The 55845-nt window shown below is 65.6% G+C and carries 52 protein-coding genes and 1 pseudogene (2 of these 53 running past the window's edge); 34 read left to right on the forward strand and 19 right to left on the reverse strand.

What is annotated here, in order from left to right; translation table 11 throughout:
- Positions 1 to 850, reverse strand: the 5' portion of a protein-coding gene (locus ACLFKU_RS02110; protein WP_368587236.1) for a DHA2 family efflux MFS transporter permease subunit. 551 nt of this gene lie to the left of the window's left edge; 850 of the gene's 1401 nt are visible here — the first part of the coding sequence; its start codon is at positions 848 to 850; its stop codon lies beyond the left edge, outside the window.
- Between the two features lie 149 nt (positions 851 to 999).
- Here ACLFKU_RS02110 and ACLFKU_RS02115 point away from each other — a divergent pair, with 149 nt between their 5' ends.
- Entirely contained in the window at positions 1000 to 1860 is an 861-nt protein-coding gene (locus ACLFKU_RS02115; protein ID WP_368624183.1) for a LysR family transcriptional regulator, read from the forward strand.
- A 53-nt stretch (positions 1861 to 1913) separates the two neighbouring features.
- Here the strand turns inward: ACLFKU_RS02115 and ACLFKU_RS02120 are convergent, their stop codons facing one another.
- The gene (locus tag ACLFKU_RS02120; RefSeq protein ID WP_410848006.1) at positions 1914 to 2351 is read right to left on the reverse strand and encodes a carboxymuconolactone decarboxylase family protein; all 438 of its coding nucleotides are present in this window, start codon (positions 2349 to 2351) and stop codon (positions 1914 to 1916) included.
- A 242-nt stretch (positions 2352 to 2593) separates the two neighbouring features.
- Between ACLFKU_RS02120 and ACLFKU_RS02125 the strand changes: the two genes are divergently transcribed.
- Positions 2594 to 3652, forward strand: coding sequence for an NAD(P)/FAD-dependent oxidoreductase (locus ACLFKU_RS02125; protein ID WP_410848007.1), 1059 nt, complete (start codon positions 2594 to 2596; stop codon positions 3650 to 3652).
- 48 nt (positions 3653 to 3700) lie between these two features.
- On the opposite strand, the gene ACLFKU_RS02130 is transcribed toward ACLFKU_RS02125, so the two are convergent.
- The gene (locus ACLFKU_RS02130; protein WP_368587000.1) at positions 3701 to 3934 is read right to left on the reverse strand and encodes a hypothetical protein; all 234 of its coding nucleotides are present in this window, start codon (positions 3932 to 3934) and stop codon (positions 3701 to 3703) included.
- 282 nt (positions 3935 to 4216) lie between these two features.
- Between ACLFKU_RS02130 and ACLFKU_RS02135 the strand changes: the two genes are divergently transcribed.
- The 5 genes from ACLFKU_RS02135 to ACLFKU_RS02155 all read left to right on the forward strand — a co-directional run bounded on the left by ACLFKU_RS02135 (position 4217) and on the right by ACLFKU_RS02155 (position 9347).
- Entirely contained in the window at positions 4217 to 6187 is a 1971-nt protein-coding gene (locus ACLFKU_RS02135; RefSeq protein WP_368586997.1) for a PAS domain S-box protein, read from the forward strand.
- A gap of 120 nt (positions 6188 to 6307) precedes the next feature.
- Entirely contained in the window at positions 6308 to 7462 is a 1155-nt protein-coding gene (locus ACLFKU_RS02140; protein ID WP_410848008.1) for an acyl-CoA dehydrogenase, read from the forward strand.
- 33 nt (positions 7463 to 7495) lie between these two features.
- Positions 7496 to 8101 (forward strand): SAM-dependent methyltransferase, encoded by a 606-nt coding sequence (locus ACLFKU_RS02145; RefSeq protein WP_368586995.1) that lies wholly within the window; start codon positions 7496 to 7498, stop codon positions 8099 to 8101.
- On the forward strand, positions 8098 to 8763 hold the full coding sequence (locus tag ACLFKU_RS02150) for a glycosyltransferase (protein WP_410848009.1): 666 nt from the start codon (positions 8098 to 8100) through the stop codon (positions 8761 to 8763). The genes ACLFKU_RS02145 and ACLFKU_RS02150 overlap by 4 nt, the downstream gene beginning before the upstream one ends.
- Positions 8764 to 8852: 89 nt before the next feature.
- Positions 8853 to 9347, forward strand: a complete 495-nt coding sequence (locus tag ACLFKU_RS02155; RefSeq protein ID WP_368586993.1) for a DUF421 domain-containing protein — start codon at positions 8853 to 8855, stop codon at positions 9345 to 9347.
- Between the two features lie 38 nt (positions 9348 to 9385).
- On the opposite strand, the gene ACLFKU_RS02160 is transcribed toward ACLFKU_RS02155, so the two are convergent.
- Positions 9386 to 10789 (reverse strand): MFS transporter, encoded by a 1404-nt coding sequence (locus ACLFKU_RS02160; protein ID WP_410848010.1) that lies wholly within the window; start codon positions 10787 to 10789, stop codon positions 9386 to 9388.
- A gap of 229 nt (positions 10790 to 11018) precedes the next feature.
- Here ACLFKU_RS02160 and ACLFKU_RS02165 point away from each other — a divergent pair, with 229 nt between their 5' ends.
- From ACLFKU_RS02165 to ACLFKU_RS02185, 5 genes are all read left to right on the forward strand, one after another.
- Positions 11019 to 11162: a hypothetical protein gene (locus tag ACLFKU_RS02165; protein WP_368586991.1), complete on the forward strand. Its 144-nt coding sequence runs from the start codon at positions 11019 to 11021 to the stop codon at positions 11160 to 11162.
- Between the two features lie 354 nt (positions 11163 to 11516).
- Positions 11517 to 14108 carry a bifunctional lysylphosphatidylglycerol flippase/synthetase MprF gene (gene mprF, locus ACLFKU_RS02170; RefSeq protein ID WP_410848011.1) on the forward strand — a complete coding sequence of 864 codons (2592 nt, stop codon included), beginning with the start codon at positions 11517 to 11519 and terminating at the stop codon, positions 14106 to 14108.
- The gene (locus tag ACLFKU_RS02175; protein ID WP_368586989.1) at positions 14105 to 15370 is read left to right on the forward strand and encodes a virulence factor family protein; all 1266 of its coding nucleotides are present in this window, start codon (positions 14105 to 14107) and stop codon (positions 15368 to 15370) included. Before mprF ends, ACLFKU_RS02175 begins: the two co-directional genes overlap by 4 nt.
- A 359-nt stretch (positions 15371 to 15729) precedes the next feature.
- Positions 15730 to 17301, forward strand: coding sequence for a threonine ammonia-lyase, biosynthetic (gene ilvA, locus ACLFKU_RS02180; protein ID WP_410848012.1), 1572 nt, complete (start codon positions 15730 to 15732; stop codon positions 17299 to 17301).
- Between the two features lie 254 nt (positions 17302 to 17555).
- Positions 17556 to 18746, forward strand: a complete 1191-nt coding sequence (locus ACLFKU_RS02185; protein WP_410848013.1) for a 4-hydroxybenzoate 3-monooxygenase — start codon at positions 17556 to 17558, stop codon at positions 18744 to 18746.
- Between the two features lie 35 nt (positions 18747 to 18781).
- Here the strand turns inward: ACLFKU_RS02185 and ACLFKU_RS02190 are convergent, their stop codons facing one another.
- Positions 18782 to 19672, reverse strand: a complete 891-nt coding sequence (locus ACLFKU_RS02190) for a helix-turn-helix domain-containing protein (RefSeq protein ID WP_368586986.1) — start codon at positions 19670 to 19672, stop codon at positions 18782 to 18784.
- A gap of 104 nt (positions 19673 to 19776) precedes the next feature.
- Between ACLFKU_RS02190 and ACLFKU_RS02195 the strand changes: the two are divergent.
- Both ACLFKU_RS02195 and ACLFKU_RS02200 read left to right on the forward strand, forming a co-directional pair.
- Positions 19777 to 19944, forward strand: a pseudogene (locus tag ACLFKU_RS02195) (SDR family oxidoreductase); the annotation flags it as partial.
- 93 nt (positions 19945 to 20037) lie between these two features.
- Complete coding sequence (locus ACLFKU_RS02200) at positions 20038 to 21420, forward strand: MFS transporter (protein WP_410848074.1); 1383 nt, start codon at positions 20038 to 20040, stop codon at positions 21418 to 21420.
- Positions 21421 to 21465: 45 nt separating this feature from the next.
- Here ACLFKU_RS02200 and ACLFKU_RS02205 read toward each other — a convergent pair whose 3' ends face one another.
- The 5 genes from ACLFKU_RS02205 to kduI form a co-directional block, all read right to left on the reverse strand.
- Positions 21466 to 21714 carry a hypothetical protein gene (locus ACLFKU_RS02205; protein WP_026228520.1) on the reverse strand — a complete coding sequence of 83 codons (249 nt, stop codon included), beginning with the start codon at positions 21712 to 21714 and terminating at the stop codon, positions 21466 to 21468.
- Positions 21715 to 21789: 75 nt separating this feature from the next.
- Entirely contained in the window at positions 21790 to 22173 is a 384-nt protein-coding gene (locus ACLFKU_RS02210) for a hypothetical protein (protein ID WP_410848014.1), read from the reverse strand.
- A gap of 707 nt (positions 22174 to 22880) precedes the next feature.
- On the reverse strand, positions 22881 to 23747 hold the full coding sequence (gene kdgR / locus ACLFKU_RS02215; protein WP_410848015.1) for a DNA-binding transcriptional regulator KdgR: 867 nt from the start codon (positions 23745 to 23747) through the stop codon (positions 22881 to 22883).
- Between the two features lie 111 nt (positions 23748 to 23858).
- Positions 23859 to 24614: a 2-dehydro-3-deoxy-D-gluconate 5-dehydrogenase KduD gene (kduD, locus tag ACLFKU_RS02220; protein ID WP_410848016.1), complete on the reverse strand. Its 756-nt coding sequence runs from the start codon at positions 24612 to 24614 to the stop codon at positions 23859 to 23861.
- A gap of 21 nt (positions 24615 to 24635) precedes the next feature.
- The gene (kduI, locus tag ACLFKU_RS02225; RefSeq protein ID WP_410848017.1) at positions 24636 to 25472 is read right to left on the reverse strand and encodes a 5-dehydro-4-deoxy-D-glucuronate isomerase; all 837 of its coding nucleotides are present in this window, start codon (positions 25470 to 25472) and stop codon (positions 24636 to 24638) included.
- A gap of 289 nt (positions 25473 to 25761) precedes the next feature.
- Here kduI and kdgT point away from each other — a divergent pair, with 289 nt between their 5' ends.
- Complete coding sequence (kdgT, locus tag ACLFKU_RS02230) at positions 25762 to 26766, forward strand: 2-keto-3-deoxygluconate transporter (protein ID WP_368586980.1); 1005 nt, start codon at positions 25762 to 25764, stop codon at positions 26764 to 26766.
- A gap of 49 nt (positions 26767 to 26815) precedes the next feature.
- Here kdgT and ACLFKU_RS02235 read toward each other — a convergent pair whose 3' ends face one another.
- Both ACLFKU_RS02235 and ACLFKU_RS02240 read right to left on the reverse strand, forming a co-directional pair.
- Positions 26816 to 27436: a GNAT family N-acetyltransferase gene (locus ACLFKU_RS02235; protein ID WP_410848018.1), complete on the reverse strand. Its 621-nt coding sequence runs from the start codon at positions 27434 to 27436 to the stop codon at positions 26816 to 26818.
- Between the two features lie 121 nt (positions 27437 to 27557).
- Positions 27558 to 29003 (reverse strand): NAD-dependent succinate-semialdehyde dehydrogenase, encoded by a 1446-nt coding sequence (locus ACLFKU_RS02240; protein ID WP_410848019.1) that lies wholly within the window; start codon positions 29001 to 29003, stop codon positions 27558 to 27560.
- 269 nt (positions 29004 to 29272) lie between these two features.
- On the opposite strand from ACLFKU_RS02240, the gene ACLFKU_RS02245 reads away from it, so the two are divergent.
- The 5 genes from ACLFKU_RS02245 to ACLFKU_RS02265 all read left to right on the forward strand — a co-directional run bounded on the left by ACLFKU_RS02245 (position 29273) and on the right by ACLFKU_RS02265 (position 34154).
- A complete protein-coding gene (locus tag ACLFKU_RS02245; RefSeq protein ID WP_007181784.1) occupies positions 29273 to 29476 on the forward strand; it encodes a cold-shock protein in 204 nt (67 codons plus the stop codon).
- A gap of 36 nt (positions 29477 to 29512) precedes the next feature.
- Entirely contained in the window at positions 29513 to 29923 is a 411-nt protein-coding gene (locus ACLFKU_RS02250; protein ID WP_410848020.1) for a hypothetical protein, read from the forward strand.
- 379 nt (positions 29924 to 30302) lie between these two features.
- Positions 30303 to 31724 (forward strand): hopanoid biosynthesis associated radical SAM protein HpnJ, encoded by a 1422-nt coding sequence (gene hpnJ, locus ACLFKU_RS02255; RefSeq protein WP_368586976.1) that lies wholly within the window; start codon positions 30303 to 30305, stop codon positions 31722 to 31724.
- Positions 31721 to 32881 (forward strand): bacteriohopanetetrol glucosamine biosynthesis glycosyltransferase HpnI, encoded by a 1161-nt coding sequence (hpnI, locus tag ACLFKU_RS02260; RefSeq protein WP_410848021.1) that lies wholly within the window; start codon positions 31721 to 31723, stop codon positions 32879 to 32881. The genes hpnJ and hpnI (ACLFKU_RS02260) overlap by 4 nt, the downstream gene beginning before the upstream one ends.
- A 211-nt stretch (positions 32882 to 33092) precedes the next feature.
- Positions 33093 to 34154 carry a lysylphosphatidylglycerol synthase domain-containing protein gene (locus ACLFKU_RS02265; RefSeq protein ID WP_368586974.1) on the forward strand — a complete coding sequence of 354 codons (1062 nt, stop codon included), beginning with the start codon at positions 33093 to 33095 and terminating at the stop codon, positions 34152 to 34154.
- Between the two features lie 60 nt (positions 34155 to 34214).
- Here ACLFKU_RS02265 and ACLFKU_RS02270 read toward each other — a convergent pair whose 3' ends face one another.
- Both ACLFKU_RS02270 and ACLFKU_RS02275 read right to left on the reverse strand, forming a co-directional pair.
- The gene (locus ACLFKU_RS02270) at positions 34215 to 35618 is read right to left on the reverse strand and encodes an ATP-binding protein (protein WP_410848022.1); all 1404 of its coding nucleotides are present in this window, start codon (positions 35616 to 35618) and stop codon (positions 34215 to 34217) included.
- Complete coding sequence (locus tag ACLFKU_RS02275; protein WP_410848023.1) at positions 35615 to 36274, reverse strand: response regulator; 660 nt, start codon at positions 36272 to 36274, stop codon at positions 35615 to 35617. The genes ACLFKU_RS02270 and ACLFKU_RS02275 overlap by 4 nt, the downstream gene beginning before the upstream one ends.
- 382 nt (positions 36275 to 36656) lie before the next feature.
- Here ACLFKU_RS02275 and ACLFKU_RS02280 point away from each other — a divergent pair, with 382 nt between their 5' ends.
- The 6 genes from ACLFKU_RS02280 (at position 36657) to ACLFKU_RS02305 (ending at position 42279) form a co-directional block, all read left to right on the forward strand.
- Positions 36657 to 37007, forward strand: coding sequence for a hypothetical protein (locus ACLFKU_RS02280; protein WP_410848024.1), 351 nt, complete (start codon positions 36657 to 36659; stop codon positions 37005 to 37007).
- 19 nt (positions 37008 to 37026) lie between these two features.
- On the forward strand, positions 37027 to 38292 hold the full coding sequence (gene hpnI, locus ACLFKU_RS02285) for a bacteriohopanetetrol glucosamine biosynthesis glycosyltransferase HpnI (RefSeq protein WP_410848025.1): 1266 nt from the start codon (positions 37027 to 37029) through the stop codon (positions 38290 to 38292).
- On the forward strand, positions 38289 to 39122 hold the full coding sequence (gene hpnK / locus ACLFKU_RS02290) for a hopanoid biosynthesis-associated protein HpnK (protein WP_410848026.1): 834 nt from the start codon (positions 38289 to 38291) through the stop codon (positions 39120 to 39122). Before hpnI (ACLFKU_RS02285) ends, hpnK begins: the two co-directional genes overlap by 4 nt.
- 127 nt (positions 39123 to 39249) lie before the next feature.
- Positions 39250 to 39912: a response regulator gene (locus ACLFKU_RS02295; RefSeq protein WP_368586969.1), complete on the forward strand. Its 663-nt coding sequence runs from the start codon at positions 39250 to 39252 to the stop codon at positions 39910 to 39912.
- Positions 39909 to 41273 (forward strand): ATP-binding protein, encoded by a 1365-nt coding sequence (locus tag ACLFKU_RS02300; protein WP_368586968.1) that lies wholly within the window; start codon positions 39909 to 39911, stop codon positions 41271 to 41273. Before ACLFKU_RS02295 ends, ACLFKU_RS02300 begins: the two co-directional genes overlap by 4 nt.
- A gap of 91 nt (positions 41274 to 41364) precedes the next feature.
- Positions 41365 to 42279 (forward strand): ProQ/FINO family protein, encoded by a 915-nt coding sequence (locus tag ACLFKU_RS02305; protein ID WP_410848027.1) that lies wholly within the window; start codon positions 41365 to 41367, stop codon positions 42277 to 42279.
- A 27-nt stretch (positions 42280 to 42306) separates the two neighbouring features.
- On the opposite strand, the gene ACLFKU_RS02310 is transcribed toward ACLFKU_RS02305, so the two are convergent.
- The gene (locus ACLFKU_RS02310; RefSeq protein ID WP_368586966.1) at positions 42307 to 43656 is read right to left on the reverse strand and encodes a TAXI family TRAP transporter solute-binding subunit; all 1350 of its coding nucleotides are present in this window, start codon (positions 43654 to 43656) and stop codon (positions 42307 to 42309) included.
- A gap of 207 nt (positions 43657 to 43863) precedes the next feature.
- On the opposite strand from ACLFKU_RS02310, the gene ACLFKU_RS02315 reads away from it, so the two are divergent.
- From ACLFKU_RS02315 to ACLFKU_RS02325, 3 genes are all read left to right on the forward strand, one after another.
- Positions 43864 to 44331, forward strand: coding sequence for a DUF2946 domain-containing protein (locus tag ACLFKU_RS02315; protein WP_410848028.1), 468 nt, complete (start codon positions 43864 to 43866; stop codon positions 44329 to 44331).
- A 108-nt stretch (positions 44332 to 44439) separates the two neighbouring features.
- Complete coding sequence (locus ACLFKU_RS02320; RefSeq protein WP_410848029.1) at positions 44440 to 45372, forward strand: hypothetical protein; 933 nt, start codon at positions 44440 to 44442, stop codon at positions 45370 to 45372.
- A 19-nt stretch (positions 45373 to 45391) separates the two neighbouring features.
- Positions 45392 to 45763 (forward strand): copper resistance protein CopC, encoded by a 372-nt coding sequence (locus ACLFKU_RS02325; protein WP_410848030.1) that lies wholly within the window; start codon positions 45392 to 45394, stop codon positions 45761 to 45763.
- Between the two features lie 35 nt (positions 45764 to 45798).
- Here ACLFKU_RS02325 and ACLFKU_RS02330 read toward each other — a convergent pair whose 3' ends face one another.
- The gene (locus ACLFKU_RS02330; RefSeq protein WP_013089555.1) at positions 45799 to 46686 is read right to left on the reverse strand and encodes a LysR family transcriptional regulator; all 888 of its coding nucleotides are present in this window, start codon (positions 46684 to 46686) and stop codon (positions 45799 to 45801) included.
- A gap of 813 nt (positions 46687 to 47499) precedes the next feature.
- Here ACLFKU_RS02330 and ACLFKU_RS02335 point away from each other — a divergent pair.
- Positions 47500 to 48246, forward strand: a complete 747-nt coding sequence (locus tag ACLFKU_RS02335; protein ID WP_368586961.1) for a glucose 1-dehydrogenase — start codon at positions 47500 to 47502, stop codon at positions 48244 to 48246.
- 114 nt (positions 48247 to 48360) lie between these two features.
- On the opposite strand, the gene ACLFKU_RS02340 is transcribed toward ACLFKU_RS02335, so the two are convergent.
- Entirely contained in the window at positions 48361 to 49260 is a 900-nt protein-coding gene (locus tag ACLFKU_RS02340) for a LysR substrate-binding domain-containing protein (RefSeq protein WP_410848075.1), read from the reverse strand.
- Positions 49261 to 49374: 114 nt separating this feature from the next.
- Between ACLFKU_RS02340 and ACLFKU_RS02345 the strand changes: the two genes are divergently transcribed.
- Both ACLFKU_RS02345 and phnX read left to right on the forward strand, forming a co-directional pair.
- Complete coding sequence (locus ACLFKU_RS02345) at positions 49375 to 50628, forward strand: 2-aminoethylphosphonate--pyruvate transaminase (protein WP_410848031.1); 1254 nt, start codon at positions 49375 to 49377, stop codon at positions 50626 to 50628.
- Between the two features lie 48 nt (positions 50629 to 50676).
- Positions 50677 to 51480, forward strand: a complete 804-nt coding sequence (phnX, locus tag ACLFKU_RS02350; protein WP_368586959.1) for a phosphonoacetaldehyde hydrolase — start codon at positions 50677 to 50679, stop codon at positions 51478 to 51480.
- Positions 51481 to 51498: 18 nt separating this feature from the next.
- Here phnX and ACLFKU_RS02355 read toward each other — a convergent pair whose 3' ends face one another.
- Both ACLFKU_RS02355 and ACLFKU_RS02360 read right to left on the reverse strand, forming a co-directional pair.
- The gene (locus tag ACLFKU_RS02355) at positions 51499 to 52428 is read right to left on the reverse strand and encodes a LysR family transcriptional regulator (protein WP_410848032.1); all 930 of its coding nucleotides are present in this window, start codon (positions 52426 to 52428) and stop codon (positions 51499 to 51501) included.
- Between the two features lie 62 nt (positions 52429 to 52490).
- Positions 52491 to 53708 carry an amidohydrolase family protein gene (locus ACLFKU_RS02360; protein WP_410848033.1) on the reverse strand — a complete coding sequence of 406 codons (1218 nt, stop codon included), beginning with the start codon at positions 53706 to 53708 and terminating at the stop codon, positions 52491 to 52493.
- Between the two features lie 309 nt (positions 53709 to 54017).
- Here ACLFKU_RS02360 and argG point away from each other — a divergent pair, with 309 nt between their 5' ends.
- Positions 54018 to 55352, forward strand: a complete 1335-nt coding sequence (argG, locus tag ACLFKU_RS02365) for an argininosuccinate synthase (protein ID WP_368586917.1) — start codon at positions 54018 to 54020, stop codon at positions 55350 to 55352.
- A gap of 179 nt (positions 55353 to 55531) precedes the next feature.
- On the forward strand, positions 55532 to 55845 hold the start of the coding sequence (locus tag ACLFKU_RS02370) for a diguanylate cyclase (RefSeq protein WP_368586918.1). Its footprint extends 718 nt past the window's final position; the window shows 314 of its 1032 coding nt (coding positions 1-314); it begins with the start codon at positions 55532 to 55534; its stop codon lies off the right edge, out of view.

Genomic DNA, 55845 nt, shown 5'->3' on the forward strand with positions numbered 1-55845 from the left:
GCACGAGGAACGGCACCGCGCTCGAACCGATCCGGCATACCAGGTTGCCGATCAGGCCGACGCTGAAGTTCGGCTCGCCGAACAGCGACAGCTTGAACAGCGGATTGCGGCGGTTTCTCGCGTACGGAACGTAGGCGAGCGCGCTGGCGACCGCCAGCGTGAACAGACCCGCCGACCACGCCGCGCGATGCGACGGGACCGGCGCGTCGATCGCGAGCGAAAACGCGATCATGCACAGCGATAGCAGCGCGCAGCCGATCACATCGAACGGCGGCGCCTGCGTCGCGTCATGCGGCGGCAGAAAGCGGTGCACCGCGTACAGGCCAAGCGCGCCGATCGGAACGTTGATCAGAAAGATCCAGTGCCACGTGATCGCCTGCACGAACCAGCCGCCGAGCGTCGGCCCGGCGATCGGCCCGAGCTGCCCCGCGATCGAAATGAACGCGAGCGCCGCCACGTAGTGCTCGCCCGACACGCTGCGCAGCACCGCGAGACGTCCGATCGGCAGCAGCATCGAGCCGCCGATGCCTTGCAGCACCCGCGCCATCACGAGCTCGCCGAGCGTGTGCGCGCTCGCGCAGCAGATCGAGCCGAGCACGAACACGAGAATCGCGGCGAAATAGACGCGGCGGGTGCCGAAGCGGTCGGCAAGCCAGCCGGAGGCGGGCGTGAGCATCGCCATCGTCAGCGTGTAGGCGACGACGACCGGTTGCATCGCGAGCGGCGCGACTTGCAGGCTGTTCGCGATCGACGGCAGCGCGGTGTTGACGATCGTCGTGTCGAGCGACTGCATGAAGAAGCCGGCGGCGACGATCCACAGTAGGGCGGTTTGAGACGAATCCTTGGTCATGTTTTCGACAGCGGGCGTGGCGGAAAAGCGCCACCGGAGCGGGGCCATGCGGAATTCCGTCATCTTATTGACATCCCCGTCAATCGGGAACCCCACTAAGCTCGCTGACTGTTATCGACAATGCCGATAAGCAGCGCGACAATTCACGCATGCTCAATCCGATCTGGCTGAAGACCTTCTCGACCGTCGCGGCCTGCCATAGCTTCACCGAGGCGGGGCGGCGGCTCGACCTGACGCAGTCGAGCGTCAGCGAACATATCCGCCGCCTCGAACAGAGCGTGGGCCGGCGCCTGTTCGTGCGCGACACCCATTCGCTCGCGATGACGCCCGACGGCGAAGCGATGCTCGCGCATGCGAGCGTGATCCTGCAGGCCTTATCGCGCGCGGAGTCGCAGTTTCGCGCGCCGCGTCTGAAGGGGCGCGTGCGGCTCGGCTCGTCAGACGACATCGCGCTCGGCCCGCTGCCCACCGTGCTCGCGGCGTTTCGCAACGCGCACCCCGACGTTGAGCTGGAAATCACGATCGGCATGACCGGCAGGCTCTACGAACTGCTCGACGCCGGCGCGATCGATCTGCTGGTCGGCAAGCGCCGGCTCGGTGACCGGCGCGGCGTGCCGCTTTTCACCGGGCGGCTGGAATGGCTCGCGCAGACCGGCACGCTCGTCGATCTGAGCCAGCCGCTGCCGCTGATTCTGGTCGCCGAGCCGAGCGTGACGCGCGCGGTCGTGCTCGATGCGCTCGCCGAAGCCGGCGCGAGCTGGCAGATCGTCTGCACGAGCAGCAGTCATTCCGGCTGTATCGCGGCTGCGCGCGGCGGACTTGGCATCACCGTGCGGCCGCAGTATCTGGCCGCGCGCGGGCTGGCGCCGCCGTTGAATGCGGCCGGCTTGCCGACGTTGCCGTCGGTGGAATTCATCGCGCTGGCGGCGAAGCGCTTGAGCCGCCCGGCGGGCACGCTGCTGCAGTTGCTGCATGACAGCGATCTGCGCGGGTCGTGGATTGGCGAGTGAGGCGGGCAGTACCGTGCCTCATGCCGCTGCTTATGCCGCCATTCATTCACCGTTCAGGCCGGCATCTTCCGGAACGAAATCGCGAAGCGGTTCCAGGCATTGATCGCCGAGACGAGCAGCGTCAGGTCGACCAGCTCTTCGTCGCTGAAGTGCGGGCGCACCGCCTGCCATACTGCGTCCGGCACGTGATCGTGCGACACCAGCGTGAGCGCTTCGGTCCACTCGAGCGCCGCGCGTTCGCGGTCGGTAAAGAACGGCGTTTCGCGCCACACGACGACGGTCGCGAGACGCCGCTCGGTTTCGCCGCCCTTGCGCGCGTCGCTCGTATGCATGTCGACGCAATAGGCGCAGCCGTTGATCTGCGAAGCGCGCAGCCGCACCAGTTCGGTCAGCGATTTTTCGAGCGCCGACTTGCCGATGCGCTCTTCGACGCCGAGCAGCGACTTGATCGCGGCGGGGTTGGCTTTGTAGAAGTCGAGACGTTGTTCCATGATGGGCTCCTGGGCGGGTAGGACGCTGCGATGAATCGGACAGGCGTTAGCTTAGTCCGCCATCTGGATCATCAAAATGGCCGATTCCAGATATTTTCAGGTAGCCACTTTCGGGCGTTGAGCGGCCCCGCATAGCATCCTTACCGCCGACGATGGCATCGTTGCCGCGTGCGGGCCGATTCGGTAAGGTGAGTCATCGACGCTTGCTTTGCGCCTTTCACCGTGATCCGGAGACCTGCCTGATGACCGTTGCCGCCGACCTGTCCTCTGCGCCCACCTCGCCGATCCGCACCGATGTCCTGATCGTCGGCGCCGGTCCCGTGGGTCTGTTCGCGGCATTCGAGGCCGGTGTGATCGGCCTGACCTGCCAGATCGTCGACATACTCGGAAGGGTCGGCGGGCAGTGCATCGAACTGTATCCCGACAAGCCGATCTACGATATCCCGGCGATCCCGTCATGCACCTCGCGCGAACTGGTCGAGCGACTGGTCGCGCAATGCAAGCCGTTCGATGTGCCGATTCACCTCGAACAGCGCGTCGACACGGTCGAGCAACGCGACGACGGCCGCTGGACCGTGCGCACGCAGCGCGGCCTCGTGTTCGACGTCGCGGCGATCCTGCTCGCCGCCGGCAATGGCGCGTTCGTCCCGCAAAAGCTCGGGCTCCCCGAGGCCGTGCCGCTGGAAAAGCGCAACGTGCACTACAGCGTGGCGCGCCTCGCCGATTTCGCCGACAAGAACGTGGTCGTCGCCGGCGGCGGCGATTCGGCGCTCGACTGGGCGCTGGCATTGCGCAAGGTCGCGCGGCGCGTGACCCTCGTGCATCGGCGCGCCGGCTTCAGCGCGGCCGATTCGAGCGTCGAGCTGATGCGGCGCGCGGTCGAGGCGGGGGAGATGGACTTCGTCATCGGCGCGATCGCGGCGCTCGAGGTGGAAGACGGCGCGCTGCGTTCCCTGACGCTGAAGCAGATCCATGGCGAGACCCAGCTCGAAGCCGAACACCTGATCGCCTTGTATGGACTCGTCGCGGATCTCGGCCCGATCGCGCAGTGGGGACTGAAGATTCACGGCGGGCGTATCGATGTCGATACCTCGAACTACGAAAGCTCGCGGCCGGGCATCTTCGCCGTCGGCGACATCGCGAACTATCCGAACAAGCAGAAGCTGATCCTGTCAGGCTTTCACGAGGCGTCGCTCGCGCTGCGCAAGGCGTACGCTTACGCGTATCCCGACAAGAAACGCGTGCATGTCCATTCGAGCTACGACACGAAGCTCGCGGAAAAGATCGGCGCGGCCGGCTGACGGCGTGCGCGCAAGCGCTGCAACGTCGAGCCGGACCGGCCATTGGCATCATTTTCCAGTGGGTTGACTCGCGGCGGCCGCGGCGCTCGCGGCCTTGTCTTTCTTCTTCGCCTCATGGTGGCCGATCGCGCAGCCCGCGGCCGCACCCGCCGTCCCATGATGTCCGGCAACGTGGCCGGTCACCCCGCCCACGACCGCGCCTTTGGCGCAGCCTTCCGCCTGCGCGACGGTGGATACGAAGCTCAATGCCGCGGCGAGGGCGCACGGGGCCGCGAAGTTCATGGCGATAGTCGTGAATACCTTTTTCAATTGACACTCCTGTTTTTGCTGTCGAAGGGTAAAACCCGAAAGCCGAAACCGCCGCGCGGCGACGCTTTCAGTGATGACCGGCTAGCAAGCGCGGGGCCCGCCGTTATAAGCTGTGCGCCTTATGAGCCGGCGCGCGGGCGCCCTTCGCGAGGTATCCCGGCCCATGCGTGGGCCGCGCAAGCGTTTGCGCGAAGGCTTCGGCGCCGGCCAGGCGCGAGATTTGCTAAACACAACAATTCCAACTACGTGTCCGCCATGACCCAGCTTGATGCTTCTACTCTCCGCGTCCACGGCGAGCCCGCTCGAGTGCAGGCCGAGGCCGCGCCGTCGGCGCCCGTTAGCGTCGATTACTGGTCGCTCGTGCAGGCGATCTCGGACTACGCGATCTTTCTGCTCGACGCGAAAGGCCACGTCGTGAGTTGGAACGCCGGCGCGCAGAAGCTGAAGGGCTACACGGAAAACGAGATCGTCGGCCAGCATTTCTCGCGCTTCTATACCGAGGAAGCCGTCGCCCGCGGCTGCCCAGGCTACGAGCTGGAACAGGCGGCGCACACCGGCCGCTTCGAGAACGAGGACTGGCGCGTGCGCAAGGACGGCACGACGTTCTGGTCGAACGTCGTGATCACCGCGATACGCAACGAGCAGGGCGAGGTCACCGGCTTCGCGAAGATCACGCGCGACCTGACCGCGCAGCGCGAATATCTCGAAGCGCTGCGCCAGAGCGAGGAGCGCTTCCGTCTGCTCGTCGATAGCGTGAAGGACTACGCAATTTTCATGCTCGATCCGCAAGGCTTCGTCGTCAGCTGGAATTCGGGCGCCGCGCGCATCAAGGGCTATACGCATGACGAAATCGTCGGCCGGCACTTCTCGCAGTTCTATGTGCCCGAGGAGGCCGCGGCCGGCAAGCCCGCGCGCGAGCTCGCGATTGCGCGGCAGATCGGCACCGTCGAAGACGAAGGCTGGCGCGTGCGCAAGGACGGCTCGACGTTCTGGGCCAACGTGATCATCACGGCCGTCTATGACGAATCGCGACGCTTGCGCGGCTTCGCCAAGGTCACGCGCGATCTCACCGAGCGGCGCCGGCGCGAGGAGCTCGAGCGCTCCGGTGAGCGCATGCGCGAATTTCTCGCGACGCTCGCGCACGAACTGCGCAATCCGCTCGCGCCGGTGCGCAACGCGGTCGGCACGATGCAGATGGAAGCCAATCTGAGCCCGGTGGTCGCGCGCGCGCGCGATCTGATCGATCGCCAGGTCACGCACCTGACGCGACTCGTCGACGATCTGCTCGATATCGGCCGCATCATGTCCGACAAGGTCGAACTGCGGATTGCGCGCGTCGATCTCACCGAGCTCGTCACGCGCGCGATCGAAGCGGCGCGGCCGTTTACCGACTCGCGCGAGCAGCGCGTGGTCGCCCAGGTCACCGACGCCCCCGTGAGCATTCGCGGCGACATGACGCGGCTCGTGCAGGTGCTGCAAAACCTGCTGCACAACGCGTCGAAATTTTCGCCGCACGGCAGCGTGATCGAGATGCGTGGACGGGTCGACTTTCGCATGGCGGTGCTCGAAGTGCGCGACGTCGGCTGCGGTATTCCGGTGCGCTCGCTCGACAAGATCTTCGAGCTGTTCGCGCAGGAGAAGGAAGGGCAAAGCTTCGGCGAAGGCGGTCTTGGGATCGGCCTGACGCTGTGCAAGTCGCTCGTCGAGATGCATGGTGGCAGCATCGTCGCGAGCAGCGAAGGACCGGGACTTGGCAGCACGTTCACGCTGAGTCTGCCGCTCTCGGCGCAGTCCGACACCGCGGAGAGCGGCGCGATCAGTGCCGCGCCCCACGTGCAGCCGCTGCGGGTTCTGCTGATCGACGACAATCGCGATTCGGCCGACAGCCTCGCGATGCTGCTCGAACTGAAGGGCCATGAGGTGCGTATCGCCTACGAGGGCGAGCAGGCGCTGCAGATCGCGCCGCGCTTCTCGCCGCATCTCGCGTTGATCGATCTCGCGATGCCGAAGATGGATGGCTATGCGACGCTCGCGGCGTTGCGCGCGCTGCCCGAGATGGCTCGCACGATGTACGCGGCGATGACGGGCTTCGGTCATGCAAGCGATCTCGATCGCACGCGCAAAGCGGGTTTCCATGCGCACCTGGTGAAGCCGGTCGAAATGGCGGTCCTCGACGCATTGCTCACGAAGGCGGATGGACGACTGAGCGGAAGCGGGGGGACGTAGGCGCTTTTTTGCTGCGCGGCTGCGTCGTCAGCTGGGGCACGATGTTTGCTGCGACTCTGCATACGTTCCGGTCCGCCGCCGCGCGGCGGGCCGCGGATCGAAACGGTGCAGGGAGGCACGATGCTCGATACGCGCGACCACGCGGCCAGCTTCAAGGCCCAGTCACGGCAGATTTCTAATCAACACGGCGGCCGCGCACCGTCGCTCGACGATTTCCTGCGCGACGCGCGTTTCGATGCGAACGATCCCGCTGCTCTCGGAGCACTGCTCGCTGATCTGATCGAGCGCGGCTACGATCGCGCGCCGAGCTTGCCGTTGCCGGGGCATGGCGAGACGCTGGTGCGCTGGCGCGCGCTCGCCGCCGTTGCCGCGCGCGACCTCGGTCTCGTCAAACTGTTCGAAGGCCATACCGATGCGCTCGCGATTCTCGCCGAGCTGAACGGTCCGCTGCCGCCGCCGGCAAGCCGCTGGGGCGTGTGGGCCGCCGAAGCGCCGGACGCGCGAGTGCGCGCGGTCAATCAAGGAATCCAGAACGTTTCCGGCGAGGGCGCTCAGGTGCGCCTGTCCGGCACCAAAGCCTGGTGCTCCGGCGCGCAGGCGCTCACCCATGCGCTCGTGACCGCTTGGCGCAATGATGAGCCGGTGCTCGCGGCCGTCGCGCTGGACCAGAGCTCGATCTCGATCGACACATCGAAGTGGCAGGCCGTCGGCATGTGGGCGACCGCGAGCGCCGATGTGACGTTCAACGACACCGTGGCGACGCTCGTCGGCGCGCCGCATGAATATCTGCGGCGCGCGGGCTTCTGGCATGGCGGCGCCGGTATCGCCGCGTGCTGGTACGGTGCGGCCGCGCAGATCGGCCGCACGCTGCGCGACGCGTGCGCCCGGCGCGCGGATGCGCATCGGCTGGCTCATCTCGGTGCGACCGATGTCGCATTGCAGTCGGCCGCCGCGGTACTGCGCGAAACCGCCGCGTGGATCGACGCGCGCCCTTCGGATGATGCGCAGACGCGCGTGCTGCGCGCGCGTCTTGCCGTCGAGCAGGCCGCGAGCGCCGTCATCGATCAGGCGACGCGCGCGCTCGGCGCGGGCCCGTTGTGCCGCGACGCGCGCTTCGCGCGAGCGCTCGCCGACCTGCCGGTGTTTCTGCGCCAAAGCCACGCGCAACGCGATCTCGCCGCGCTTGGCGAGCGGCTCGTCGCGTCCGCCGACACGAGCGCCGCGCCGGCATCGGATCACGCGTCGTCGCAAACACTCACGTCGTGGACGCTATGACCTTTGTTCCCCAGCCTTCGGAGGATCGCTGAGATGAGCTCGCCGATGCGGTACTTCGATGAACTTTACCGACGCAGCGATGATCCGTGGCGTTTGCGCGAAGGCTGGTACGAACGCCGCAAGCGTTCGCTGACACTCGCGCTGCTGCCGCGGCCGCGCTATCGCAACGGCTTCGAACCGGGCTGCGCGAACGGCGAGTTGACGGCCGGGCTCGCGACGCGCTGCGACGCGCTGCTCGCCGCCGATTTGCACCCGCGCGCGGTCGCGCTCGCGCGCGAACGCGTGGCGGGCGCATCGAACGTGCGGATCGAACAGCGCAGCGTGCCGTGCGAATGGCCCACCGAGCACGGGCCGTTCGATCTGATCGTGATCAGCGAGTTTGCGTACTATCTCGACGCGGCCGAGCTCGAAACGCTGGCCGCGCGCATCGCCGGCTCGCTGACGACCGATGGCACGCTGCTCGCCTGCCACTGGCGCCGGCCGTTCGCCGAAGCGCGCGAATCGGCCGACCGCGCGCACGCGCTATTCGATGCGCGCTGCGGCCTCGCGCGTCTCGCGCATCACGACGAAGCCGACTTGCTGATCGACGTGTGGTCGCGCGACGCACGTTCGGTCGCGCAGCGAGAGGGGCTTCTATGATCGGCGTGATCGTCCCGGCGCATAACGAAGAGGCGTTGATCGCGGGGTGCCTCGCGGCCTTGCTCGAAGCGTCGCGACACCAGGCGCTCGCCGGCGAAGAGGTGCGGATCGTCGTCGCGCTCGACGCGTGCAGCGATTTCAGCGGGGCGATTGCGCGCGCCTACGGCGTGCAGACGCTGACGCTGAAGGCGCGCAACGTCGGGATCGCGCGGGCGCTGGGCGCGTCGCTGCTGCTCGCGCTCGGCTCGCGCTGGCTCGCGTTTACCGATGCCGACAGCCGCGTGTCGCCGGATTGGCTCGCCGCGCAATTAGCGCTCGGCGCCGATGCGGTGTGCGGTTCGATCGCCGTCGACGACTGGAGCGCGCATCCGCACAGCGTGCGCGAATATTTTCGCAAGACCTATGTCGACGCCGACGGACATCGTCACGTGCACGGCGCGAACCTCGGCGTTTCCGCGCAAGCCTATCGGCGCGCGGGCGGCTTTCCGCCGCTCAGGTGCAGCGAGGATGTCGCGCTCGTCGATCGCCTGATCGCGACGGGCGCGCGCATCGCGTGGAGCGCCGCGCCGCGCGTGACCACGAGCGCGCGCACCGCGGCCCGCGCGCGCGGCGGTTTCGGCGATACGCTCATCGGATGGGCGACGGATCGCGCGCTGGCCTGAGCGACGGCGCTGCGTCGCGAGCGGGTCTCGCTCGCAACGATCCGGATACCGGAACATCGGCACGGCAATAAGCCGCGGGGAGGACGAACATGATGGACGCGTTTTTCGTTCTATTCGGCCAGGGCAGGGAGCTCGACCCGTTGCAGATGGGGCTGCGCTCGATCGTCGTGTTCGTGATCGCGATCGTGCTGATTCGCGTATCGGGGCGGCGCTCGTTCGGTCAGCGCACGCCGTTCGATCTGGTCGTCGTGATTCTGCTCGGCGCGATGCTGAGCCGCGCGATTGTCGGGGCGTCGCCGTTCATCGCGACCGTGGTCGCGTCGCTGGTGATCGTCGTATGTCACCGGGTGCTCGCGTGGGCGTTTATACGTTCGCGCCGCTTCGAGCTGTTGGTGTGTGGCGTCGAGCGCGAGGTGTTCAGCGACGGCAAGTTCCACGCGAACGAAATGCACGCGGCGCTCATCACGCGCACCGACATCGAGGAAAGCGTGCGGCAGAAAATCGGCTCGCGCTCGATGGACAACGTGGCCGCCGCGATCCTCGAACGCAATGGCGAGGTGAGCGTGATACGCAAGCGCGAGTGAGCGCCCGCATGGGTGAAGGGCGGGGCGCTCGGCCGGATTCAGCCGCGCCCGCCTCGCGAAATCTCCGAGCCCGCGCCGCGCGGCAAGCGCAGCGTGACCGGAATCGACGCGAACGAGCACAGCCCGACCACCAGAAACGCGGGCCAGAAATCCGACCACGTGATGCTCGGATGCCCATTCAGTGCGCGCGAAATCTGCAGCACGATCCCGCCGACCGTCACGCCGAGACCGAGCGACATCTGCTGCACGACGCTGCCGAGGCTCGTCGCGCGGCCGACGTCGCGGCTCGCAATCTCCGCGTAGGTCAGCGAATTGAGGCTGGTGAACTGCAACGCGGGGAAGAAGCCGCCGAGCAGCACGACGACCCAGATGATCCATGTCGGCGTGTGCGGGAAAAAGAGTCCGCACGCGGCGATCGAAATGCCCGATAGCGCCGCGTTGAACACGAGCACCTGGCGAAAGCCGAAGCGGCGCAACACGGTGGAGGCGATCGTGCGCATGAACATGCCGCCGAACGCCGACGCGCAGGTGATCAGCCCCGATTGGAACGCGCTCATACCGTGGCCTTCCTGCAGCAGCAGCGGCAGCAGGAACGGCAGCGCGCCGAGGCCGATGCGAAACAGCGAGCCGCCGAGCACGCTCGCCTGGAAAGTCGGCACCTTGAAAAAGCGCAAGTCGAGCAGCGGCAGCGCGACGCGCTGCGCGTACGCGACGTAGATCGCGAGCAGTACCGCGCCGAGCGCGCACATGCCGAACGCGTCGGTATTCGAAATCAGTTCGCCGCCGACCAGCGACAAACCGAGCAGCAGCAGCACCGCGCCCGCCGCCGACAACAGGAAGCCGATCCAGTCGAGCGGGCCGGGGTCCGGTTCGCGCGTGTTGGCGATATAGCGATTGGTCAGATAGATGCCGAGAATGCCGATCGGCACGTTGATGAAGAAGATCAGACGCCAGTGCAGATACGTGGTGATGAAGCCGCCGAGCAGCGGACCGGCGGCAGGGCCGAGCATCGCGGGCACGCTCAGATAGTTCATCGCGCGGATGAAGTCGGCTTTTTTCACCACGCGAAAGATGATGATCCGCCCGACCGGCACCATCATCGCGCCGCCGACGCCCTGAATGAAACGCGCAACCGTGAAAGTGGCAAGCGAGTTCGACGCCGCGCACAACAGCGAGCCCGTGACGAAGATGCCGATCGCCGTGCGGAACACCATGCGGGCGCCGAACTTGTCGGCGAGCCAGCCGCATACCGGGATGAACACGCCGAGCCCGAGCACGTAGCTCGTGACCGCGATTTTCAGCGTGACCGGATCGCGGGCGAAATCGCGCGCCATGGCCGGCAACGCGGTGACGATCACATTGGCGTCGACGCTTTCCATGAACATCGCGCACGCGACGATAAGGGGCGCAATCAGAGCTTTCTGAGTCTGGGCGACGGTCATGACGGCGAGGCTGCGGCGAAGCGTCGCAGGCAAAGGGGGCATTATTGCACCTGTACGGTGCGGATTGTTAATACCTGCGCGGCCGATGCTGCCCCTTTACCCTTTCTGTATCCAACACGCGACGGCGGCGTTGCGATGCCGCCAATAAATATTGATTTTTGTTGCGCTGCGGCACGAGATGGTTATAATCGGGTTATTGCTTAGGTAGAAACCCTAATAAGGAGCCGCCATGAACACCGCATCGACTGCTGTCCGTTCCACCCCCGCCGCCACTACGTTCTTCGGCAAGCTGCGTGCGCTGGCGCTGCATGCGCTGAACCTGCATCTGCAAAACTGCGCGGTGATCGCCGAAGCGTATCGTCGCCCGCAATAAGCGCGTATTGCGCACGGGCCGCGCAAGCCCTGCCAACCGTGTCGATGCCCGCTCAAGTAGCGGGCATTGTGCTTTCTGGCCCCGGCAGGCGGGTGGCGTTCGGGTCGTGATCCCGCCATCAGTCCCTCCAGAAACCTCCGCTTGGGGCCAGTTCCGGCCCGCCATCGCCGTTTCCCTTCCAGATATCGCTCGCGCGCTTTTGCCGCGCGCCGCGCAGGTCAACCGACAGCAAAATTGCTATTGCTGTCAACCTTTTGCACGTTTTGCCGTTATCACTTTGTAATCGTCGCCACAGGCGATACCGCGCGTGACGCACCCGTCGCCGCGACTGCTCTCGCAAGGCCCGCATTGACCATGTTCCACCGACTTCAACACAGCTTCGAGCGCCTGCGCGCGCTGCTCGACCGTGCAGCGAAAGTGCTTGGCAGCCGGGGACTTCTGTCGCCCGTGCTCGCGCTCGTTATTTGCGGGCTGCTGCTGGTCGTGCTGCAGCATCTGTCGGAGGCGGTGAATTACCGTTCGGTGATACGCGAATTGCGCGAGCTGTCGCCGCGCGAGTGGATCGGCGCGCTCGGCGCGACCGCGCTTAGCTACGTCGCGCTGGTCGGGCGCGACGCGGTCGGCCTGCGCTATCTCGGCGCGAGCGTGCCGCGCGCGGCGCTGTGGGTCGGCGCGACGGCCGGCTCGGCGCTCGGCAATGCGACCGGTTTCGGCGCGCTGACGGGCGGAGCGGTGCGCGCGCGCGTGTACGGCGTCGCGAACATCACGCCCGCGCAGATCGGCCGCATGACGGTGTTCACGAGCGTGTCGCTCGCACTCGCCCTGGTATTGATGACCGCACTGGGCATGGTCGGTATGGCCGGACAGCTCGCGCCGATGCTGCATCTGTCGCCAGTCGCGCTGCGCTGGAGCGGCGCTGCGCTACTGATCGCGCTGGCGCTCGCCGCCGCCGCGTGCCGCCGCGAAACCCGGCCGATCCGCACGCGCTGGCAGTGGCTCTCGTTCGATTTTCCCGCGCGCCGTGATCTGCTCGCGCAGGTCGCGCTGGCGGTGCTCGACGTGGTCGCCGCGGGTCTCGCGCTGTGGGCCTTGCTGCCGCATGCGAACGTGAGCTTCATCGGCTTCATCACCGTCTATGCGGCCGCGATGCTGCTCGGCCTGATCGGCCATACGCCTGGCGGGGTCGGCGTGTTCGAGGCGGCGATGGTGTTCACGCTGAGCGGCAGCGTGCCGATGCATCAGATGGTCGCCGCGCTGCTCGCGTATCGCGCGATCTATTTCGGCGTGCCGCTGATCGTCTCCGCGGCGCTGCTCGCGGGCTTCGAGGGGCGCGCGCTGAAGAACCGTCTGTCGATGCTGCAGGCGGAGCGCGTGTCGGAACTCGCGCCGCTGTTTCTGAGCCTCGTCACGTTCGTGGTCGGCGGCATGCTGGTCATCTCGAGTGCGACGCCGGCGTTCTGGCAGCGCATTCATATGCTGCGCAACGTGGTGCCGCTGTGGGTGCTCGAAAGCTCGGCGATGTTGTGCAGCGTGGTCGGCGTGCTGCTGCTGTTCGTCGCGCGTGGGCTGCTGCGGCGGCTCGATGCGGCATGGTGGATGACGCTCGCGCTCGCGTTGCTGAGCCTTGCGCTGTCGCTGACCAAGGGTCTCGCATTCGTCGAAGCCGGTGTGCTCGGCATGCTGATCGTGCTGCTGCTCGCGACGCGCAAGCGCTTCAACCGTCATTCGTCGCTGTTCGCCGAGCGTTTCACGGCCGGCTGGCTTGTGTCGATCGCGATGGTGCTGATGTTCGCGACGTGGGTCATGCTGTTCGCTTTCCGTGACGTGCCGTACACGCGCGACCTGTGGTGGCAATTCGCGTTCGACGAGCGCGCGCCGCGCGCGCTGCGCGCGACGCTCGCCGCGAGCGTGTTCGCCGCGACCTTCTCGTTCTGGCAATTGCTGCGTCCGGCGCCGGGCCGCTTCGTGAAGCCGGCGCCCGAAGATCTGCTCGACGCCGCGCGCATCGTGCGCGCGCAGGAACGCAGCGATGCCGGTCTCGCGTTGATGGGCGACAAGAGCTTCCTGTTTTCGGAATCGCGAGAGGCGTTCCTGATGTACGCGAAATACGGCCGCACGTGGGCCGCGTTGCATGATCCGGTGGGGCCGCGCGAAGAGTGGGCGGGCCTCATCAAGAAGTTCGTCGCGCTTGCGCATGCGCACGGCGGTCGCGCCGCGTTCTACCAGGTGCGTGCGAATGCACTGCCGCTGTATCTCGACGCCGGCCTCACGTTGATGAAGCTCGGCGAGGAAGCGCACGTCGTGCTCGACGACTTCGATCTGAAGGGCTCGCACCGCGCGCATCTGCGCTATGCGCTCAAGCGCGGCGAGCGCGACGGCTTTAGCGTCGAAGTGATCGATCAGGCGCGTGTGCCGGCGTCGCTCGAAACGCTGCGCGGCATTTCCGACGGCTGGCTCGGCAGCCACGATGCGCGCGAGAAGAGTTTCTCGGTCGCCGCATTCCACGACGAATACCTCGCCGCGCAGTCGGTGATGCTGGTGCGCCAGAACGGGGAACCGGTCGCGTTCGTGACCTTCATGACGACCGATATGAACACCGAGGCGACAGTCGGCGTGATGCGTCACGTCGAAAGCGCGTCGCCGTACGCGATGGAATATCTGTTCACGCAGCTTGCGCTGCATCTGAAGCAGGCGGGCTTCCGCTCGCTCAGTCTCGGCATTGCGCCGCTCTCCGGCGTGCAGCCGACTCCGCTCGCGTCGCGCTGGCATCGGCTGGCCGGCATCGTGTGGCGCTTCGGCGGCCGCTTCTATAACTTCCGCGGACTGCGTGCTTTCAAGAGCAAGTTCCAGCCGCACTGGGAGCCGCGCTATCTCGCGGCATCCGGTTCGGGCGTGTTCTTCACACTCGCGGACCTGTCGCTGCTGGCAGGAGGCCGGCGTTCATGACATTGCATCCGTTGTTCCGGCTCGCCGTCGCGGCGAGCGTTCTGAGCTGCGGCGCGCTCGCGCACGCGGCCACCACCACCGTGCCGGGCGGCCGCTATGGCGACGTGCGCGTCACGCAGCCCGAGGGGCCGCTGCGCGGCTTCGTCGTGCTGTATTCGCAGGCGAGCGGCTGGAGCGCGGCCGATCAGCAGAGCGCCGATGCGCTCGCGAAAGCGGGCGCGATGACGGTTGGCGTCGATATCGCGCGCTACGAGGCCAACCTTGCCGCGAAAAAGGAAACCTGCCATCAACTGGTGGGCGATGCCGAGGCGCTCAGCCATCAACTCGAACGGCAATCGCAGTCGAGCCGCTACTTCGCGCCGATCGTCGCGGGTACGGGGCAGGGCGCAACGCTGGCGATGCACGTGCTCGAGCAGGCGCCGTCCAATACGATCGCGGGCGCGGTGTCGGTCGACGCCGACCGCACACTCGACGCGCGCTTTCAACCGTGTCCGCCCGACCCGACCGTGATCCGCGACAAGGTGCCGGGCTTCGTCGAAAAGGCGAGCACGGGCAACGCCGATCGCGCGCGTCTCGTCGCTTTGCTGACCCCGCATCTACAGCCGGTCTCGACGAGTGCCGACGACGTGTCCGACCTGCCGCTGATCGAGTTGCCGGCCGCGCATCCGAACGGCCTGATGGCGATCGTAATTTCCGGCGATGGCGGCTGGCGCGATCTCGACAAGACGATCGCGCAGGCGCTGCAGAAAGATGGCGTGTCGGTGGTCGGCTGGGACAGCCTGCGTTATTTCTGGAGCGAGAAGCCGCCCGCGCAAACGAGCCGCGATCTCGCGCGCGTGATGCAAACCTATGGCGAGCGCTGGCACGCGCAGCACATTGCGCTGATCGGCTATTCGTTTGGCGCCGACGTGATGCCGTTCGCGTATAACCGTCTGCCGCAGGCGCAGCGCGATAAGGTGTCGCTGATGTCGCTGCTCGGCTTCGCGCCCGACGCCGACTTCCAGATCCGCGTCGGCGGCTGGCTCGGCATGCCCGCGAGCGACAAGGCGCTGAACGTGCGACCCGAGTTGACGCATGTGCCGCCGTCGATCGTTCAATGCTTCTATGGCGAGAGCGAGACCGACACGCTGTGTCCGGCGCTCGACAAGAGCGGTGTCGAAGTCATCCGCACCTCCGGCGATCATCACTTCGGCGGCGATTACAACGTGCTGGAGCGACGCATTCTCGTGGCATTCAAGAAGCAGAGCGGCGTGCGCGATTGATTGCTGCGGTGGGCGTATCAGCGGAGCGCGCTTGACGGCGCGCCCCTTTTTTTGGGTCCGTTCTGGCCGGAACCGTGGTCCGCGGAGATTGACAAAGCCTGCCAAGTCGACGAAGATCGCCCGCATGAACTGCCTCGACATCCGTATTGCGCTGATTATTAGCATCATTCATCGAATGGTGGGTTAGCGCGCGTCGACTTGCAGTGACACATAACCCGCCAAACGAGGCGGGTTTTTTTATGTCCGCTTTCAGGTTCATTTTCTACCTGCCTCCTGGTGAACATGCTGCGGTCGCCATCGTTTGATGTCGATCTCGGTCGATTCGTTGTTGCATCGATATTGCCACCCAGGAGCTTGCCGTGCTGTTAACCGAACTCGAACAGGCCGCCGCAGCAGCCGCGCGCGTCGCGCCGTCTCACGACTACCTGAAAAAGACCCTGACCGCGCGCGTCTACGACGTGGCGCGCGAGACCGAACTCGAACGCGCGCCGATCCTGTCGGCACGGCTGCGCAATCCGGTCTATCTGAAGCGCGAGGACAACCAGCCGGTGTTCTCGTTCAAGCTGCGCGGCGCGTACAACAAGATGGCGCATATTCCGGCCGAAGCGCTCGGTCGCGGCGTGATCACCGCATCGGCGGGCAATCATGCGCAGGGCGTCGCGTTGTCGGCCGCACGCATGGGCGTGAAGGCGATCATCGTCGTGCCGGTGACGACCCCGCAGGTCAAGGTCGACGCGATCCGCACGCATGGCGGGCCGACCGTCGAGGTCGTGCAGTTCGGCGAATCGTATAGCGATGCCTATGGTCACGCGGTCAAGCTGCAGGAAGAACGCGGCCTCACCTTCGTGCATCCGTTCGATGATCCATACGTGATCGCCGGCCAGGGCACCGTCGCGATGGAAATTTTGAGCCAGCACCAGGGGCCGATTCACGCGATCTTCGTGCCGATCGGCGGCGGCGGTCTCGCGGCCGGTGTCGCGGCATACGTGAAATCGGTGCGCCCGGAGATCAAGGTGATCGGCGTGCAGACCGATGATTCGTGCGCGATGGCCGCTTCGTTGAAGGCGGGCGAGCGCGTGACGCTGAACGAAGTGGGACTGTTCTCCGACGGCACCGCGGTGAAGCTCGTCGGCGAGGAAACCTTCCGTCTGTGCAGCGAATATCTCGACGAAGTGCTGCTCGTGAACACCGATGCGCTGTGCGCGGCGATCAAGGACGTGTTCCAGGACACGCGCAGCGTGCTCGAACCGGCGGGCTCATTGGCGGTGGCGGGCGCGAAGCAGTACGCCGAACGGGAAGGCATCGAGAACCAGACGCTGATCGCGATCACGTCGGGCGCGAACATGAACTTCGACCGCATGCGCTTCGTCGCTGAACGCGCTGAAGTGGGCGAAGCACGTGAAGCCGTTTTCGCGGTGACGATCCCCGAAGAGCGCGGCAGCTTCAAGCGCTTCTGCGAGCTGGTCGGCACGCGCAGCGTCACCGAATTCAACTACCGGATCGCCGACGCGAACTCGGCGCATATCTTCGTCGGCGTGCAGATCCGCAATCGCAGCGAACCGGCGCAGATCGCCGGCGCATTCGAAGCGCACGGCTTCGCGACGGTCGATCTGACCTTCGACGAACTGTCTAAGCAGCACATCCGCTATATGGTTGGCGGCCGTTCGCCGCTCGCGCGCGACGAACGTCTGTTCCGCTTCGAGTTTCCCGAGCGTCCGGGTGCGCTGATGAAATTCCTGTCGTCGATGGCGCCGAACTGGAACATCAGCCTGTTCCACTATCGCAACCAGGGCGCGGACTACAGCTCGATTCTGGTCGGCATTCAGGTACCCGAGAGCGACCATGCAGCGTTCGAGCGCTTCATCGAAACGCTCGGCTATCCGTGCTGGGAAGAAACGAAAAATCCTGTCTACCGACTGTTTCTCGGCTAGTCGAAGCTCATTTAGCGGATCGGGGTTTACCTGAGTGGACGCCACGCCGGCAAAACGAGCCGGGTGTCGTCCAAATCGCCGGAAAGCCCCACCAGTCTTGCGTTTTCGGCCGATACAGCGACGCTGCACCGGCTCCTCTCTCACACCTTCTATCGCCTAACGCGATACGGCCTATCCGCCATATCGCATTGCGGGATAGGCGTCACGATCGTCACACTGGGCGCAAATTTCATCCCCGCATTCAGGAGACATCTATGCGCACCCAAGTTGGCATCATCGGTGCTGGCCCTGCTGGTCTGTTTCTTTCCCATCTGCTTCATCTGCGCGGTATCGACTCGGTCGTGCTCGAAACGCGCACCCGCGATCAGATCGAATCGACGATTCGCGCCGGCGTGCTCGAGCAGGGCACGATGGACCTGCTGACGCAGACCGGTGTCGGCGAACGCATGAAAGCCGAAGGCGCGCTGCATCACGGTTTCGAACTCGCGTTCGACGGCAAGCGCCGCCGCATCGATCTGACCGACCTCACCGGTCAGGCGATCACGGTTTATGCCCAGCACGAAGTGATCAAGGATCTCGTCGCGGCGCGCGTCGCCGCGGGCGCCGAACTGCGTTTCGGCGTGTCGGATACGTCGGTGCACGGCATCGATACCGATAAGCCGTCGATCCGCTATCGCCACGAAGGCGCGGAGCACGAACTGCAATGCGACTTCGTGATCGGCTGCGACGGCTCGCAAGGCGTGTCGCGTCAGGCGATTCCGCAGGCGCTGCGCAAGGATTTCGAGCGCGTCTATCCGTTCGGCTGGTTCGGTATTCTGTGCGAAGGCCCGCCGTCGTCGGACGAACTGATCTACGCGCGCCACGAGCGCGGCTTTGCGCTGATCAGCACGCGCTCGCCGAACGTGCAGCGCATGTATTTCCAGTGCGATCCGAAGGACTCGGTCGACAATTGGTCCGACGATCGCATCTGGGCGGAACTGCATGCACGCGCCGATTCGGATGAAGGCCACAAGATCATCAACGGCAAGATCTTCCAGAAGAATATCGTCGGTATGCGCAGCTTCGTATCGACGACGATGCAGTACGGCCGCCTGTTCCTCGCTGGCGACGCCGCGCATATCGTGCCGCCGACCGGCGCGAAGGGCCTGAACCTCGCGGTCGCCGACGTGAACGTGCTCAGCAAGGCGCTCGACGCGTTCTACAAGGAAAACCGCACGGATTTGCTCGACCGTTATAGCGAAACCGCGCTTAAGCGCATCTGGCGCGCCGAGCACTTCTCGTACTGGATGACCAGCATGCTGCATCGTATCGAAGGCGCTTCGGCGTTCGAGCAGCAGTTGCAGATTGCCGAGTTGGAGTACGTGACGACGTCGCGCACGGCCGCGACGGTACTGGCGGAGAACTACGTCGGCGCCGCCGGCGCGCAGATGCAGGCGCATCTGTAAATGCCACTGCAAGCACCGCGCGGTCATCGGGATCGCTAATTGATCGACAGATCCCGATGCGCGGCCGCCTGAAACTCCTTGGGCGTGACACCGGTCTGCTTGCGGAAATAGCGGCTGAAATAGGCCGCATCTTCGAAACCGAGCGCATGCGCGATCTGTTTGATACTCGAACCCGAGTACACCAGATCGCGTTGCGCCTCGCGTATCAACTGGTCGTTGACGAGCGACAGCGGCGAATGGCCAAGTTCCTCACGACAGATACGGCCCAGTTGCGCCGCGGTCACCCCCAATTTCCCCGCGTAAAAATCGATTGGCAGATGCTCGCGCACATGGGCGGCGATCAGTTCGCGTAGCCGTTTAATCTGCGCGGCGCGCCGGTCATTGACGCTCGCACCCGCGCTTAACGCGGCATCGGTCAAACGTGCGACCTGCACAAAAAGTGCAATCATCAGCGACATGCCCGCGGCGATATGGCCACGCGCGCTGCCGCGAAATTCCTGCTCCAGCAAACCGAACAACGGCATCAACGTGCGCTCGCCGATGGCGGGCCGCACGGGAATCAGCGCGGGCCGTTGCAGCACCGGCATGAGGCCCGGCGACACCGCTTTCGAAATCGACTCCAACGCGCGCTGCGCGGCGGTGATCACGAGCCCGTCGATCTCCGGCGAAAACACGAAACCATGCACCGTTTGCGCTGGAAGCAGGATCAGGCATGGCGCTTCGATCGTGAGCTTTTCGCTTTCGATCAGCACGTAGCCCGAACCGCTGCGGATATAGAGAATCTGCAGCAGCGCGTCGTGCCGGTGCGCGGAGATATGCCAGTCGTTGGGACGGCTGCGCTCGACGATCCATTCGAAATTGAACGCGTCGTACCACGGCGGCCGCGCGGACTCTCCGTACAGATCGTAGTTAGGGATATGTCTCATGCAGTGTCGTCTCCTATGTTCGAATTGTCCTGCGATGCGCTGCCTTTGTCCAATTTCGTCCCGAAGCGCGTGGCTATACTTTTTTCCATCGAAGACGCGACCGAATGCCGTCCGCGCGGCATGGCCGAGTTCATCGACGTCTTGGACCGGCTCGCGATGCCGATCCCGAGAAGCGCACGCCGATGACGCGCCTTGCGCATTCCGAAGTAATCGCCAACGCGATCGCCTTTCTCGCGTCGGACGCAGCCAGCCATGTCACGGGCACGGTGCTGAGCGTCGATGGCGATCAGGCAATTCGAACAACAAGAAAACACCTCTTCATCTCAAGGAGACATAGCAATGACCAGGCAGAAAGGAGTCCGCACATGAGCCGCTCCGAACGCAGTGTAGATGTGCAGTCCTTTATCGACGGACAGCGCTTTTCGCCGTTCCAGTGGACGATTCTGGTGCTGTGCTTTCTGGTCGTCGCAGCCGATGGTTTCGACACCGCGGCGATCGGCTTTATCGCGCCGTCGCTCGTGCAGCAGTGGGGCATCGCGCGCAGTGCGCTCGGGCCGGTGATGAGCGCGGCGCTGGTGGGACTCGGCATCGGCGCGCTCGCGGCCGGCCCGTTCGCGGACCGGATCGGACGCAAGACGGTGCTGGTGCTGTCGGTGTTCTTCTTCGGGCTGTGGAGTCTTGCGGCAGCCCGCGCCACGTCGATCGAATCGTTGACCGTGCTGCGCTTTTTCACCGGCCTCGGACTCGGCGCGGCGATGCCCAACGCAGTCACGCTGATGTCCGAGTACGCACCCGCGAGGATCCGAGCGGTCGCGGTCAATGCGATGTTCTGCGGTTTTTCGGGCGGGCTCGCGCTCGGTGGCTTCGCATCCGCCTGGCTGATTCCGCATTTCGGCTGGCCGAGCGTGCTGGTCGCGGGCGGCATCGGCCCGATCGTGCTGAGCGTGCTGCTGATCCTGCTCTTGCCGGAATCGGCGCAATTCCTCGCGGTGCGCAAGCGGGCCCATCAACGGATCGCGCGAATCCTGCAACGCATCGCGCCTCACGACCGCTTCGACGGATGCCGCTTCTTCGCGGTCGACGTGCGCCGCAATAGCGGCGAGTCGCGCTCGCAGTGGGCGCTCGCGATCATCCTGTCGGCGCGCTACCGTTTCGGCACGCTGATGCTGTGGCTCGCCTATTTCATGGGGCTGCTGATTTACTACCTGCTGACCAACTGGCTGCCGACGCTGTTCAAGGACACGGGCTTCTCCGGTGAAAAGGCGGCGTTGATGACGTCGCTGTTTCCGCTCGGCGGCATCCTCGGCAATCTGTGCGTCGGCTGGGTGATGGATCGCTTCGCCGGGCATCGGGTGATCGCGTTCACGTATCTGCTCGTTGGCGCGCTCGTGCTGCTGGTCGGGCGGGGCGTCGGCCATCAGGTCTGGCTCGGCACGCTGATCTTCCTGACCGGCACGGTCGCGACCAGCGCGGTCACGTCGATGTCGGCGCTCGCGGCGAGCTTCTACCCGACCCGGGCGCGTGCGACGGGCGTGGCGTGGATGCTGGGAATCGGCCGGGTCGGCGGCGTGGCGGGCGCGCTCGTCGGCGCGGCGTTGATGGGGCTCGGCTGGCAGTTCGGCGCGGTGTTCAGCCTGCTCGCGGTGCCGGCCGTGATCGCGGCGGGCGGGGTGGTGCTGATGATGCGGCGCGAGCCGCTCGATCGCGCATCGGTCGATGACAACGTCGGCGCCATAGCGATCGAGTGAAGTGCGGCGGCGGGCGTGCCGCTATGCTCGAACAACCCGCAGACCTTAGGTCGCGCGCAGCAACGCCATTTCGTTGTGCAGTAGCGCGAGCAATTCGTCGTCGGTCGGCCGCGTGCCCCAGTGGCGCGCGCCGGCCACCGACGCGATCGCTATCCACGAATGCGGTGGAAACCATTCGCGCACCAGCGTGCCGTCCTGGCGCAGGCACAGCTGGCCGGTCAGCTCGCTGTATTCGGCGCAGATGTGCGCACCGTCGACCTGTGCGCTTACTCGTCTCGGATCATTGCGTAGCACGTCGTCGCTCCTGTCAAAGGGGTGGCGCGAATGCAAGCGCGGCATGGTGGCGCGATTAACGCCACCTGGCTTCCATCAATGGTCATGCCCGTGACCGTGCCAGCCGTTGTCGTGCCAGTCGTTGTCGTGCCAGTCGCGATGCGGGCCGCGTGCATCGCGCCATTCGTCGTGGTGACGTTCCCACTCGCGACGCTCCCAATAGCGACGACCATCGTAGTAACGATCACCGTACCAGCCCGGCGCGATCACGACCGCAGGCGGCGGAGGCGCATACACGGGCGCGGGCTGCACATAGACCGGCGGGGGCGGCGGAGCCTCAACGACGGCGGGCGCGACTGCGATGCCCGGCACCCCGATATTCACGCCGACGTCGACGTGCGCGAAAGCGGCCGTCGATGCGCCGATCGCAAGACCCGCGACGACGCTCAACGATACCCAGCGGTTGCGTGAAAGACTCATGATTGTTCTCTGTTGTGTGGATGTCTGTAGTGGAGTGGCGAGCCGGACGCGCACCTACTGCGCGTGATGGCCCGATCAATAGCGTTCGTAGTAGTGGTCGTGATGCGGATGATCGCCGCCAGGGACGACGATGCAGCCGCTCAACGCGCCGCCGAGCGTGGCGGCAAGAATGACCAGTGCGAGGATTTTTTTCATGATGTTGCTCCCTGAAATCTGTGCTGCGAGTGCCTGTCGTGCGAAGCGTTCTATCTGAATCGCTTTCGTTTGAACCGAACTCTACTGAGCGGCGCGATTACCGATGTGTTTGTGTGTAACAGGACGTGTCGATTGGAGGTCGCATTGACATGGGCATGCGAGTGCGATGAACGGGGAGGGGAAGCGCCTGCGGTTAGATGTCGAAACGCCTCGCGATGGTCAGGCGTGCGGGCAAACCCTTGAAGAGGCTATAAAAAAAACCGCATTCAATGGCAGGCGATGCATGGATGTGAAGCGAAGGTTCGGCGCATCGATTGCTGAAAAAAGAAGCGAATGCAATTTCGCCTTATCTATGCCGCGCAGATACATTCGGTTGCAGACTGGTCATCGGGCTCGCCATGCATTCGTGCGAGCACGATGAAATGACGCTACACCGGTAGCGTCATCAGCCTGTCTTATGCTGCTGTGGAGTGGATAAAAAGCATCGCGCACGCAGCGCGCGCGTGCGCAACTTATTGCGCGGCCGCGGGCTCCTGGGCGGTCGCTTCGCGATAGCCGAGCCGCGTCGAAATCGCGAGGCCGGCTTCCTTGAGCAGCGCGACGTAATGCTGCTTCGTATCGGCGCCGCAACGCATCGTCGGAAAGGAAATCGACAGACCGGCGATCACGCGGCCGAAGCGGTCGAAGACCGGCACCGCGATGCATTGCAGGCCTTCTTCCTGCTCCTCGTTGTCCTCGCCGTAGCCCTGCTCGCGTACGTGCGGCAGGATGCTCAGCACCGCTTCGGCACAGGTCAAGGTTTTTTGCGTCGACTTGCGAAATTCGATGTGCGAGAGCACCTCACGCGCATCGGCCGGGTCCATCCATGCGAGCAGCACCTTGCCGATCGCCGTGCTATGCAACGGATTGCGCCGGCCGATTCGCGACTGCATGCGCAGCCCGTAGTCGGCATCGATCTTGTGGATGTAGATGATCGCGTCGTCGTCGAATGCGCCGAGGTGTACCGCTTCGCGCGTCATCTGGCCGATACGGCGCATTTCGACGTCGGCCTCGCGTACCAGATCGACGCTTTCGAGCGCTTTCGCGCCGAGCTCGAACAGGCGGATCGTCAGCCGATAGCGCTCGGTTTCGACTTCCTGGGTCACGTAGCCGAGCGCCTTCAGCGTTTGAATCACGCGATGCACGGTCGTCTTCGACATGCCGAGCCGTTGCGAAAGCTCGCTGATGCCGATCTGCCGGGTGTCGCCGATCGCGCCGAGAATCGCGAACACGCGCCCAATCGACGATGCCGATTCGCCTCGCTCACCGCTGTCCGCGTCGAGCGCCTTGTCGAGCGCTTTGTCGCGCGCAGTGCTTTTGTGTATTCCCGTTGCCGCCATGTCCGTCATTCCCTGTCTGTGCCAAGCCGCGCCGCTGCCGCATCGAGCCGATGCTCACCCGGCGCGAGAGCATAGCGCGTCGCATGCGCTGGTGGCGAGCTTGTGCTGTCGCTAGCGCGCGAGCCAGCCGCCATCCACCGCCAGTGTATGCCCATGCACGTAGTCCGACGCCGACGAGGCGAGAAAAACCACGGGCCCCGCGAGATCCTCGGGCACGCCCCAGCGGCCGGCCGGAATGCGCCCGAGAACTTCTTCGTTGCGCTGCGCGTCGTCGCGCAACGCGGCGGTGTTCGCGGTCGCCATATAGCCGGGCGCGATCGCGTTCACGTTGATGCCACGCGCGGCCCATTCGTTGGCGAGCAGCCGGGTGAGACCGAGCACACCGCTTTTCGACGCGGTGTACGACGCGACGCGGATGCCGCCCTGGAACGACAGCATCGACGCGACGTTGATGATCTTGCCGCCGCGTTGCTGCCGCACGAACTGACGCGCCGCGGCCTGCGACAGAAAGAACAGGCTCTTCAGGTTCACGTCCATCACCGCGTCCCAGTCGTCTTCGCCGAACTCGAGCGCATCTTCGCGGCGGATGATGCCCGCGTTGTTGACGAGCACGTCGAGGCGGCCGAACGCCTCCACCGCGGCACGCACGATGTCGTCGACCGATGAGCTCGACGCGAGATCGGCGCGCACGTCGGCGAAGCGGCGTCCGAGCGCCTCGACGCGCGCGGCGGTCGTGCCCGCGTCCGCGCGACTGACGCCGACGATGTCGCAGCCGGCCGCGGCGAGCGCGACGGCCATGCCGGCGCCGAGGCCGGTGTTGCTGCCGGTCACGATGGCGACCTTGCCGCTCAGATCGAAAGTATTCATTGTGGTCGGGCTCATGTTCGCTCAGCGCAGTTCGCGAACCGCGAGATGGTCCATGTCGCCGAACATCTGGTTCTCGCCGACCATGCCCCAGATGAACGTGGACGCGCGCGTGCCGACACCCGAATGAATCGACCAGCTCGGCGAGATCACCGCCTGCTCGTTGCGCACGACGATATGCCGTGTTTCGTGCGGCTCGCCCATCATGTGGAAGACGGCGGCGTCGTCGGCGACGTTGAAGTAGAAATACACCTCCATGCGGCGCTCGTGCGTGTGGCAGGGCATCGTGTTCCACAGGCTGCCCGGTTCGAGCTTCGTCATGCCCATCGACAGCTGACAGGTCGGCAGCACGTCGGGCACGATGAACTTGTAGATGGTGCGGCGGTTGCTCGTGGCCGCGTCGCCCAGGGTTTCGGGCGAGGCCTGATCGAGCGAGATCGTGCGGGTCGGATAGCTGGTGTGCGCGGGCGCGCAGTTCAGGTAGAACTTAGCCGGCTGGCTGGCGTCGGCGCTGCCGAATGCGACCGCCTGCGCGCCTTTGCCGATATAGATCGCCTCTTCGCGGCGCACTGTGTAACGCGTGCCGTCGACGTCGACCCAGCCGTCGCCGCCGATGTTGATCGCGCCGAGTTCACGCCGCTCGAGCAGATAGTTGACGCCGATCGCCTTGCCGAGCGAGCCCGGTACTTCAACCGCGCGCTCGACCGGCCACACGCCGCCGACGATGATCCGGTCGATGTGGCTATACGTGAGCTTCAACGCATCGCGCTCGAAGATCTGCTCGACCAGAAACTCGCGCCGCAGCCCGGTAGTGTCGAGCGTTTTCGCGTATTCGCTGTTGATGGCCTGTCTCACGTCCATTGAATTGTTCTCCTGTCGGTATGCGGGGTGCGGTGCCGCCTCGTGCCGAGACTGTAACGCAGAATCGCGATTTCGGAACGCTGGTCCGAAATTTTTTCGCCGAGCGATCGCAACTGAAAACGCGCGGCGCGAACGGCCGGGTAAACGATAGTCGGCCTTATTAAATAAACCGGAACGGCGTTCCTTTCGTGGTGCTATATTGCGCCGGACAGGGAGAGCCCGGCATAGACCGGGACACCAACACGGGTCATCGATCCGATAACGGGACGTCACCGTCCATGGAGGAGGCATGAAAATCAAGAAGGCCATCGACCGCATTCCAGGCGGTCTGATGCTGGTGCCGCTGCTGCTCGGCGCCTGTGTGCACACGTTCGCGCCCGGCGCGGGCAAATATTTCGGCTCTTTCACCAACGGCCTGATTACCGGTACCGTGCCGATTCTGGCGGTATGGTTCTTCTGCATGGGCGCAACGATCGACCTGCGCGCAACCGGCACCGTGCTGCGCAAGTCGGGCACGCTGCTCGCAACCAAGATGCTGGTCGCGTGGATCGTCACGTTGATCGCGGCGCGCTTCATTCCGATCGACGGCATCAAGACCGGGCTCTTCGCGGGGCTGTCGTTGCTCGCGATCACGACCTCGATGGACATGACCAACGGCGGTCTCTACGCTGCCGTGATGCAACAGTACGGCACGAAGGAAGAGGCGGGCGCGTTCGTGCTGATGTCGGTCGAATCGGGGCCGCTGATCAGCATGATCATTCTGGGCGCCACGGGCGTGGCGTTCTTCGAGCCGCGGCTGTTCGTCGGCGCGGTGCTGCCGTTTCTGATCGGCTTTGCGCTCGGCAACTTCGATAGCGAGCTGCGCGAGCTGTTCGGCCGCTGCGTGCATCCGCTGATTCCGTTTTTCGGCTTTGCGCTCGGCAACGGCATCGATCTGAACGTGATCGTCACGAGCGGTTTGCCGGGTATCGTGCTGGGGCTCGGCGTGATCGTCGTAACCGGCGTGCCGCTGATTCTCGCCGATCGCTGGATCGCCGGCGGCAATGGGGCGGCGGGGCTCGCCGCGTCGTCGACGGCGGGGGCCGCGGTCGCGAATCCGGCGATCATCGCCGACATGATTCCGAGCTTCAAACCGCTGGTGCCGGCCGCAACCGCGATGGTCGCCACCGCTTGCCTCGTCACCGCGATTCTGGTGCCGATCCTCACGGCGCTGTGGGTGCGCCGGCATCAACCGCGTGGCACACTGCGCGAGGAGTTCGCCACGGTGACGCAGGCGGCGCCGCTCAACGAGTAGCGCGATGCAGCTGTGTGAATGAGTCAGTAGCAGGAAGCTGGCGCGCCCCTCAGCGCGCCAGCTTCGTTTCGAGCATCGCTTTCACCTCGGGCCATTCGTCGTCGATGATGCTAAAGCGCACCGAGTTGCGCTTGCGTCCATCGGGCATGATCCGCTCGTGCCGCACGATGCCTTCCTGTTTCGCGCCGATGCGCAGGATCGCCGCGCGCGATCTGTCGTTGAGCTCGTCGGTCGTGAATTGCACGCGCACGCAGCGCATCACGTCGAATGCGTGGCACAGCAGCAGATACTTCGCCTCGGTGTTCACGACCGAGCGCTGCGCCGAGGCGGCGAGCCACGTATGGCCGATCTCCAACTTGCGGTTCGCGCGATCGATCTTCCAGAACCGCGTGCTGCCGACGATGCGGCCGGCGCCGTCATTCCCGTCTTCCTCGTCACGCCGCACGATCACGAACGGCATCACCTTGGCCGCAGCGCGGCCGGCGAGCGCCCTGGCAATATAGGCATCGATCGTCGCCGGGCCCGGCACGACGGTCAGCTTCATGTCCCACAGTTGCCCGTCGGCGGCGGCGTCGACGAGCGCCTGCGCGTGGTCCTCGCGCAGCGGCCGCAGCTCGACGAACGAGCCGCTCAGCGTGGGTTGCATCGATTCGGCGGAGATATCGTTCATGGCAATAAAAAAGGTCCGCGAGCGGAACACTCGTGGACCTGGCAGATCGGTTGATCCAGGCTAGGGAACGACGCGACCGGCGAACCCGCGGCGCCGTTCCTCTAGCGCGTGATTAGCTTGATTAAACCGACATCACCGTGACAGCCTTGGTGACGAGGTAGGCTTCCATCGCCTCCGGGCCGCCTTCCGAGCCGTAGCCGGAATCCTTGACGCCGCCGAACGGCATTTCCGGCGTCGGCGTGGCAGGCTGGTTGATCCACAGCATGCCCACTTCCATGCGCTGCGACAGCAGATGCACGTTGGCGAACGACTTCGTATACGCGTAACCGGCGAGGCCGTACGGCAGACGGTTCGCTTCGGCGATCGCTTCTTCGAGCTTGTCGAAGCCGCGGATCGCGGCGACCGGGCCGAACGGCTCGTTGTTGAACACGTCGGCTTCGAGCGGCACGTCGGTCAGCACGGTGGCCGCGAAGAAGTTGCCTTCGGTACCGACGCGCTCGCCGCCCGTCGCGACCTTCGCGCCGGTCTTGCGGGCGTCGTCGACGACCTTGGCCATCGCGCTCAGACGGCGCGCGTTGGCGAGCGGCCCGAGCGTCGTGCCTTCGGCGAGACCGTCGCCGAGCTTCAGGCTTTCAGCGTGCTTGACGAGCGCGTTGGCGAACTCTTCGCGGATGCTGTTGTGCACGAGGAAGCGCGTCGGCGAGATGCACACCTGACCCGCGTTGCGGAACTTCGCGGCGCCGGCTGCCTTGACCGCGAGCGCGACGTCGGCGTCTTCCGCGACGATCACCGGCGCGTGGCCGCCGAGTTCCATCGTCGCGCGCTTCATGTGCGAACCGGCCAGCGCCGCGAGCTGCTTGCCGACCGGCGTCGAGCCGGTGAACGTGACCTTGCGGATCACCGGATGCGGGATCAGGTAGCTCGAGATTTCGGCCGGATCGCCGAACACGAGGCCGACCGTACCGGGCGGCACGCCGGCTTCGACGAACGCCTGCAGCAGGGCCGCCGGCGACGCCGGGGTTTCTTCCGGCGCCTTCACGAGGAACGAGCAGCCGCAGGCGAGCGACGCCGACAGCTTGCGCACGACCTGGTTGACCGGGAAATTCCACGGCGTGAACGCGGCGACCGGGCCGATCGGCTCCTTCAGCACTTGCGACTGCGCGGCGAGGTTGCGCGACGGCACGATGCGGCCATACACGCGGCGGCCTTCATCCGCGAACCATTCGATGATGTCAGCGGCGGCCAGCACTTCGACGCGCGCCTCGGCGAACGGCTTGCCCTGTTCCTGCGTCATCAGGCGGCCGATGTCGGCGGCGCGCTCGCGCACGAGAGCCGCAGCCTTGCGCATGATGGTGGCGCGTTCGTTGGCCGGCACCTTGCGCCAGGCTTCGAAGCCGCGCTGCGCGGCTTCGAGCGCGCGGTCCAGATCGGGGATGCCGGCATGCGCGACCTTGCCGATGGCCTGGCCGGTCGCGGGGTTGATCACGTCGAGGGTCTTGCCGCTGGCGGCGTCGCACCATTCGCCGTTGATCAGAAGACGGGTATCGGTATAGCTCGAGATGGCCATGCTGGGTTCCTGTGAGAGGGAAAACAACAGGCCGCGCGGTTGTGCGGCACGAGGCGACACACCTACGCGGCCATGAATGAATTGCCGATACCATTTATCTTATCTGATTGCGGGCAATCGCACCGGACGCGGCTCTCGGGCGCTGCTCGTGGCATGCGGCTTGCTGAGGCTTGGCACCGGAGCGACTTTGCGGGTCTCGCCGGGGCGCGGCGTCAGCGCTGCGTGAATCCCATTCAACCGCTACTACAGCGCATCACGAGGACATCGCCATGCCAACCGGAACAGTGAAATGGTTCAACGACGCGAAGGGCTTCGGCTTCATTACCCCCGATGACGGCGGCGAAGATCTGTTCGCGCATTTTTCGGAGATTCGATCCGAAGGTTTCAAGTCGTTGCAAGAAAATCAGAAAGTCAGCTTCGAAATCAAGCAGGGGCCGAAAGGCAAGCAGGCGGCAGATATAAAGCCCGTGTGACGCCGGCCTCGCGGCTCATCCGCATGCGAGGTAACGATGGATAAGGACGCCGCCTACGCGGAGATCGAGCGCAATGGCGGCGCCGCCTATGCGAAAACCTTCGCCGCGCGCTATCCCGACGAACCGCTTACACCGTTCTCTCATCGCTATCTGTTCGAACGGGCGCAGCGCGATGAAGCCGAGCACGACGCGGCCGCGGCCACGCACGACGACGAGCGCGGTTTTGCGCTGAGGTCGCTCGCGCGCATGGAAGCGTCGTCGCATATCGCGCAGGCGGCGGCGAGCGCGTCGCGTGACGCGGCAGCCGCCGCGCACACTTCGGCGCGCGCGGCGCGGCGCTCGGCCTTCTGGACCATGATCGCCGCGCTCGCGTCGGCGACGGGCGTAGTGGTAAACGCGGCCCTCAATCTCGGCTGGCTCGAATGGGCAAGGCATCTTGCGCGATAAGCGACGCGTCTGGCCGAACGTCCGCGCGCGTGAATGTGATGTGAATCGGAGGCGCCGGTGGGCTAGCGCGCAAACCACGCGATAACCTATGCATTTACCACACCGAAACGACATCCATGCGACACGGTTACACGAGCGCGTCGATTGCACAAATCGACCTATCGGAGCATGCCGCGGGCGGTCCGAACGCAGTATTATTCTTCAGGTTTCCTTCAGCTTTGCTCCGTACTATTTGCGCCACTGCCCGTGGCCTTTCCGGACCGCGGCCGCCGCTACGTGCGGGTCGAGCACAGGCTTTCACGACCTGCATTCGGGCAATGGAACAGATAGATTCCTGACTGAAAACTGAAAGCGCCTATAAAGGCTTGCTGGAGCATCCATGAAAACTCTGTTCTTGCAGGCGCCGTCGTACGACGGCTTCGATGGTGGTGCGGGTTCGCGCTATCAGGCCAAGCGTGAAGTTCGCTCGTTCTGGTATCCGACGTGGCTCGCACAACCCGCCGCACTCGTTCCCGACAGCCGCGTGCTCGACGCAACGGCAGACGGCCTGTCCGTCGAAGCCGTGCTCGACATCGCTTCGCAATACGAGCTGGTGGTGATCCACACCAGCACGCCATCCTTCCCGACCGACGCACTGTTCGCCCAGGACCTCAAGAAGCGCAAGCCGTCGCTGCTGATCGGCATGGTCGGCGCGAAGGTCGCGGTCGATCCGCATAATTCGCTGATCGCGACCGAGGCCATCGACTTCGTTTGCCGCGAGGAATTCGACTACACCTGCAAGGAAATCTCCGAGGGCAAGCCGTTCTCGCAGATCCTGGGCCTGAGCTACCGCGCCCCCGACGGCTCGATCGAACACAACGAAGCGCGCCCGATCCTCGAGAACATGGACGAGCTGCCCTTCGTCGCGCCGATCTACAAGCGCGATCTGACCATCAAGAACTACTTCAACGGCTATCTGAAGCATCCGTACGTGTCGCTGTACACCGGCCGCGGCTGCCGCTCGAAGTGCACGTTCTGCCTGTGGCCGCAAACGGTCGGCGGCCATCGCTATCGGGTGCGTTCGGTCGAGAACGTGCTCGAGGAAGTGAAGTGGATTCGCGACAACATGCCCGAAGTCAAGGAGATCATGTTCGACGACGACACGTTCACCGACTTCAAGCCGCGCGCCGAAGAAATTGCGCGAGGCATGGGCAAGCTGGGCGTCACGTGGTCGTGCAACGCGAAGGCCAACGTGCCTTACTCGACGCTGAAGATCATGAAGGAAAACGGCCTGCGCCTGCTGCTGGTCGGCTACGAGTCCGGCGACGACCAGATCCTGCTGAACGTCAAGAAGGGCCTGCGTACGGACATCGCGCGACGCTTCGCGCAGGACTGCCGCACGCTCGGCATCAAGGTGCACGGCACCTTCATTATCGGCTTGCCGGGCGAGACGCAGGAAACGATCCAGAAGACCATCGAGTACGCGAAAGAGATCAATCCGCTGACCATCCAGGTGTCGCTCGCCGCGCCTTATCCGGGCACCCGGCTCTATAACCAGGCGGTCGAGAGCGGCTGGCTCGCGGAGAACAAGGTGATCAATCTCGTCAGCAAGCAGGGCGTGCAGCTGGCGGCGATCGGCTACCCGCATCTGTCGCGCGACGAGATGTACCACCAGCTCGAGAACTTCTATAAGCGCTTTTATTTCCGGCCGTCGAAGATCTGGGAGATCCTGCGCGAAATGCTGACGAGCTGGGACATGATGAAACGGCGCCTGCGCGAAGGCGTCGAATTTTTCCGCTTCCTGCGCGCGCACGAGGCGTGAGCGCCGTACACATCGCCGCCGTCACGCTCGCGTACGCGTGCGCGGCGGCGACTGTTGTCGGCATCGGCTACACCGTGCTCGCGAGCGCGCTGATCGGGCGCTTCTTCGCGAGGGCGGTGGCCGTTCCCTCCAGCTTTCCACCCATTACGGTTATCAAACCGTTGCACGGCAACGAGTGGGCGCTGCTCGATAATCTGTCGAGCTTCTGCGCCCAGGATTATCCGGGGCCCGTGCAATTCCTGTTCGGCGTGCACGACTCCGCCGACCCCGCGCTGCAAACCGTCGACGAACTGCGGCGCCTGCATCCGCAGGCGGACATCACCGTTGTCACCGATGCGCGTCTGTACGGACCGAACCGCAAGATCAGCAACATCCTCAACATGCTGCCGCAGGCGCGCCACGACGTGCTCGTGTTCGCCGATAGCGACGTGTGCGTCGGCCCCGACTATCTGCGCAACGTGATCGGCGAATTGCAGAAGCCGGGCGTCGGGCTCGTCACCTGCGCGTATCGCGGCCAGCCCGATCCGGGTTTCTGGCCTCGGCTGTCGGCGATCGCCACCAACTACCAGTTCTTGCCGGGCGTCGTCACCGGACTCGCGCTCGGGCTCGCGCGGCCGTGCTTCGGCCAGACCATCGCGATGCGGCGCGATACCTATGAGCGGATCGGCGGCTTCAAGCCGTTCGTGCGGCATCTGGCCGAAGACTACGAAATCGGCGCGGCGGTGCGCGCGGCGGGCGAGCAGGTCACGATTCCGCCGTTCGCGATCGCGCATGCCTGTGTCGAAGCGAGCGCCGCGCAACTGGTGACGCACGAACTGCGCTGGAGCCGCACGATCCGCCGCATCGATCCGCTCGGACACCTCGGCACCGCGCTCGTGCATCCGTTGCCGTTCGCGCTGCTCGCGCTCGCGTGCTCGGGCGGCGCGCCGTGGGCGTGGCTGCTCGCGGCAATGACGGTGGTCGCGCGTGTCGCGCTGAAGTGGCGCGCGGATCGGGCGTTGCGTCAGCGCTGCCGCGATCTGTGGCTACTGCCGTTATGGGATATCGTATCGTTTGCGATTTTCGTCGCGAGCTTCCGCTCGTCGCGGGTGACCTGGCGGGGCTTCAGCTTCAAGGTCGACGGCGACGGGCTGCTGTCGGCGGCACAGGACGAATGACGAACGAACGGCAGATTGGGCGGGCAATGAGCGAAGAAGTATCGAGCAGGCGAAACGGCGCCGCCCTGGAGACGCACGGCAGCGGCCCGGCGGCACAGGCGGCACAGGCGCCTCAGGCGGCGGCGCACTCGGCAACCCATACGGCCACCCATGCCGCGGCACGCGGCGTGCGGCGCATCAGGTCAATCGAGGTCGCCTGCGAGGTGCGCGCATGATGAAGCATCTGGGCCGCGGGGCCGCGCTTGCGGGTTTGCTGATCTCTTTGTGGCTGGTCTGGCGCGAAGATCCGCGCGCGGTGCTCAGCGCGTTGCGCGCGGCCGGCGCGGGCCTCGTGCTGGCCGCGTTGGCGCACGTGCTGCCGATGGTCGCCAACGCGTGCGACTGGCGCTCGCTGATTCGCGGCGCGAACCGCCCCAGCTTCGGCAGGATGATGCATCTGGTATGGGTGCGCGAATCGGTCAACTCCATGCTGCCGGTCGCGCGGATCGGCGGCGAACTCGTGGCGTTCCGCATGTTCAAGCGCTGGGGCGTCCGGCCATCGACAGCGGTCGCCAGCACCATCGTCGACATGCAATTGACGCTGATCAGTCAGCTGATGTTCACGATGGTCGGCATCGGCTTTCTGTTCGCCAATGCGCAATCGGGCGCGCTGCGGCTCGCCGGGCAGCTCGCGTGGGGCGTGGTCGCGTTGACGCCGCTGCTGTTGCTGTTCGGGCTCGTGCAGCATGCGAATCCGTTCGAGCGCATCACACGCGTGGCGAACCGGATGACGAGCGGCAAGCTGACCGCGCTGGTCGGCCAGTCCGCGCAGATCGATCAGTCGATCAAGGTGATCTGGCGACGCCGCGCGGTCGTGCTGCGCTATCTGTTCTTCTGGCAGCCGCTGCAATGCGTGCTGACTTCGCTCGAAATCTGGCTCGCGCTGTATTTCCTCGGCGCGCGCGTGACGCTCGTCGAGGCGATCGTGATCGAATCGCTGATCCAGGCGGTCAGCAGCGCCGCGTTCTTCGTGCCGGGCGGTCTTGGCGTGCAGGAGGGCGCTTTCGTACTGATTGGCGGCGCACTCGGACTCGATCCCGCGACCTGTCTCGCGCTCGCCGCCGCGCGGCGCATTCGCGACCTGCTGATGTTCGTGCCGGGCCTGATCGCGTGGCAGTTGTTCGAGGCGTCCGGCAACGCGCGGCCGCATGCCAAGCCACCCGGCGTGGGCGCCGGGCTGGCCAAACAGCGTTCGGGCGTCGCTGATGCGAACCGCGGCGGCGAGCGGCGCTGAGCGATCGGCTCGCGGTTCCCCGCTTCCCGCTCGCGTCTTTGACGCGCACGCCGCGCGCCGTCAGCGCGGCGCGCGATAGGCCGGAAACGACAACTGCACCGCCAGCCCCTGGCCCCCGATTCCCGCTCCCAGCTGCAGATTCGCGCCGAAATGCTCGGCGATCCGCGCAACGATCGACAAACCGAGCCCGCTGCCGGTCGCCTGATTGCCGGTCGCGCGGAAAAAGCGGTTCGTCAGGCGCGCGAGATCGTCCGGCGCGACGCCGGGGCCGTCATCGCGCACGCTCAGTTGCACGTGCCCGTCGGCATGGCGCACCGCGACTTCGACGTTGCCCCCCGCACGCCCATACTTGATCGCGTTATCGAGCAGATTGTCGAGCAGGATGCCGATCAGCACCGGCTCCGCATCGATCTCGGCGAGCATGTCGCCGACCAGCATCACGTTGATGTGTTTCTGCTGCGCATTACGCCGGTTCGCGAGCAGCGCATCTTTCGCGATCGCGGCCGGCTTCAGCGGCTCGGTGGGCAGCTTCTCCTGCACGTCCAGCCGCGCGAGCAGCAGCAACTGCTCGGCGAGCCGTGCGCTGCGATCGACGCCTTGCACGACGCGCTCCATCGCGAGCCGCTGCAGCCCGATGTCGGGCTCCGCGAGCGCGACCTGCGCCTGCACCTTGATCGCGGCGAGCGGCGACTTCAGTTCGTGCGCGGCATCGGCGGTGAAGGCGCGCTCGAGTTCGAGAGCATGCTGCAGACGCGCCAGCATCTGGTTGATCGCATCGACGAGCGGGCGCACCTCGATCGGCGTGCGGCCGATCCCGACCGGTTCCATGCGGTTGATGTCGCGAGAACTGAGCGCGGCCGAAAGCACTTTTAGCGGTGCGAGGCTCCAGCCAATGCTGAACCATACGAGCAGCGCGAGCACCGGCAGCGCGATCAGCGTGGGCCGCGCGATGCGGCTCGCGATTTCGCTCACCAGGTCGCTGCGGGTATTGGCCGGCTCGAACACGCGCACGCTGTGACCGAGTGCGGTCTCGCGCAACGTGAACGAGTGATACAGCTCGCCGACGAGCATCACGTCTTGCGCGCCGCTCGCGGGCGGCAACGGCAAATCCCACGCGGCGAGCGCGTGCAGTTGCGGGCTGCCTGCCAGCACGACGCCGTCGGCCGTGCGCACCTGGAAAAGCGCATCGCGCGGCAGCGTGTCGTCGTCATCGGAGTTGTTCGCGCCGGCTTCGGCGCTTTTCTCTTCTTCGCGCACGTCGATGCGCGCATTCGCGAGCGTCATAAGATTGGCCGGATCGAGCAGCGCGAGCACTTGCGCGAGTTCGGCGAGGCGCGCTTCCTCCCATAGGCCGACTTCGCGCGTCGCCTGCCGGTAGCTCGACACGAGCGCGCCGCCCCAGACGAGCGCGATGCTCGCGAGCACCAGCAGCACGAGGCGCCGCCGGATCGACGGACCGATCATTCTTTCTCCATCACGTAGCCGATATTGCGCACGGTCTTGATCAGATTTGCGCCGAGCTTCTTGCGCAGGTTCGACACATGCACCTCGATCGCATTGCTTTCGATTTCCTCCTGCCAGCCGTACAGGCTTTCTTCGAGCCGCGAGCGCGACTGCGGAATGCCGAGATTGGTCAGCAGTTGCAGCAGAATCGCCCATTCCCGCGATGTCAGCGGCACGCGCGCCTCGTCGATCTGCACCGTTTGCGCGGCCGGATTCACTGTCAGATTCTGGTAACGAATCAGATCGATACTGCGGCCTTGTGCGCGGCGCAACAGCGCACGGCACCGCGCGATCAGCTCGGTGAGATCGAACGGCTTGCCGAGATAGTCGTCGGCGCCCGCTTCGAGACCGCCGACGCGGTCGACGACCGTGCCTTTCGCGGTCAACACCAGCACCGGCACGTCATTGCCGGCGTCGCGCATGCGTTTGAGCAACTCGGTGCCGCTCACGCGCGGCAGGCCGAGGTCGAGTACCACCAATGCATATTGAGTCGTGTCGAGCGCGAGGCCGGCCTTGTGGCCGTCGCGGGCCCAGTCGACCGTGAAGCCGGCCTGGCGAAGGCCCGCTTCGACACCGCAGCCGATGAGCTCGTCGTCTTCTACGAGGAGTAAGCGCATGAGGCAAATATTCCAAGGTGTGGATTTATTGCATAAGGTCCTGCATTTTTATGCAAGCGACATTGATCCGTCTATACGAACAATCCGCGGTGTTCCGAAGTGTAACCACGCCGTTCGTTAGCCGCTTTATGCCATGCGGATGCTTAAGGTTTCCTTCAGCTTGAATCGATACCATCGACGCGCTATAAAATGGTCGTCGCAGATCGTGATGCATGTGCGAGACCAAGTTGTCGTCAGACCATCGCAATCTGATCGTAAGGACTTCGATGGAGTGACGCGCGAGGCATTCTTTATGCTGGTCGATAGCGTCAATGGACGTATCGACGAGTCCCGCCCAATGCCAGCATCTGGTCAGGCTGCAAGGCCCCGCACGAGGCACGTTATGAAGCGAGTCACCATCGACATGCTACGAGCCCATTTGCTAGTCGCGTCTCTGACCGCCGCAGGCACCGAAGCGCTGCTGTGCATCGCGCTGCCTGTACTGCCGGTCTCCGACGCTTTTTTCGCCTCGGCATCGTTCAGGCTGTTCGCGCTCGCGCTGATCATCGGCGGCGTCGTGATCGCGCGCGAATTCTCCGAGGTCGCGTTCGAGTTCGCGGTGCGGCGCGACTACGCGATTCGCGCTGCTCACGGCGCATGGCCGGCCGTGATCTCAGCCAACTGTCCACGCCGGTGGCTCGTCGTGCTTCATCTGCGGCTAACGGGGCAACCGTTCGTGCTGGCCGAGCACTGACGGATACGGACGACACACAATGGCGGCCCACGCGTTGATTGCATGTCAATGGCTTCTGTTAGCCGGCTGCGTTAGCGCTTCGATCTACACGGTAGCCGCCGCGCTCGCCATGCCGTTTTTCACCGCGCGGCATAAATCGAACCATCATGGCGGCAGGGCAGTCAATCGCGCGCTCAGCCGTTCGCTAATGGGTTCACCCGATGACCCATGCGGGCCGTTCGCGCAGGTCGGTGTCAGCGTGCTGAAGCCGTTGTGCGGCGCCGAGCCGCGTCTGTACGAGAATCTGCGAACCTTCTGCGAGCAGCGGCATCAGCATTTTCAGCTGGTGCTCGGCGTGTCGTCGCCGCACGATCCCGCCATCGCGGTGGTGCGCCGTTTGCAGGCCGCCTATCCGAAGTGCGACATCGAGCTCGCGATCGACACGCGCGTACACGGCAGCAATCTGAAAGTCAGCAACCTGATCAACATGGCCGCACGTGCTCGCCACGACGTGATCGTGATCGCCGACAGCGACATCGCGGTCGACTCCGACTATCTCGACAGCGTCGCCGCGCCGCTCGCGGACCCGAGCGTCGGCGTGGTTACGTGCCTGTACGTCGCGCGCGGCGTCGGCGGCTTCTGGCCGCGCGTCGGTGCGCTGTTCATCAACGAGTGGTTCGCGCCGTCGGTGCGAGTCGCGCACGCGATGGGCTCGCGGCGCTTCGGTTTCGGCGCGACCCTCGCGTTGCGGCGCGCGACGCTGGAGCGCATCGGCGGCTTCGAGGCGCTGAAAAACTGCCTCGCCGACGACTACTGGCTCGCCGAGCACGTGCGCGCACTCGGTCTGCAAACGGTGCTGTCGCGCGTGATGGTCGCCACCGACGTGATCGAGCCGACCTTCGCGGCGCTGTGGCAGCGCGAAACGCGCTGGCTGCGCACGATCCGCTCGGTCAATCCGCCGGGTTTCGTGTCGCTGCTGATCACCTTCCCCACGCCGTGGATGTTGACGGGCGCCGGGCTGACCGTGTCGTTCGCATCGTGTGCTCACGCGCCGTTCGCGGCGGTGGTCGCGAGCGCGTCGGCCACCGCGCTTTGCGTTGGCGCGCGCCTGCTGCTGCATTGGCGTGCGGCGCGCCGTTCGCGCACGTTCTGGCGCGATCTGCCGCTGGTGCCGTTGCGCGATACGCTGCTCGCGCTCCAGTGGCTCGTCAGCGCGTTCGGTTCGCACGTCGTGTGGCGCGGCGAGCGCATGCATCTCGGCACGCCGTCCGCCGAGCGCAGCGGTCGGCTGGACAGCCTCACGTGATAGCGCGCGGCAAGCCGGCCCAGCCGCGCGGACTGATCATCACCGCCGACGATTTTGGCCTGCATCAGCGCGTCAATCTCGCGGTCGAGCGCGCGCACCGCAACGGCGTGCTGCGCGCGACGAGTCTGATGGTCGGCGCGCCTGCCGCCAAAGACGCGGTCGCGCGCGCGCATACGCTCCCGGAACTACGGGTGGGCCTGCATCTGGTGCTGGCCGACGGCGCCGCGCTGGCGCCGCGCGAGCAGGTGGCCGCGCTGCTCAACGAGAACGGCCGCTTCGGCAGCAACATGGTGCGCGACGGTGTGCGCTTCTTCTTTCTGCCGCACGTGCGCCGGCAACTCGCCTACGAAATCCGCGCGCAGTTCGAAGCCTTCGCCGCGACCGGCCTCACGCTCGACCACGTGAACACGCACAAGCATTTTCATCTGCATCCGACCGTGCTCGGCCTGATCCTCGACATCGGCCGCGACTACGGCATGACGGCGATGCGTCTGCCGTTCGAAGCGAACGCGCCGCTGTGGCTGCGGCCGTGGCTCGCGCACGTGAAGACGCGGCTCGAGCGCGCGGGGATCGCGCACAACGACTACGTGGTCGGCATCGCGGCGAGCGGACGGATGGACGAGGCGACCTGGCTCGCCGCACTCGCGAATCTGCCGCATGGCGTCGGCGAGATCTACTGTCATCCGGCGCTGGCCGGCGACGCGCTGAGCGAGGGCATGCACGACTACCGGCATGCCGACGAGTTGCAGGCGCTGTTGTCGCCAAAGGTGGCCGCCGCGATCCGCGCGCTCGGCGCGCGAGTCGGCGGGTTCGCGGATGTGCTTGCGTAACGTCGCGCTTCGCGAAACGCACAATGCCCGATAACCGCTCGACGCGTCCCCAGAACCCGTAAGCGTTCGTTAAGCTGCCGCGGCCGATAATACCGAGGCCAAAACCGCACGAACGAGGGGAGAGGCCATGCGCCTGCTACTGGTCGAAGACGACGACATGATCGCGGAATCGGTGCTGGGCGCGATGCGCCGCGCCGGCTACGCGATCGACTGGGCCGAGGACGGCCGTGCGGCGGAACTGTCGCTCGATAACGGCGTATACGACCTCGTGCTGCTCGACCTCGGCCTGCCGAAAAAAGACGGCATCGACGTGCTGAACGCATATCGCCGCAACGGCGGCGCGGCGCCGGTCATCATCCTGACCGCGCGCGACGCGATCGACGAACGCATCCGCGGTCTCGACGCCGGCGCCGACGACTACCTGATCAAGCCGTTCGATCTCGACGAACTGGCCGCGCGCATTCGCGCGCTGCTGCGTCGGCGCACCGGCCAGAAGCAGCCGGTCTACAGCCACGGCGAACTGACGCTCGACCCCGCCGCGCATGAAGTCACCAAGGAAGGCGTGCCGCTGGCGCTGGTGCCGCGCGAATTCGCGCTGCTGCAGGCGCTGATCGAAGAGCCGACCCGCGTGTTCACGAAGGCCGAGCTCGAAGAAAAGCTGTACGGCTGGGGCGAGGAAGTCGGCAGCAACACGATCGAAGTGCATGTGCACAGTCTGCGGCGCAAGATCGGCGCGGACCAGATCGTGACCGTGCGCGGGGTCGGCTACCGCCTGAAGAGGTGCGGATGAGGTCGATTCGCCGCTGGCTGCTCGGCTGGCTGATCTTCGGCATGGCGGCGGCGTCGATGGTCGCGGCTTTCGCGATCTTCCATACCGCGCGGCGCGAGGCGAGCGAGCTGTTCGACTACGAACTGCGCACCGTCGCGCTGTCGCTGCCGTCGTCGCTGAGCGGCGCGGGCCTGCGCGAGCGTCGCCCCCCCGACCTCGGCGATCTCGCCGACGACCGCATCGTCATCGAGATCTGGGACAAGAGCGGCACGCTCATCTATCACTCCGCGCAGGCGCCGATGTTCGAGCGTCTGGCGCCGGGCTTCCACACGGTGCCGCGCGGTGAGTACCACTGGCGCATCTTCGGCGTCGCGCAGCCAGACCGCTACGTGCAGGTCGCGCAGCCCGTCTCGGTGCGCGAGGACCTCGCGTTGCATCTGGCGCTGCACACGCTGTGGCCGCTCGGCGTGCTGCTGCCGGTGACGATCGCGCTCGTGCTGCTGGTAGTCGCGCGCGGGCTCGCGCCGATCGGCGCGCTGTCGCGCGCGCTCGCGACGCGTTCGATCGATTCGCTCGAACCGCTGCGCCTCGACGGCAACGTGCCGGTCGAAATCCGGCCGCTCGTCGAAGCGCTGAACGATCTGCTGCAACGGCTGCATACGGCGTCGCAGGCGCAGCGCACGTTCATCGCCGATGCCGCGCACGAGCTGCGCTCGCCGCTCGCGGCGCTGAAGCTGCAACTGCAGGCGGCGTCGCGCGATGGCTCGCTGAAGGGCGAGGGGCAGACGCTCGAGCGTGTCGAAAATCGGGTGAACCGGATCATCCACCTCGTGCAGCAGCTACTGACGCTCGCGCGCGAAGATGCACAGCCGGTCACCTCGACGGTGCCGGTGAGCTTGCGCCGCATCGGCGAGCAGGCAGTCAGCGATTGTTCGGTGCTCGCGGAGCTGCGCGAGATCGATCTCGGCCTCGAATGCGAACAGGCGCGCACGCCGAACGACGCCTACACCGTGCTCGCCGAGCCGCACAGTATCAGCGTGTTGTTGGGGAATCTGATCAACAACGCGATTCGTCATACGCCGCGGGGCGGCCGTGTCGACGTGGTGCTGCGGCGCACGGGCGAGCAGGTTGGCTTCGAGGTCGTCGACAGCGGCTCAGGAATTCCGGAGGCGGAGCTCGAACGCGTGTTTGACCGTTTCTATCGCGGCGAGGAGTCGAAGGGCGAGGGCAGCGGGCTCGGTCTCGCGATCGTCGCGCGGATCGCCGAGCGGCATCAGCTAGGGTTGTCGCTGCGCAACAACGTCGGCGCGCCGGGCTTGCGGGTGTCGGTCACCGGGCTGCACGCGCCCGCCGCCGATGCGCCCGTCACGGCCGCGAATTAACGATCGTCATTGCGGCTAGCGGTTGTCACAAGCATATAGGCGCACGCTGCTACAATCTCATTTTTACAGATCGACAGATTGGTTGTGCACTATGGGTTTCGAACAACTCGCTGAACTGAAGAAGCAACTGGCCGCGGCGCGAGCCGCCGCCGAGGGCGCCGGCAAGCCCGATCGCAAATCGGCTGCGCGCCCCGCTTCGAAGTCCGCCGGCAAGCCCGCTTCAAATCCTGGGGCACATCCTGGATCTAACGCCGAGCGTGGCGCCAATCCGGGCACGAAACCCGGTGGCCGGCCCGGTGGGAAGCCGGGCGCGAAGGCCGGTGGTCGGCCGGACGGCAAGCCGGGCACGCGGCCCGGTCGCCCGCAGCCCGCCCATCACGCCGCACCCGAGGGCGCCGGGCCCGCCAGGACTGCGGCGGCGGACGCCAAGCCGGTGGACCCGGTGGTGCGCTCGATCGGTCGTCTGCAAAAGCGCTTCCCGATCGCTTTCCCGAAGAATCCGGCGCCGAAGCTGCCGCTGAAGATCGGCGTTTTCGAAGACCTCGTCGAGCACGCGAAGGAGCTGTCGCTGACCGAAGCCGAACTGCGCGACGCGATCAAGACGTGGTGCCGTGGCGGGCGCTACTGGAAGAGCCTCGTCGAAGGCGCCGCGCGCGTCGATCTGGCGGGTGTCGAAGCCGGCAAGGTGACGGCGCAAGAAGCGGCCGGTGCGCAGCGCCTGCTCGCGCATCGCGCGGCGAAGGGCGCGCAGAAGGCCGCCGCGGCGACGGCAAGCGCGAATGCACAGACGGGTGCCGGTACATCGTCACCGTCCGAGACGGCGACCGCCGACGAGCCGCAGGCCGAAGCAGCGGTAGCGCCAGTCGCGCAACAGGCGGTTCCGCAAGCGGATGCCGCTGCCGCAGCACCGGAAGCCGTAGCGGCGAATGCCGCCGGCAGCGCGGACACCCCGACGCAAACCAGCGCACAATCCGAATCCCAAGCTTCCACTCCCTCCCAGGCCTAACTCTGGCATCGCCCGTCGCGGCCTCGCTCACGAGGCCATGACGGGTGGCGCAGCCGTCAGCCGGCTGCGCACGAATCCCACATGCTCCCGCAGCACATAAAACGCATCCGCATACGCTAGCGGCATGCGCAGGTGGTTCAGCGCCGCCTCGATCTCGTCCAGTTGCCCCAGTAGCTGTGTGCGCTCCTCGTCGGTTGCGCCGGCGAGCGCGTGCCGCTCGATCGCGATCAGCGAACCGTAATAGCGATAGATGCGTGAGCGCACCCGCCACCGGTACAGCGCCGGAATCACCCGCATCGCGGGCAGCAGCAGCACGGCGACCGGCAACAGCAGAACCAGCGTGCGATCGCCGATGCTCGCGAGCCAGAACGGCAGCGTCCGATACAAAAAGCCCTTGCCGGTCCGGTAATAGCGCTGCGCATCTTCGCTGATCCGGTATTCGTGCTCGACCGGCGTCGGGAACTGGCCGGCGTGCTGCAACAGGCCCGCGGCGCCATGCACTTCCTGCGCCGCTTCGATCAGCAGATCCGAAATCGCCGGATGCAGCGTGCTGCGCGCGACGAGTTCGACCGTCGGGCTGATCAGGTGGACGGTCTCGGGCGGAATGCGCCGCTTCAGATCGAGCACGCCGGGCGGCAGGTCGATCTGGTCGAGAAACGGAAACACGCGCGTATAGGCGCTGGCTTCGTCGAAATTCATCACCGAAATGCCGGGTACGCGCAACAGTCGCAGCATCAGGCCGCGCGTTGCCGAATCGCCGCTCAGCAGCGCCGCGTCGACCTCGCCGGAGACCAGCTGAGTGGCGGCCTGCAGGCCGTCGCTCGGCACCAGCGTCGTCGCGCCGCCGGGCTCGATGCCGTTCGCCGCGAGCAGTTGCAGCGCGAGCAGCCGCGTGCCGCTGCCTTCGCGGCCAATCGCGATCCGCTTGCCTTCGAGCTGCGCCAGTTGCGTGAGCGCCGCGCCACGATAGAACACGACGATCGGCACATAGAACACGCTGCCGAGCGACACCAGCGACGACGTATCCAGCCCTTGGGCCACTCCGCCTTGCACGAACGCGATATCGACGTGCTGCTTCGGGTCCAGCAGCCGCTGCAGGTTCTGCACGGAACCATCGGATTCGAGCACGTTCAGGCGGATGCCGTTGCGCGCGAGGATCTTGCGGTACTGGTTCGCGGTGACGACGAACGAGCTGTCGCGCGGACCGGCGCTGATCGTGATCGTGCGCGGCGGCGCCGGATTGGCGATCCATACGATCAGCACGATCGCGAATGCGACCAGCAGCGCCGTGATGAAGTAGGGCAGCAGGTGCTCGCGCCATTCCGCGCGCGTCAGTTCGGCGGGAAAGTGCGGAGGACGCGGACGGTGCGCTTTCATGAAGACTCCGTGCCTGAAGCCGGGAGCAGGCATTGTCGCCCGTGCGGGGCGGCTTTGCCGTGACGGTTCGTTCTATTGACCGGGCGCGCGGCGCTCGACGGAGCCCGCCGGCCGCGGCCGAAGAATAATGACGTACATGGCATAATTTGCCGCAAATCGCGGTCTGGCAGTAGTGGACAACACAACTCGCGGCGTGGCGCAGGGCGCATGTTGAATCGTCGGCATCGGAAGATCGGCAGCTGGCTGGGATTGCTCGCGATCCTGCTGACGACGCTCGCGCCGACGATCTCGCAGACGCTAGCCGCCCACCGCCACGCCGACGCGATGACGGGCGAGCATTGCCGGATGGCGTCGATGGACGACATGGTGTCGATGCCGGGCATGCGCATGCAGGACGGCACGCCCGAGGCCACCCAGACGACCGCCAACCCGCCCGACAATGCCGACGACAGCGCCGACGCCGGTAATCCCACGGACAAGCACGCGCAGATGTCCGGCGATGCCTGCGGCTATTGCAGCCTGCTCGCGCATCTTCCGGTGATGCCGAGCGTCGGCATGCTGTTCGTCGCCGCAGTGCGCGCGCGCCAGCACACGGCCGCGACGCGCTTTGACAGCGTGCGCCATGTCGAACCGCTGACCTTCGCGCAGCCCCGCGCACCACCTTCCGCTTCCTGATCCGAATCCCTTACGACGCGATGCGCCGACGTGCATCGCGCTTGCTCGCGCGCGTCCGTCCGACGGCGCGCGCCGGCCTCGTCATCACCGATCAGACAGGATGCACTCATGCACACATCAGCAACGCGCGACGGCCGTCCGCCGCGCGCGGCGCCGCTCATCGCGGCTGCCACCTATGTCGCCTACACCGCTTACGCCGCGTGCGGCGTCGTAGGCCTGATCACCGCGCCGTCCATCGCGCAGGCGCACGCGATCGCCGGCAACCGCGTCTTCCCGTCGACGCTCGCGGTCGACGACCCCGGCGTCGGCGACGAAGCCAATTTCGAGTACGGCCATCAGCGCGTGCCCGGCGACAACGGCGACCAGAGCATCAACACGTTCAGCTTCGAATACGACAAGCTGATCACGCCGCGCCTGGCGGTGTCGATCGACGGCGCGTACGTGCTCCAGAACAACCCGCGCGCGGCCGGCTTCAACAACTTCGGCGTCGGCCTCAAGTACCTGCTGTACGTGAACGAGCCGCACGAACTGATGACGTCGATCGGCGTCACAGCGGAGCTCGGCGGCACCGGCAGTCGAGCGATCGCCGACAACTTCTCGACGATCTCGCCGACCGTCTACATCGGCAAGGGCATGGGCGATCTGCCCGATTCGCTCGCGTATCTGCGCCCGGTCGCGATTACGGCCGAGGCGGCCCCCGCGCTCAACACCGGCGCGGGTCAGCCGAACGCGTTCAACTACGGCTTCACCGTCCAGTACAGCCTGCCGTATCTGCAGCAGCACGTGCACGACGCGGGTCTGCCGCAGCCGTTCGCGAACCTGATCCCGCTCGTCGAGATTCCACTGTCGCGCAGCCAGGGGCAGACGACCGGCACGGTCAATCCGGGCTTTATCTGGATCAATCGCTATGGACAGTTCGGCGTCGAGGCGCAGCTTCCGATCAACCGCGCGAGCGGCTCGCACGTCGGCATTCTGGTGCAGGCGCATCTGTTCTTCGACGACATTGCGCCGACTACGCTCGGCAAGCCACTGTTTCCATGAGCAGCACAGGAGAAAAACGATGATGACCAGCTTCGAATATCACGCGATGCGCGTGGCGGCACTGATCGCCGGCTTGACGCTCGCGAGCGCGGCGCTCGCGCATGTGTTTCCGCAAAAGCAGGAGCCGGGCGCGGGCGCATCGGTGGCCGCGCCCGCGCAGGTCAAGTTGACCTTCGACGGGCCGCTCGAACCGGCGTTCAGCTCGCTGAGCGTGACCGATGCGAGCGGCAAGCAGGTCGGCACACGGAAGTCATCGGTGGATGCGCAGCAGCCCGCGGTGATGACGCTGCCGCTGCCGACGCTCGCGGCCGGACACTACACCGTGCATTGGATCGCGGTGGCGCCGGACGGGCATCGAACGCATGGGGACTATGGCTTCGATGTGAAGTAGGGCGGCACGATGCGCCGTGCTCGCGCAAGCGGCGCTCAAACCCGCTTGAACAACTGCCGCGCGAGCGAGCACATCAGCATCGTCGCGGGCGATTCGTCCTGCAGGCGCCGGCTCATGATGATCGGCGACGCGGCGCTTGCCGACGGAATCGGCCGGTACGCGACGCCATGCGCGCGCAAGCCCTCGACGCTTTCCGGCACCAGACATACGCCGACCTGCGCGGCGACCAGACCGAGCGCGGTTTGCAACTCGCGAACTTCGTGAATCGCCTTCGGCTCCAGCGCCTGATCGTGCATCGCCGAGATCTGCTGGTCCGCATAGCTCGGCCGCGGCGTGCTCGGATAGACGATCAGCGTTTCCTCGGCGAGCGCGGCGAGCGTCAGCGGCTTCTTCTGCCGCGCGAGCGGATGGTCCTGCGGCAACGCGGCGATCATCCGTTCCTCGACCAGCACTTCGCGCGCGAGTTGCGCATCGTCGAAGCGCAGCCGGCCGAAGCCGACGTCGATGCGGCCGCCTTTGAGCGCGGCCAACTGCTCGATCGTGAACATCTCTATCAGCGATAGCTCGATATGCGGCGCGGCCTCGCGAAACGAGCGGATGACCGCGGGCAGCGCGCCATATAGCGTAGACGGCACGAAGCCGATCACGATGCGCTCCGCGAGTTGCGCGAGCCGGCGCGTGAGCGGCGCGAGCTCGTCGGCCTCATCGATCAGACGTTTCGCCTGAGTGTAGAAAATGCGGCCGGCTTCGGTGAGCCGCAACGGCCGCGAGCCGCGCTCGAACAGCGGCAGGCCGACGTCTTCCTCGATTTGCTGGATCTGCCGCGACAGCGGCGGCTGCGTCATATGCAGACGATTGGCCGCCCGCGTGATGTTCATCTCCTCGGCGACCGCGATGAAGTAGCGAAGTTGGCGAAATTCCATGCATGCCTCAGAGGTGTGATGCGTCGGCGATCGGATTGGTGTTGGAATGCCGCGGGCTGAGTGTCCGTTTACTGCTCTGTGCTCCCGCACGAGCGCTCCGCGAAGGCAACGAATGATAGCAACAGCACCGTCAGATTCCGGCCAGATGGCGCACGAGCGCCCTTTCCGCGCGCGGCAACACATTCAGCTCGCGCATGCAGATCAGCGACGCAGCAAAATTGCCGGCATCGTTTCAATGGATGCCGTGCCGATGATCTCTTCGTTCGTCCTACCGTTATGCGCGCCGTTGCGCCTGCCGGTGCCCGCGCGGCACAGGCGTGTTCGTCGTGCCGGCAGTACTCTATCTGTAGGGGCTCGACGACTTTTCGTCGCGGGTTCTTTATCTGTCCGCCTGGCGTCGCCGTTCAATCAACGGCGCGCGCGTTCGTTTAAATGACGTCAGGGCAGCGGATAGCGGAGGAGGGGGATCATGTGGCCCATTATTCTCGATACGCTCGGTGCGCTCGGGGTGCTTGCGAGCGTGGCGGCGCAGATCGCGCTGCTGCGCAAGCATTGAAATAAAGGCGCAGCGAATAAATCGCGTATCGCCCGAAATCTTCGTAAGCCCCCCGTAAACAGATTCAACCAAATCCGCTTCGAATCGATTGTTCGTCGGAAGCGGCGTGTCAATTCGCCTCGAGCCGCTTTATCCGATCTCGCGCGATGCCTAAATTTACGACTTGTGACAGCGCCACTGCATTCCAGCTTTTAGCGGCGTGGACCTCGCGACTTCTCGCGAGGCATGCCGGCGCGAACCATTGAAAGGACACTATGATGAGCAAGCTCACAGGCAAGGTAGCGGTTGTAACGGGTGCATCGAAAGGCATCGGTGCGGCGATTGCGAAGGCATTGGCGGCGCAAGGCGCGTCGGTCGTGGTGAACTATGCGTCGAGCCGCGCGGGCGCCGACAAGGTCGTCGCCGATATCACCGCGGCGGGCGGCAAGGCGGTCGCGGTTGGCGGCGACGTGTCGAAGGCCGCGGACGCGAAGGGCATCATCGATACGGCGATCGAAACCTATGGCCGGCTCGACGTTCTCGTCAACAACTCGGGGGTCTATGAATTCGCGACGCTCGAAGAAATCACCGAAGCGCATTTTCATAAGCACTTCGATGTGAACGTGCTGGGTCTGCTGCTGGTGACGCAGGCGGCGGCCAAACATCTGGGCGAAGGCGGCAGCATCGTCAACGTGAGCTCGGTCGTGACCCGCATCACACCGGCGACCACCGCGGTCTATTCGGGGACCAAGGGCGCGGTCGATGCGATCACCGGCGTGCTCGCGAAGGAACTCGGTCCGCGCAAGATCCGCGTGAATTCGGTGAATCCGGGCATGGTCGAGACCGAAGGTACGCACACCGCCGGGGTGATCGGCTCGGACTTCGAAACGTGGGCGATCAGCACGACGCCGCTCGGCCGTATCGGCCAGCCCGACGATATCGCCGATGTCGTCACGTTCCTGGCTTCGGACGACTCGCGCTGGTTGACGGGCGAGAGCCTGATCGCGAGCGGCGGCTCGCGCTGAGTCCGACGGGTTGCCAACGCTTCTGGCAACCCGCTTTTCAAATTGAGCGCGATAACGGATGGCGCGGCCGGTAGCACGATGGCCGCGCCGCTCGTTGCAGCGACGGCGCGCGAGCTACGGGCGTTGAACCTCGCCGACCGAGAACTCGGTTTCCGCTCCCGGCAATTCCACCGCGAAAAACGCGTCGAGCAGATTCGAACCCGGCCGCTCGGCGAGCCGCGTCAGCGATTCGATCATCTGCACTCGGCAGTCGACCAGCGGCACCATCCGGATGCGCCGCGACTCGTTGAACTCGGCGCGCGCGATCACGCCGACCCCGATTCCCTGCGCGACCGCTTCCTCGAGCGCCTCGCGGCCATCCACGTACATGACCGGTTCGACCTGCAACGACTCGCGCACGAGCTCGATTTCGAGCAGTTGTTGGGTGACCGATTGCGGCTCGCGGAAGATCATCGGCTGTTCGACGAGCTCCGCGTAGCTGAGGCGGCGCTTCTTCGCGGCCGGATAGCTGGCCGGCACCATCGCGACCAGCGGATCGCGCCGCAACACGCGCGATTGCAAACGGCTATGCACCTGCGGCGCGGCCGTAATCGCCGCGTCGACCGCGCTCGACAGCACACGTTGCATGCACTCGGCCGCATTGGCGATCGACAGCGTGACGACGATGCCCGGATGCCGCTGGCGAAACGCGCCGATCAGCGCGACGGCGAGATCGGGCGCATCGGCCGCGAGCGATAGCGAACCCGACTCCAGTCCGCCCGCCGATTCGAGCAGCTCGCGCGCGTCGCGCTCGCAGCTGAGCATATGCCGCGTCACGCTGAACAGGCGCAGCCCGAGTTCGGTCGTCTCCACGCCGCGCGGCCCGCGCTCGAACAGCTTGACGCCGTAATCCTGTTCGAGCCGCCGCACATGATCCGACACGGCTGGCTGCGTCAACGACAACGCCTGTGCCGCTTTCGAAAAGCCGCCATGCTCAGCGACCGCATGAAACGCCCGCAATTGCGCGTACTGCACGTGTGCCTCGCCGATAAGTTTTTGCGATACCTGCATCGATTATATCGATTTTACCGATGAACGGCGTTTCGATATCGTGTGAGGTATCGACATAGCGATATCGGAGTACCCGACATGGAAAGCGCGATCGGCGGTTCGGCGGCGGCATTGAGCGTTGCGGCCGCGGCAACATCGGTCACCCGTGGCACGACATCCTGTGCGGCCCCGGCTGGCGGCGAGCCTTACCTGCTGACACCGGGTCCGCTGACCACGGCACTCTCGACGAAACAGGCGATGCTGCGCGACTGGGGCTCATGGGACGGCGACTTCCGCGCGATGACCGCTCAGTTGCGCGCGAGCCTGCTCGAAATCGCCGGCGACACCGCCGGCGACTACGACTGCGTGCCGCTGCAGGGCAGCGGCAGCTACTGCGTCGAAGCGATGCTCGGCAGCCTGATTCCGCGCGACGGCCATGCGCTCGTGCTCGCGAACGGCGCTTATGGCAAGCGCGCGGCGACCACGCTCGGCTACCTCGGCCGCGCCTGCACGCTGCTCGACAAGGGCGACTACCTGCCGCCGCGCGGTGTCGAAGTGGAGCGCATGCTGGCCGCCGATCCGTCGATCACGCACGTGGTCGCGATCCATTGCGAAACGAGCTCCGGCATCCTCAATCCGCTCGAAGAGATTGCCGCCGCGGTCGCGAAGCACGGCCGCAAGCTGCTGATCGATTCGATGAGCGCCTTCGGCGCGGTGCCGCTCGACGTGCGGCAGATCGCGTGCGAGGCGTTCGTGTCCTCGGCGAACAAGTGCATCGAGGGCGTGCCGGGTTTCGGCTTCGTGATCGCGCGCAAGAGCGCGCTCTGCGAAGCGAAGGGCCGCAGCCATTCGCTCGCGCTCGATCTCTACGATCAATGGGACCTGATGAATCGCACCGGCCAGTGGCGCTTCACGCCACCCACGCATACGGTGGCCGCGTTCCTCGAGGCACTGCGGCTTTTCAGGCTCGAGGGCGGCCAGCCGGCGCGGCTCGCGCGCTATGCGAACAATCGCGACGTGCTGGTCGCCGGTATGTACGAGCTCGGCTTCGAGCCATTGCTCAGCGCGCACTGGCGCTCTCCGATCATCGTGACGTTTTTCTCGCCCGCGCATCCGTCGTTCGAATTCGTGCGCTTCTATGAACTGATGAAGGAGCAGGGCTTCATCATCTATCCAGGCAAGCTGACGGTGGTCGACAGTTTCCGCATCGGCTGCATCGGTCTGGTCGACGAGCACGTGATGCGTCGCGTGGTCGAAGCCTGCGCGCAAGCGCTGCGCATGATGGGCGTCACGCATGCGGCGCCGCCGCCCGCCGCGCTCGACGAACGCAAGGCGCTCGCGCAGGCGGCCTGAGCCGCGACGGCAAACCCAATATTTTAGGATTCCCGGGGATTCAAGCAGATGAAATACGTGAAGGCAGTGATTTTCGATTGGGCCGGCACGGTGGTCGACTACGGTTCACGCGCGCCGATGGGCGCCTTCGTCGAGACCTTCGAGCAGTTCGGCGTGCCGATCACGATCGACGAAGCACGCGGCCCGATGGGTATGGCGAAGCGGCCGCATATCGCGGCGCTGATGGCGCTGCCGCGCGTCGCGCAGGCTTGGGCCGAGCGTCACGGCCATACACCGACCGACGCCGATATCGACGCCGTGTACGACGTGTTCGTGCCGAAAAACATCGCGGTCGCAGCGAGCTATAGCGCGGTGATCCCTGGCGTCGCCGAGGTCGCGAGCGCACTGCGTCACGACGATATCCGCATCGGCACGACCACCGGCTATACCCGCGAGATCATCGACGAAATCGTGCCGGGCGCGGCCGCGCAGGGCTTCTCGCCGGACAGCATCGTGTGCACCGGCGATACGCCGGAAGGGCGGCCGTCCCCGTATATGATCTACCGGACGCTGCCGCAACTCGGCGTATGGCGCGCGAAAGAGGCGATCAAGGTCGACGACACCGAGGTCGGCATCGAAGAGGGCATCAACGGCGGCACGTGGGCGGTCGGCGTCGCGGTGAGCGGCAACGCGTTCGGCATGAGCGAGGCCGAGGTGAAGGCGCTGCCGGCCGACGAATTCGCCGCGCGCCGCACCGCCGCGATCGATAGGTTGAAGGCGGCGGGCGCGCATTACGTGATCGACAGCGTCGCGGATCTGATGCCGGTCGTCTACGACATCGACGCGCGGCTCGCGCGCGGCGAGCGGCCTTGAAGCGTCAACCCGATAACGTCACTTGAAGAAGCCGACCGCGAGATCGATGAACTCGCGCACCTTGCGCGGCACGAACTCGCGGCTCGGGTACACCAGCGACACGGCCACGTCGCCATTGAGCACCGCATAGCCGTCGAGCACGCGCACCAGCGTGCCGGCGCGCAATTCGTCCTCGACCATTTCGAGCGGCAGCAGCGCGATGCCCATCGCGCCGAGCGCGGCCTGCTTTTGCATGATCATGCTGTTGACCGTGAACGACGCATCGATCGCGATGCTCTCGCCACTGTCGTCGCCGCCCCCGCTCGCGCTTTCGGCGTCGCCGTCATCCTTGCGGAAAATCCACATCGTGCCGGTCGTGTCGAACGGCGCGGCGATCAGCCGATGCCTCCCCAGCTCGCCGGGCGTTTGCGGATGACCGGCCTGCGCCAGATACGCGGCCGCGGCCACCGGCACCGCGTGCGAGTTGATCAGACGCCGTACCACCAGCGACTCCGAGCGGATCATATGCTCGGTCACGATGCCGACATCAAAGCCGCCTTCGAGCAGATCGACGCGCTTTTCCGTCAGCGTGACGCGCAGGTTCACCTGCGGAAAGCGCGCCTGATATTCGGCGAAAAGCGGCGTCAGCCGGAACAGCGAAAAACTGCCGAGCGCGACGATGCGCAGGTCGCCGGCCACTTCGCGCGACGCCGTGGTCGCGCGCGATTCCACTTCCTCCAGTTCCGCCAGCAGCACGCGGCAACCGTCCGCGTATTGCGCCCCGGCCTCGGTGAGCACGACCTTGCGCGTGGTGCGTTGAAACAGCCGAATGCCGAGATGCTGTTCGAGGCTCGACACATGGCGCGTGACGACCGACGTCGACACGTTCAGTTGCGCGGCGGCCTGCGCGAAGCTGCCGACATCGGCGACCTTGACGAAGGCCTGCATGGCCTGAAAAAGATTGATCATCTGAGTGCAAGAAACGTCTTTGTTGTTGCGCACGGCGGGGCCGCGTTCGCGCCCATCCTGAACTAGCGCGCGACCAGCGCGCCATCGCGCGCGACGATGCGGCCGTTGGCGACCACCAGCTTGCGCACCGGCCGCGCGACGAGCGCATGCGCGAGCGTGTCGGCGTCGACCAGCACGAGATCGGCGCGCGCGCCCGGCTGCAAACCGTAAGCCTCGAATCCGCAGGCGCGCGCGGCGACGCCGCTGACGCAATCGAACGCGAGCGCGAGATCGTCGTCGCGGCGCAGGCCGTAGCGCATCGCGATCAGCATCGCCCGTTCCAGCATGTCGGGCGAGCCGTACGGCGTCCACGTGTCGCGAATCCCGTCGTTGCCGCCGAACAGCGCGACGCCGTGCGCGCGGCAAGCGGTGAGCGGCGGCACCGGCACCGACGGCGGCGCGGTGGTCAGCAGCGCGACGCGCAGCTCGGCGATACGCGCGAGCAGCGCATCGCGTTCGCGCTCGGGCAGCGCGCCGAGACAGAACGCGTGGCTGACCACTACTTGCCCCTGCATGCCGTGCGCGGCGACGCGATCGAGCAGCAAACCGAACGTGAACGCGCCGATTTCGCCGGGCTCGTGCAGATGAATGTCGATCGGCTTGCGGTGACGCTCGGCGAGCGCGAAGGTCAGATCGAGCGACTTCACCGGATCGCCGTCGATCAGCGCGGGATCGAGCGCGCCGAGCACGTCGGCGCCCGCGGCCAGCGCGCGATCGAGCAGCGCGTCGGTGCCGGGCCGGCCGAGCAGACCCGATTGCGGAAACGCGACGATCTGCAGGTCGAGCACGTCGCGCAGCGTGTCGCGCGTGGCCAGCACGCCGTCGAGATGGCGCAGGCCCGCGTCGGTGTCGATATCGACGTGCGTGCGCACCCGCGTCGTGCCGGCCGCCAGGAACGCGCGAGCGAGCGCGAGCGATTGCGCGCCCGCGTCGTGGCCGCTTTCGGCGCGCCAGCGGCGCTCGTTTTCGATCCGGTCGGTCAGCTTCGGTCCGACTTCGTTGCGATACCAGCGCAAGCCCCAGTTGGTCTTGTCCAGATGCGTATGCCCTTCGACGAAACCTGGCAGCAGCAGCGCGTCGCCGCCGTCCTCGACGGGCACACCGGGCTCGCGCGGCAGAGCGGCGCCGAGCGCGGCGATCCGGCCATCGACCATCGACACCTCGACGCGCTTGCCGTCGGCGAGACGCACGTTGGTGATCAGCAAGGCGTTCGTCGTGGGGCGTGGCGTGGTCGTGGTCATGAGCGGTAGGCAAGGGGAGTGAACCGGGTGCACGGGGTGCAAGGGACAAGCGGCCGGTGCGTTGACGCAACCCGCGATGCTACCCCGAGACGATCATAAATCGGTCCCCGTTACGGCTGATAACGCGTGAATTGATCCGGGAATTCGACGCGCCGAGATCGCGGCGGAGGGCCGCGCCGACCGGCAAAATCCAAGGCCGGACGGCGGTTCGCGGTATACTCCCGCGTAACTTGCCTGATCGCCAGGCTTGCCCGATACCTAGCTGTTACCCCCAACTCTCCCCGTACGTCGAGTTTAACGCTACTGCTTATGAGTACAATCCTTGAAAGTCTTCCGATCGGCCAGAAGGTCGGTATCGCGTTTTCCGGCGGCCTCGACACCAGCGCCGCGCTGCACTGGATGCGCAAGAAGGGCGCCGTGCCGTATGCCTACACGGCCAACCTCGGTCAGCCCGACGAAGACGATTACGATTCGATCCCGCGTCGCGCCACGCAATATGGCGCCGAAGGCGCGCGCCTGATCGACTGCCGCGCGCAACTTGTCGCGGAAGGCATCGCGGCGCTGCAGTGCGGCGCGTTCCATATCTCGACGGCGGGCGTCACCTACTTCAACACCACGCCGATCGGCCGCGCCGTGACCGGCACGATGCTGGTTGCCGCGATGAAGGAAGACGGCGTCAACATCTGGGGTGACGGCAGCACGTACAAGGGCAACGACATCGAGCGTTTCTACCGCTACGGTCTGCTCGTCAATCCGAACCTGCAGATCTACAAGCCGTGGCTCGACCAGCTGTTCATCGACGAACTCGGCGGCCGCGCGGAAATGTCCGAGTTCATGCGCCAGTCGGGCTTCGACTACAAGATGTCCGCTGAAAAGGCCTATTCGACCGACTCGAACCTGCTCGGCGCGACGCATGAAGCAAAAGATCTCGAAAGCCTCGAGTCCGGCATCAAGATCGTCAACCCGATCATGGGCGTCGCGTTCTGGCGCGACGACGTGCAGATCGCCAGGGAAGAAGTGACGATCCGCTTCGAGGAAGGCCAGCCGGTCGCGCTGAACGGCCAGACGTTCCCGAACGCAGTCGAACTGCTGCTCGAAGCGAACCGTATCGGCGGCCGTCATGGTCTCGGCATGAGCGACCAGATCGAGAACCGCATCATCGAGGCGAAGAGCCGCGGCATCTACGAAGCTCCGGGCCTCGCGCTGCTCAATATCGCTTACGAGCGTCTCGTCACCGGTATCCACAACGAAGACACGATCGAGCAATTCCGCGAGAACGGCCGCCGCCTCGGCCGTCTGCTGTACCAGGGCCGCTGGTTCGATCCGCAGGCGATCATGCTGCGTGAAACCGCGCAGCGCTGGGTCGCGCGCGCGATCACCGGCGAAGTGACCGTCGAGCTGCGCCGCGGCAACGACTACTCGATCCTCAGCACGAAGTCGCCGAACCTCACTTATCAGCCCGAGCGTCTGTCGATGGAGAAGGTCGCTTCGACGTTCTCGCCGCGCGACCGCATCGGCCAGCTGACGATGCGCAACCTCGACATCAAGGACACGCGCGACAAGCTGCGCATTTACTCGCAGGCGGGTCTGCTGTCGTCGAGCGAGACGTCGGCGCTGCCGCAGGTGAAGGGCGACAAGGAATAAAGCGGCGCATCTGACTACCTGAACGTCGCATCGATCGATGGGCCGGCTCGCGAGAGCCGGCCCATTTTCTTTGGGGCCGCCGGATGCGCCCCGGCGCGTGCGCGCGGTCCCACATTCTGTGCTCAAGTTTGGCCTGCCTATGCCGTTGACATAAGCTAAGCCCATTCTGGAACCCTTCCGTGCAACTCGCTCACAGTATCGACCGCCTCGCCAGCCGGATGCCAGTCGACTCGACCGCCGGCGGCGAACCCGAGGTGGAGTCTTCGGTCATCGAGTGGCTGTTGCACGACGACCAGGTGATGCGCGAGTGCTTCACGCACGCGGCGGAGATTCTGAAGAGCGTGACCGGCGCGGCGATTACCGCGATCGTGCTGCTCGACGAGGAGTATCAGCACTATCGCGCCGAGGTCGGCATGGCGATGCCGCTCGTCACGCGCGCGCGTTCGCTCGCCGACTACGCGGTGCGCGACGCCGATCTGTTCGTGATCGAGGA

It is taken from the genome of Paraburkholderia sp. EG304, from assembly GCF_046543485.1.
Classification (GTDB): Bacteria; Pseudomonadota; Gammaproteobacteria; order Burkholderiales; family Burkholderiaceae; genus Paraburkholderia; species Paraburkholderia youngii.

Excerpts from the sequence above, each read along its gene's own strand:
- ACLFKU_RS02360 (WP_410848033.1), bottom strand. The coding sequence starts at position 53,708 with ATGACCACGACCACGCCACGCCCCACGACGAACGCCTTGCTGATCACC.
- ACLFKU_RS02240 (WP_410848019.1), bottom strand. The coding sequence starts at position 29,003 with ATGGCCATCTCGAGCTATACCGATACCCGTCTTCTGATCAACGGCGAA.
- ACLFKU_RS02155 (WP_368586993.1), top strand. The coding sequence starts at position 8,853 with ATGATGGACGCGTTTTTCGTTCTATTCGGCCAGGGCAGGGAGCTCGAC.
- phnX (WP_368586959.1), top strand. The coding sequence starts at position 50,677 with ATGAAATACGTGAAGGCAGTGATTTTCGATTGGGCCGGCACGGTGGTC.
- ACLFKU_RS02355 (WP_410848032.1), bottom strand. The coding sequence starts at position 52,428 with ATGATCAATCTTTTTCAGGCCATGCAGGCCTTCGTCAAGGTCGCCGAT.
- ACLFKU_RS02245 (WP_007181784.1), top strand. The coding sequence starts at position 29,273 with ATGCCAACCGGAACAGTGAAATGGTTCAACGACGCGAAGGGCTTCGGC.
- kdgR (WP_410848015.1), bottom strand. The coding sequence starts at position 23,747 with ATGGCGGCAACGGGAATACACAAAAGCACTGCGCGCGACAAAGCGCTC.
- ACLFKU_RS02150 (WP_410848009.1), top strand. The coding sequence starts at position 8,098 with ATGATCGGCGTGATCGTCCCGGCGCATAACGAAGAGGCGTTGATCGCG.
- ACLFKU_RS02140 (WP_410848008.1), top strand. The coding sequence starts at position 6,308 with ATGCTCGATACGCGCGACCACGCGGCCAGCTTCAAGGCCCAGTCACGG.
- ACLFKU_RS02125 (WP_410848007.1), top strand. The coding sequence starts at position 2,594 with ATGACCGTTGCCGCCGACCTGTCCTCTGCGCCCACCTCGCCGATCCGC.
- ACLFKU_RS02335 (WP_368586961.1), top strand. The coding sequence starts at position 47,500 with ATGAGCAAGCTCACAGGCAAGGTAGCGGTTGTAACGGGTGCATCGAAA.
- ACLFKU_RS02330 (WP_013089555.1), bottom strand. The coding sequence starts at position 46,686 with ATGGAATTTCGCCAACTTCGCTACTTCATCGCGGTCGCCGAGGAGATG.
- ACLFKU_RS02135 (WP_368586997.1), top strand. The coding sequence starts at position 4,217 with ATGACCCAGCTTGATGCTTCTACTCTCCGCGTCCACGGCGAGCCCGCT.
- ACLFKU_RS02270 (WP_410848022.1), bottom strand. The coding sequence starts at position 35,618 with ATGATCGGTCCGTCGATCCGGCGGCGCCTCGTGCTGCTGGTGCTCGCG.
- mprF (WP_410848011.1), top strand. The coding sequence starts at position 11,517 with ATGTTCCACCGACTTCAACACAGCTTCGAGCGCCTGCGCGCGCTGCTC.
- hpnJ (WP_368586976.1), top strand. The coding sequence starts at position 30,303 with ATGAAAACTCTGTTCTTGCAGGCGCCGTCGTACGACGGCTTCGATGGT.
- ACLFKU_RS02115 (WP_368624183.1), top strand. The coding sequence starts at position 1,000 with ATGCTCAATCCGATCTGGCTGAAGACCTTCTCGACCGTCGCGGCCTGC.
- ACLFKU_RS02210 (WP_410848014.1), bottom strand. The coding sequence starts at position 22,173 with ATGAGTCTTTCACGCAACCGCTGGGTATCGTTGAGCGTCGTCGCGGGT.
- kdgT (WP_368586980.1), top strand. The coding sequence starts at position 25,762 with ATGAAAATCAAGAAGGCCATCGACCGCATTCCAGGCGGTCTGATGCTG.
- ACLFKU_RS02280 (WP_410848024.1), top strand. The coding sequence starts at position 36,657 with ATGAAGCGAGTCACCATCGACATGCTACGAGCCCATTTGCTAGTCGCG.
- ACLFKU_RS02265 (WP_368586974.1), top strand. The coding sequence starts at position 33,093 with ATGATGAAGCATCTGGGCCGCGGGGCCGCGCTTGCGGGTTTGCTGATC.
- kduD (WP_410848016.1), bottom strand. The coding sequence starts at position 24,614 with ATGAATACTTTCGATCTGAGCGGCAAGGTCGCCATCGTGACCGGCAGC.
- ACLFKU_RS02320 (WP_410848029.1), top strand. The coding sequence starts at position 44,440 with ATGCACACATCAGCAACGCGCGACGGCCGTCCGCCGCGCGCGGCGCCG.
- ACLFKU_RS02305 (WP_410848027.1), top strand. The coding sequence starts at position 41,365 with ATGGGTTTCGAACAACTCGCTGAACTGAAGAAGCAACTGGCCGCGGCG.
- ACLFKU_RS02130 (WP_368587000.1), bottom strand. The coding sequence starts at position 3,934 with ATGAACTTCGCGGCCCCGTGCGCCCTCGCCGCGGCATTGAGCTTCGTA.
- hpnI (WP_410848025.1), top strand. The coding sequence starts at position 37,027 with ATGGCGGCCCACGCGTTGATTGCATGTCAATGGCTTCTGTTAGCCGGC.
- ACLFKU_RS02185 (WP_410848013.1), top strand. The coding sequence starts at position 17,556 with ATGCGCACCCAAGTTGGCATCATCGGTGCTGGCCCTGCTGGTCTGTTT.
- ACLFKU_RS02175 (WP_368586989.1), top strand. The coding sequence starts at position 14,105 with ATGACATTGCATCCGTTGTTCCGGCTCGCCGTCGCGGCGAGCGTTCTG.
- ACLFKU_RS02295 (WP_368586969.1), top strand. The coding sequence starts at position 39,250 with ATGCGCCTGCTACTGGTCGAAGACGACGACATGATCGCGGAATCGGTG.
- ACLFKU_RS02160 (WP_410848010.1), bottom strand. The coding sequence starts at position 10,789 with ATGACCGTCGCCCAGACTCAGAAAGCTCTGATTGCGCCCCTTATCGTC.
- ACLFKU_RS02315 (WP_410848028.1), top strand. The coding sequence starts at position 43,864 with ATGTTGAATCGTCGGCATCGGAAGATCGGCAGCTGGCTGGGATTGCTC.
- ACLFKU_RS02345 (WP_410848031.1), top strand. The coding sequence starts at position 49,375 with ATGGAAAGCGCGATCGGCGGTTCGGCGGCGGCATTGAGCGTTGCGGCC.
- ACLFKU_RS02235 (WP_410848018.1), bottom strand. The coding sequence starts at position 27,436 with ATGAACGATATCTCCGCCGAATCGATGCAACCCACGCTGAGCGGCTCG.
- ACLFKU_RS02325 (WP_410848030.1), top strand. The coding sequence starts at position 45,392 with ATGATGACCAGCTTCGAATATCACGCGATGCGCGTGGCGGCACTGATC.
- ACLFKU_RS02250 (WP_410848020.1), top strand. The coding sequence starts at position 29,513 with ATGGATAAGGACGCCGCCTACGCGGAGATCGAGCGCAATGGCGGCGCC.
- ACLFKU_RS02120 (WP_410848006.1), bottom strand. The coding sequence starts at position 2,351 with ATGGAACAACGTCTCGACTTCTACAAAGCCAACCCCGCCGCGATCAAG.
- ACLFKU_RS02275 (WP_410848023.1), bottom strand. The coding sequence starts at position 36,274 with ATGCGCTTACTCCTCGTAGAAGACGACGAGCTCATCGGCTGCGGTGTC.
- ACLFKU_RS02190 (WP_368586986.1), bottom strand. The coding sequence starts at position 19,672 with ATGAGACATATCCCTAACTACGATCTGTACGGAGAGTCCGCGCGGCCG.
- ACLFKU_RS02165 (WP_368586991.1), top strand. The coding sequence starts at position 11,019 with ATGAACACCGCATCGACTGCTGTCCGTTCCACCCCCGCCGCCACTACG.
- argG (WP_368586917.1), top strand. The coding sequence starts at position 54,018 with ATGAGTACAATCCTTGAAAGTCTTCCGATCGGCCAGAAGGTCGGTATC.
- ACLFKU_RS02145 (WP_368586995.1), top strand. The coding sequence starts at position 7,496 with ATGAGCTCGCCGATGCGGTACTTCGATGAACTTTACCGACGCAGCGAT.
- ACLFKU_RS02300 (WP_368586968.1), top strand. The coding sequence starts at position 39,909 with ATGAGGTCGATTCGCCGCTGGCTGCTCGGCTGGCTGATCTTCGGCATG.
- ACLFKU_RS02310 (WP_368586966.1), bottom strand. The coding sequence starts at position 43,656 with ATGAAAGCGCACCGTCCGCGTCCTCCGCACTTTCCCGCCGAACTGACG.
- ACLFKU_RS02200 (WP_410848074.1), top strand. The coding sequence starts at position 20,038 with ATGAGCCGCTCCGAACGCAGTGTAGATGTGCAGTCCTTTATCGACGGA.
- kduI (WP_410848017.1), bottom strand. The coding sequence starts at position 25,472 with ATGGACGTGAGACAGGCCATCAACAGCGAATACGCGAAAACGCTCGAC.